The sequence below is a fragment of the Neobacillus sp. 19 genome (assembly GCF_049463095.1).
Lineage (GTDB): Bacteria > Bacillota > Bacilli > Bacillales > Cytobacillaceae > Neobacillus.
In genome coordinates, this window is record NZ_JBMPZU010000019.1 from 173,015 (window position 1) to 229,412 (window position 56,398).

General features: G+C 39.3%; 63 protein-coding genes and 1 riboswitch (2 of these 64 cut by a window edge). Of the genes, 39 read left to right on the forward strand and 24 right to left on the reverse strand.

What is annotated here, in order from left to right; all coding sequences use genetic code 11:
• Positions 1–165, forward strand: partial view of a hypothetical protein gene (locus ACO1D1_RS04715; protein WP_149868847.1) — the 3' portion only. It extends 33 nt beyond the left edge of the window; only the last 165 of its 198 coding nucleotides appear in the window; the start codon falls outside the window, past its left edge; its stop codon occupies positions 163–165.
• Between the two features lie 35 nt (positions 166–200).
• Positions 201–731 carry a GNAT family N-acetyltransferase gene (locus ACO1D1_RS04720; protein ID WP_423335139.1) on the forward strand — a complete coding sequence of 177 codons (531 nt, stop codon included), beginning with the start codon at positions 201–203 and terminating at the stop codon, positions 729–731.
• Positions 732–772: 41 nt separating this feature from the next.
• On the opposite strand, the gene ACO1D1_RS04725 is transcribed toward ACO1D1_RS04720, so the two are convergent.
• Positions 773–1,168: a DUF454 family protein gene (locus ACO1D1_RS04725; RefSeq protein ID WP_317845707.1), complete on the reverse strand. Its 396-nt coding sequence runs from the start codon at positions 1,166–1,168 to the stop codon at positions 773–775.
• Between the two features lie 174 nt (positions 1,169–1,342).
• Between ACO1D1_RS04725 and ACO1D1_RS04730 the strand changes: the two genes are divergently transcribed.
• Positions 1,343–1,798, forward strand: a complete 456-nt coding sequence (locus tag ACO1D1_RS04730) for a DUF2269 family protein (RefSeq protein ID WP_149868850.1) — start codon at positions 1,343–1,345, stop codon at positions 1,796–1,798.
• A gap of 167 nt (positions 1,799–1,965) precedes the next feature.
• Positions 1,966–3,384 carry a tetratricopeptide repeat protein gene (locus ACO1D1_RS04735; RefSeq protein ID WP_423335140.1) on the forward strand — a complete coding sequence of 473 codons (1,419 nt, stop codon included), beginning with the start codon at positions 1,966–1,968 and terminating at the stop codon, positions 3,382–3,384.
• 137 nt (positions 3,385–3,521) lie between these two features.
• Here the strand turns inward: ACO1D1_RS04735 and ACO1D1_RS04740 are convergent, their stop codons facing one another.
• Complete coding sequence (locus ACO1D1_RS04740; RefSeq protein WP_423335141.1) at positions 3,522–4,301, reverse strand: alpha/beta hydrolase; 780 nt, start codon at positions 4,299–4,301, stop codon at positions 3,522–3,524.
• Positions 4,302–4,627: 326 nt separating this feature from the next.
• Here ACO1D1_RS04740 and ACO1D1_RS04745 point away from each other — a divergent pair, with 326 nt between their 5' ends.
• Complete coding sequence (locus ACO1D1_RS04745; RefSeq protein ID WP_423335142.1) at positions 4,628–5,665, forward strand: GGDEF domain-containing protein; 1,038 nt, start codon at positions 4,628–4,630, stop codon at positions 5,663–5,665.
• A gap of 73 nt (positions 5,666–5,738) precedes the next feature.
• Here the strand turns inward: ACO1D1_RS04745 and ACO1D1_RS04750 are convergent, their stop codons facing one another.
• Positions 5,739–7,190: an ATP-binding protein gene (locus ACO1D1_RS04750; RefSeq protein WP_423335143.1), complete on the reverse strand. Its 1,452-nt coding sequence runs from the start codon at positions 7,188–7,190 to the stop codon at positions 5,739–5,741.
• A gap of 390 nt (positions 7,191–7,580) precedes the next feature.
• Between ACO1D1_RS04750 and ACO1D1_RS04755 the strand changes: the two genes are divergently transcribed.
• From ACO1D1_RS04755 to ACO1D1_RS04765, 3 genes are all read left to right on the forward strand, one after another.
• Positions 7,581–7,844 carry a phospholipase gene (locus ACO1D1_RS04755; RefSeq protein WP_423335144.1) on the forward strand — a complete coding sequence of 88 codons (264 nt, stop codon included), beginning with the start codon at positions 7,581–7,583 and terminating at the stop codon, positions 7,842–7,844.
• A gap of 480 nt (positions 7,845–8,324) precedes the next feature.
• Entirely contained in the window at positions 8,325–8,651 is a 327-nt protein-coding gene (locus ACO1D1_RS04760; protein ID WP_423335145.1) for a PadR family transcriptional regulator, read from the forward strand.
• Entirely contained in the window at positions 8,648–9,265 is a 618-nt protein-coding gene (locus ACO1D1_RS04765; RefSeq protein WP_423335146.1) for a DUF2812 domain-containing protein, read from the forward strand. The genes ACO1D1_RS04760 and ACO1D1_RS04765 overlap by 4 nt, the downstream gene beginning before the upstream one ends.
• 116 nt (positions 9,266–9,381) lie before the next feature.
• On the opposite strand, the gene ACO1D1_RS04770 is transcribed toward ACO1D1_RS04765, so the two are convergent.
• Positions 9,382–11,541, reverse strand: coding sequence for a peptidoglycan D,D-transpeptidase FtsI family protein (locus tag ACO1D1_RS04770; protein WP_423335202.1), 2,160 nt, complete (start codon positions 11,539–11,541; stop codon positions 9,382–9,384).
• Between the two features lie 274 nt (positions 11,542–11,815).
• Here ACO1D1_RS04770 and ACO1D1_RS04775 point away from each other — a divergent pair, with 274 nt between their 5' ends.
• Entirely contained in the window at positions 11,816–12,343 is a 528-nt protein-coding gene (locus ACO1D1_RS04775; protein ID WP_423335147.1) for a GrpB family protein, read from the forward strand.
• A gap of 65 nt (positions 12,344–12,408) precedes the next feature.
• Here ACO1D1_RS04775 and ACO1D1_RS04780 read toward each other — a convergent pair whose 3' ends face one another.
• Positions 12,409–12,825 (reverse strand): GNAT family N-acetyltransferase, encoded by a 417-nt coding sequence (locus tag ACO1D1_RS04780; RefSeq protein ID WP_423335148.1) that lies wholly within the window; start codon positions 12,823–12,825, stop codon positions 12,409–12,411.
• Between the two features lie 121 nt (positions 12,826–12,946).
• On the opposite strand from ACO1D1_RS04780, the gene ACO1D1_RS04785 reads away from it, so the two are divergent.
• Positions 12,947–14,347: a PLP-dependent aminotransferase family protein gene (locus ACO1D1_RS04785; protein WP_423335149.1), complete on the forward strand. Its 1,401-nt coding sequence runs from the start codon at positions 12,947–12,949 to the stop codon at positions 14,345–14,347.
• A gap of 71 nt (positions 14,348–14,418) precedes the next feature.
• Here ACO1D1_RS04785 and ACO1D1_RS04790 read toward each other — a convergent pair whose 3' ends face one another.
• From ACO1D1_RS04790 to ACO1D1_RS04805, 4 genes are read right to left on the reverse strand one after another with little or no spacing between them, the layout of a single operon-like run.
• Entirely contained in the window at positions 14,419–14,559 is a 141-nt protein-coding gene (locus tag ACO1D1_RS04790) for a hypothetical protein (RefSeq protein WP_423335150.1), read from the reverse strand.
• Positions 14,556–15,290: a YqjF family protein gene (locus ACO1D1_RS04795; RefSeq protein ID WP_423335151.1), complete on the reverse strand. Its 735-nt coding sequence runs from the start codon at positions 15,288–15,290 to the stop codon at positions 14,556–14,558. The genes ACO1D1_RS04790 and ACO1D1_RS04795 overlap by 4 nt, the downstream gene beginning before the upstream one ends.
• An 11-nt stretch (positions 15,291–15,301) precedes the next feature.
• Positions 15,302–16,690 carry an FMN-binding glutamate synthase family protein gene (locus ACO1D1_RS04800; RefSeq protein WP_423335203.1) on the reverse strand — a complete coding sequence of 463 codons (1,389 nt, stop codon included), beginning with the start codon at positions 16,688–16,690 and terminating at the stop codon, positions 15,302–15,304.
• 21 nt (positions 16,691–16,711) lie between these two features.
• Positions 16,712–17,827, reverse strand: coding sequence for a GerAB/ArcD/ProY family transporter (locus ACO1D1_RS04805; RefSeq protein WP_423335152.1), 1,116 nt, complete (start codon positions 17,825–17,827; stop codon positions 16,712–16,714).
• Positions 17,828–18,012: 185 nt separating this feature from the next.
• On the opposite strand from ACO1D1_RS04805, the gene ACO1D1_RS04810 reads away from it, so the two are divergent.
• A complete protein-coding gene (locus tag ACO1D1_RS04810; protein WP_423335153.1) occupies positions 18,013–19,632 on the forward strand; it encodes a spore germination protein in 1,620 nt (539 codons plus the stop codon).
• A gap of 71 nt (positions 19,633–19,703) precedes the next feature.
• On the opposite strand, the gene ACO1D1_RS04815 is transcribed toward ACO1D1_RS04810, so the two are convergent.
• Together ACO1D1_RS04815 and ACO1D1_RS04820 are read right to left on the reverse strand one after the other, a co-directional pair.
• Positions 19,704–20,822 (reverse strand): GerAB/ArcD/ProY family transporter, encoded by a 1,119-nt coding sequence (locus ACO1D1_RS04815; protein WP_423335154.1) that lies wholly within the window; start codon positions 20,820–20,822, stop codon positions 19,704–19,706.
• A 16-nt stretch (positions 20,823–20,838) separates the two neighbouring features.
• The gene (locus ACO1D1_RS04820) at positions 20,839–21,072 is read right to left on the reverse strand and encodes a hypothetical protein (RefSeq protein ID WP_423335155.1); all 234 of its coding nucleotides are present in this window, start codon (positions 21,070–21,072) and stop codon (positions 20,839–20,841) included.
• 124 nt (positions 21,073–21,196) lie between these two features.
• On the opposite strand from ACO1D1_RS04820, the gene ACO1D1_RS04825 reads away from it, so the two are divergent.
• From ACO1D1_RS04825 to ACO1D1_RS04895, 15 genes are all read left to right on the forward strand, one after another.
• Positions 21,197–22,396, forward strand: coding sequence for a Ger(x)C family spore germination protein (locus ACO1D1_RS04825; RefSeq protein WP_423335156.1), 1,200 nt, complete (start codon positions 21,197–21,199; stop codon positions 22,394–22,396).
• Between the two features lie 60 nt (positions 22,397–22,456).
• The gene (locus tag ACO1D1_RS04830; protein WP_423335157.1) at positions 22,457–23,653 is read left to right on the forward strand and encodes a Ger(x)C family spore germination protein; all 1,197 of its coding nucleotides are present in this window, start codon (positions 22,457–22,459) and stop codon (positions 23,651–23,653) included.
• Positions 23,654–23,696: 43 nt separating this feature from the next.
• Positions 23,697–24,782 (forward strand): GerAB/ArcD/ProY family transporter, encoded by a 1,086-nt coding sequence (locus ACO1D1_RS04835; RefSeq protein WP_423335158.1) that lies wholly within the window; start codon positions 23,697–23,699, stop codon positions 24,780–24,782.
• Positions 24,783–24,987: 205 nt separating this feature from the next.
• On the forward strand, positions 24,988–25,740 hold the full coding sequence (locus ACO1D1_RS04840) for a vWA domain-containing protein (protein ID WP_423335159.1): 753 nt from the start codon (positions 24,988–24,990) through the stop codon (positions 25,738–25,740).
• Positions 25,741–25,974: 234 nt separating this feature from the next.
• The gene (locus ACO1D1_RS04845) at positions 25,975–26,172 is read left to right on the forward strand and encodes a hypothetical protein (RefSeq protein WP_423335160.1); all 198 of its coding nucleotides are present in this window, start codon (positions 25,975–25,977) and stop codon (positions 26,170–26,172) included.
• The gene (locus tag ACO1D1_RS04850; protein WP_423335161.1) at positions 26,114–27,610 is read left to right on the forward strand and encodes a M4 family metallopeptidase; all 1,497 of its coding nucleotides are present in this window, start codon (positions 26,114–26,116) and stop codon (positions 27,608–27,610) included. The genes ACO1D1_RS04845 and ACO1D1_RS04850 overlap by 59 nt, the downstream gene beginning before the upstream one ends.
• A 144-nt stretch (positions 27,611–27,754) precedes the next feature.
• The gene (gene lepB / locus ACO1D1_RS04855) at positions 27,755–28,297 is read left to right on the forward strand and encodes a signal peptidase I (protein ID WP_423335162.1); all 543 of its coding nucleotides are present in this window, start codon (positions 27,755–27,757) and stop codon (positions 28,295–28,297) included.
• 367 nt (positions 28,298–28,664) lie between these two features.
• Positions 28,665–29,678: a biotin synthase BioB gene (gene bioB / locus ACO1D1_RS04860; RefSeq protein ID WP_423335163.1), complete on the forward strand. Its 1,014-nt coding sequence runs from the start codon at positions 28,665–28,667 to the stop codon at positions 29,676–29,678.
• 357 nt (positions 29,679–30,035) lie between these two features.
• Positions 30,036–30,320 (forward strand): hypothetical protein, encoded by a 285-nt coding sequence (locus ACO1D1_RS04865; RefSeq protein ID WP_423335164.1) that lies wholly within the window; start codon positions 30,036–30,038, stop codon positions 30,318–30,320.
• Positions 30,321–30,674: 354 nt separating this feature from the next.
• Positions 30,675–31,058: a uridine phosphorylase gene (locus ACO1D1_RS04870; RefSeq protein ID WP_423335204.1), complete on the forward strand. Its 384-nt coding sequence runs from the start codon at positions 30,675–30,677 to the stop codon at positions 31,056–31,058.
• A 22-nt stretch (positions 31,059–31,080) separates the two neighbouring features.
• The gene (locus tag ACO1D1_RS04875) at positions 31,081–31,683 is read left to right on the forward strand and encodes an ECF transporter S component (protein WP_423335165.1); all 603 of its coding nucleotides are present in this window, start codon (positions 31,081–31,083) and stop codon (positions 31,681–31,683) included.
• Positions 31,684–31,717: 34 nt separating this feature from the next.
• Positions 31,718–32,485, forward strand: a complete 768-nt coding sequence (locus tag ACO1D1_RS04880) for an energy-coupling factor transporter transmembrane component T family protein (RefSeq protein WP_149868875.1) — start codon at positions 31,718–31,720, stop codon at positions 32,483–32,485.
• Positions 32,482–33,327: an energy-coupling factor ABC transporter ATP-binding protein gene (locus tag ACO1D1_RS04885; protein ID WP_149868876.1), complete on the forward strand. Its 846-nt coding sequence runs from the start codon at positions 32,482–32,484 to the stop codon at positions 33,325–33,327. The genes ACO1D1_RS04880 and ACO1D1_RS04885 overlap by 4 nt, the downstream gene beginning before the upstream one ends.
• On the forward strand, positions 33,324–34,121 hold the full coding sequence (locus tag ACO1D1_RS04890) for an energy-coupling factor ABC transporter ATP-binding protein (protein ID WP_149868877.1): 798 nt from the start codon (positions 33,324–33,326) through the stop codon (positions 34,119–34,121). Before ACO1D1_RS04885 ends, ACO1D1_RS04890 begins: the two co-directional genes overlap by 4 nt.
• A gap of 181 nt (positions 34,122–34,302) precedes the next feature.
• Positions 34,303–34,524 (forward strand): hypothetical protein, encoded by a 222-nt coding sequence (locus tag ACO1D1_RS04895; RefSeq protein ID WP_149868878.1) that lies wholly within the window; start codon positions 34,303–34,305, stop codon positions 34,522–34,524.
• Positions 34,525–34,624: 100 nt separating this feature from the next.
• On the opposite strand, the gene ACO1D1_RS04900 is transcribed toward ACO1D1_RS04895, so the two are convergent.
• The 7 genes from ACO1D1_RS04900 to ACO1D1_RS04930 form a co-directional block, all read right to left on the reverse strand.
• Positions 34,625–35,539 carry a pseudouridine-5'-phosphate glycosidase gene (locus ACO1D1_RS04900; RefSeq protein WP_149868879.1) on the reverse strand — a complete coding sequence of 305 codons (915 nt, stop codon included), beginning with the start codon at positions 35,537–35,539 and terminating at the stop codon, positions 34,625–34,627.
• A complete protein-coding gene (locus ACO1D1_RS04905; RefSeq protein ID WP_149872606.1) occupies positions 35,536–36,681 on the reverse strand; it encodes a PfkB family carbohydrate kinase in 1,146 nt (381 codons plus the stop codon). Before ACO1D1_RS04905 ends, ACO1D1_RS04900 begins: the two co-directional genes overlap by 4 nt.
• A 229-nt stretch (positions 36,682–36,910) precedes the next feature.
• Positions 36,911–37,984 (reverse strand): ABC transporter substrate-binding protein, encoded by a 1,074-nt coding sequence (locus tag ACO1D1_RS04910; RefSeq protein WP_423335166.1) that lies wholly within the window; start codon positions 37,982–37,984, stop codon positions 36,911–36,913.
• Entirely contained in the window at positions 37,981–38,787 is an 807-nt protein-coding gene (locus ACO1D1_RS04915) for an ABC transporter permease (RefSeq protein ID WP_149868881.1), read from the reverse strand. Before ACO1D1_RS04915 ends, ACO1D1_RS04910 begins: the two co-directional genes overlap by 4 nt.
• A gap of 1 nt (position 38,788) precedes the next feature.
• Positions 38,789–39,592: an ABC transporter permease gene (locus ACO1D1_RS04920; RefSeq protein ID WP_149868882.1), complete on the reverse strand. Its 804-nt coding sequence runs from the start codon at positions 39,590–39,592 to the stop codon at positions 38,789–38,791.
• Entirely contained in the window at positions 39,582–40,691 is a 1,110-nt protein-coding gene (locus tag ACO1D1_RS04925; protein WP_149868883.1) for an ABC transporter ATP-binding protein, read from the reverse strand. The genes ACO1D1_RS04920 and ACO1D1_RS04925 overlap by 11 nt, the downstream gene beginning before the upstream one ends.
• Before the next feature lie 175 nt (positions 40,692–40,866).
• Positions 40,867–41,379: a DoxX family protein gene (locus ACO1D1_RS04930; RefSeq protein WP_149868884.1), complete on the reverse strand. Its 513-nt coding sequence runs from the start codon at positions 41,377–41,379 to the stop codon at positions 40,867–40,869.
• A gap of 258 nt (positions 41,380–41,637) precedes the next feature.
• On the opposite strand from ACO1D1_RS04930, the gene ACO1D1_RS04935 reads away from it, so the two are divergent.
• From ACO1D1_RS04935 to ACO1D1_RS04950, 4 genes are all read left to right on the forward strand, one after another.
• Positions 41,638–42,117 (forward strand): transposase family protein, encoded by a 480-nt coding sequence (locus ACO1D1_RS04935; RefSeq protein WP_149872165.1) that lies wholly within the window; start codon positions 41,638–41,640, stop codon positions 42,115–42,117.
• Entirely contained in the window at positions 42,107–43,207 is a 1,101-nt protein-coding gene (locus tag ACO1D1_RS04940; RefSeq protein ID WP_190284793.1) for an ISL3 family transposase, read from the forward strand. Before ACO1D1_RS04935 ends, ACO1D1_RS04940 begins: the two co-directional genes overlap by 11 nt.
• A gap of 347 nt (positions 43,208–43,554) precedes the next feature.
• A complete protein-coding gene (locus tag ACO1D1_RS04945; RefSeq protein WP_149868886.1) occupies positions 43,555–44,262 on the forward strand; it encodes an MBL fold metallo-hydrolase in 708 nt (235 codons plus the stop codon).
• A 15-nt stretch (positions 44,263–44,277) separates the two neighbouring features.
• Positions 44,278–44,850 (forward strand): TetR/AcrR family transcriptional regulator, encoded by a 573-nt coding sequence (locus tag ACO1D1_RS04950; protein ID WP_149868887.1) that lies wholly within the window; start codon positions 44,278–44,280, stop codon positions 44,848–44,850.
• A 13-nt stretch (positions 44,851–44,863) separates the two neighbouring features.
• On the opposite strand, the gene ACO1D1_RS04955 is transcribed toward ACO1D1_RS04950, so the two are convergent.
• Positions 44,864–45,253 (reverse strand): VOC family protein, encoded by a 390-nt coding sequence (locus ACO1D1_RS04955; protein ID WP_423335167.1) that lies wholly within the window; start codon positions 45,251–45,253, stop codon positions 44,864–44,866.
• A 191-nt stretch (positions 45,254–45,444) separates the two neighbouring features.
• Here ACO1D1_RS04955 and ACO1D1_RS04960 point away from each other — a divergent pair, with 191 nt between their 5' ends.
• Positions 45,445–46,062, forward strand: a complete 618-nt coding sequence (locus ACO1D1_RS04960) for an exonuclease domain-containing protein (RefSeq protein WP_423335168.1) — start codon at positions 45,445–45,447, stop codon at positions 46,060–46,062.
• Positions 46,063–46,151: 89 nt separating this feature from the next.
• Here the strand turns inward: ACO1D1_RS04960 and ACO1D1_RS04965 are convergent, their stop codons facing one another.
• Positions 46,152–47,240, reverse strand: coding sequence for a citrate synthase/methylcitrate synthase (locus tag ACO1D1_RS04965; RefSeq protein WP_423335169.1), 1,089 nt, complete (start codon positions 47,238–47,240; stop codon positions 46,152–46,154).
• A 106-nt stretch (positions 47,241–47,346) separates the two neighbouring features.
• Here ACO1D1_RS04965 and ACO1D1_RS04970 point away from each other — a divergent pair, with 106 nt between their 5' ends.
• On the forward strand, positions 47,347–48,225 hold the full coding sequence (locus ACO1D1_RS04970) for a LysR family transcriptional regulator (protein WP_423335170.1): 879 nt from the start codon (positions 47,347–47,349) through the stop codon (positions 48,223–48,225).
• Between the two features lie 93 nt (positions 48,226–48,318).
• On the opposite strand, the gene ACO1D1_RS04975 is transcribed toward ACO1D1_RS04970, so the two are convergent.
• Entirely contained in the window at positions 48,319–48,750 is a 432-nt protein-coding gene (locus ACO1D1_RS04975; RefSeq protein WP_149868892.1) for a VOC family protein, read from the reverse strand.
• 192 nt (positions 48,751–48,942) lie between these two features.
• Positions 48,943–49,467: a DinB family protein gene (locus ACO1D1_RS04980; RefSeq protein WP_149868893.1), complete on the reverse strand. Its 525-nt coding sequence runs from the start codon at positions 49,465–49,467 to the stop codon at positions 48,943–48,945.
• Between the two features lie 160 nt (positions 49,468–49,627).
• Between ACO1D1_RS04980 and ACO1D1_RS04985 the strand changes: the two genes are divergently transcribed.
• Both ACO1D1_RS04985 and ACO1D1_RS04990 read left to right on the forward strand, forming a co-directional pair.
• Positions 49,628–50,398 carry a GNAT family N-acetyltransferase gene (locus ACO1D1_RS04985; RefSeq protein WP_423335171.1) on the forward strand — a complete coding sequence of 257 codons (771 nt, stop codon included), beginning with the start codon at positions 49,628–49,630 and terminating at the stop codon, positions 50,396–50,398.
• 13 nt (positions 50,399–50,411) lie between these two features.
• Entirely contained in the window at positions 50,412–51,104 is a 693-nt protein-coding gene (locus ACO1D1_RS04990) for a copper homeostasis protein CutC (protein ID WP_423335172.1), read from the forward strand.
• Positions 51,105–51,313: 209 nt separating this feature from the next.
• On the opposite strand, the gene ACO1D1_RS04995 is transcribed toward ACO1D1_RS04990, so the two are convergent.
• Both ACO1D1_RS04995 and ACO1D1_RS05000 read right to left on the reverse strand, forming a co-directional pair.
• The gene (locus ACO1D1_RS04995) at positions 51,314–51,865 is read right to left on the reverse strand and encodes a QueT transporter family protein (protein WP_223820904.1); all 552 of its coding nucleotides are present in this window, start codon (positions 51,863–51,865) and stop codon (positions 51,314–51,316) included.
• 6 nt (positions 51,866–51,871) lie between these two features.
• Positions 51,872–51,916, reverse strand: a riboswitch (PreQ1 riboswitch).
• Positions 51,917–52,022: 106 nt separating this feature from the next.
• Positions 52,023–52,394 (reverse strand): VOC family protein, encoded by a 372-nt coding sequence (locus ACO1D1_RS05000; protein WP_149868896.1) that lies wholly within the window; start codon positions 52,392–52,394, stop codon positions 52,023–52,025.
• A 330-nt stretch (positions 52,395–52,724) separates the two neighbouring features.
• Here ACO1D1_RS05000 and ACO1D1_RS05005 point away from each other — a divergent pair, with 330 nt between their 5' ends.
• The 5 genes from ACO1D1_RS05005 to ACO1D1_RS05025 form a co-directional block, all read left to right on the forward strand.
• Positions 52,725–53,021 carry a hypothetical protein gene (locus ACO1D1_RS05005; protein WP_423335173.1) on the forward strand — a complete coding sequence of 99 codons (297 nt, stop codon included), beginning with the start codon at positions 52,725–52,727 and terminating at the stop codon, positions 53,019–53,021.
• A gap of 115 nt (positions 53,022–53,136) precedes the next feature.
• Positions 53,137–53,532 carry a VOC family protein gene (locus ACO1D1_RS05010; protein WP_149868898.1) on the forward strand — a complete coding sequence of 132 codons (396 nt, stop codon included), beginning with the start codon at positions 53,137–53,139 and terminating at the stop codon, positions 53,530–53,532.
• A gap of 13 nt (positions 53,533–53,545) precedes the next feature.
• The gene (locus tag ACO1D1_RS05015) at positions 53,546–54,064 is read left to right on the forward strand and encodes a GNAT family N-acetyltransferase (RefSeq protein ID WP_149868899.1); all 519 of its coding nucleotides are present in this window, start codon (positions 53,546–53,548) and stop codon (positions 54,062–54,064) included.
• A gap of 81 nt (positions 54,065–54,145) precedes the next feature.
• Positions 54,146–55,135: a LacI family DNA-binding transcriptional regulator gene (locus ACO1D1_RS05020; RefSeq protein WP_149868900.1), complete on the forward strand. Its 990-nt coding sequence runs from the start codon at positions 54,146–54,148 to the stop codon at positions 55,133–55,135.
• Positions 55,136–55,329: 194 nt separating this feature from the next.
• Positions 55,330–56,398, forward strand: partial view of a sucrose-specific PTS transporter subunit IIBC gene (locus ACO1D1_RS05025; protein WP_149868901.1) — the 5' portion only. It continues 335 nt past the right edge of the window; only the first 1,069 of its 1,404 coding nucleotides appear in the window; its start codon is at positions 55,330–55,332; the stop codon falls past the right edge of the window.

Here is a 56,398-nt window from a genome sequence, read left to right on the forward strand (position 1 = left end):
ATAATACCAATTTTGATTTATTTAGTGATTCTAGGTTTTGGTATTTATTTCATTATAAGAACAATTAAATTTATGAATGATAAAACCAAAATGGATCAAGAAAGAAATGAGAAGCTGGATCTCCTAATTAAGGTTATTCGCGATAGAAAAGATCCTGTTGAATGATTCAACTATTCTTTAAGGCAAAGGGGAGAACAACCATGGAAATTAGATTACTAGACCGATCTGATGCTGAAAGTTACTGGAACTTACGCTTAGAAGTATTGAAGCAAAATCCAGAGGCATTTTTAACAAGCTATGAAGAATCTGTAAAAAGGGAAAATGCCGTTGAGCAGACCGCCCGTAATTTTGCCGCAGAAGGAAACTACACGTTCGGAGCGTTTGAGAATGCGGAACTGATCGGAGTGGTTACCTTACTTCAGGAAGACCGGGTGAAAATAAGGCATAGGGCCAACATTTTTGCGATGTATGTCACCCCAAAGAAACAAGGATTAGGTGTGGGGAAAGCCTTGCTGACAGCAGCGATCAACCAAGCTAAAGAAATCGAAACAATTGAAAAAATAAACTTAGGCGTCATTGCTAGTAATCAAAAAGCAAAACAGCTATATCAAAAATTAGGTTTTAAAACGTTCGGATTGGAGGAAAAGGCACTGGTTGTAGATGGTGTTTATTATGACGATGAGTATATGGTTTTGCATTTAGATAGGAAAGGAATACTTTATAATGAATGAATTTTAAAAGGACATCATCCAACATTTTGAATGATGCCCTTTTATTTTGGTTCCGCTTTAGCCATTTGGACCGTTTTAATCTTATAGATGAAATAATAGTATTTGTAAACAACAATTAATAACAACAAACCTTTCACGATATAACTGTCGAGTATGAAAAAAGGAATGGCAATCATGACGTCCGCAAATAACAGGATGGTCAGCTTCTGCTGCAAGGTCATTGCCCGTTCTTTTACAAAGTTCTCTAAATGACGTTTGTAAAGTGTCGTTCCTTTGAACCAGAGCTCAAACCGTTTCGATCCTTTTACAAAGCAGAAGGAAGCTAACAGTAATAGCGGAGTGGTGGGCAATAGGGGCAAAATAATTCCCAAGATGCCTAAACCGAGTGCTAAAAATCCAAAAGCTATAAATATAAACTTAACAAAAATATTTATGATAGCAGCTCCCTTTCAGGTCCATTTTACTCACAATGTTTCTTGTATTATATCATTATTAATGTAAGAAATTAATGGCGGGAAATCTACAAAACATTTTCATAGAGTAAGATATCACAGTGTTGTCACAATGTTTATGGTAAAATGGGAGCATGTACATAATGGAGGTCGGCACCAGTGATTACTTTCTACAAAGTTGTTGTATTCATTCATATTTTTTCAGCTATTTTGGGGATGGGGCCAGGGTTTATTTTAACAACAGTTGTAAAATCCGGGAAAACAATGACGGAATTAAGGCATTCATATAAGATTAGACATCAATTACATATTTTTGTGATGGTGGGAGGCATGCTGTTACTCGTTACTGGTTTAACCATGGGCTTTTTAAATCCAATCCTGTTCCGAATGGGGTGGTATGTAACAAGCCTTGTCCTCTTTTTGGCGGCGCTTGCTATTGGCCCGCTTGTTCTGTCACCAAGATCAAAGCCGGTAAAAGAACTATTAGCCACACATAAAGGCGAAGAGATTCCCGAAGAATATTGGCGTTTATCAAAAGTGTTATTTCGATTTGAGCACCTTGAAAATGTGATTTTTTTAATTATCATTGCCCTGATGATCTTAAAACCATTTTAACCATGAAAGGTATGGCTTGTAATTAGCCATACCTTAAATTATATATTCAAAAAAGTTATGTTAGGATAGGGGGGATAGGCGACTAGTTGATCCTATGCATTCCATTTTCTAATATATGCTATAATAAATGTAAAATAGGTGACTATAATGATGGGGGGCAAGGTAAAATGGATAACGAAATGATTAAGTCAACGGAAATATCAATTAGAGATAAAAAGATAGTTGAAAAAGGGAAGGTCCGTCGAGCGGCAATTTTTTCAAGAACCAAGGTAATCGAAGTAATAACCGCAGATGACGAAAACGTTTATCTTATTTACTATAAAAATTCCCTAATTTATGGTGCCAAGCTTGATAAAATAGAAGAAGGTACATTTATAAACAAAGCATTTCATGAAGGGATTGTTATTGAAACTTCACATCCCATCTTAACCGCATTAATCCCCCATGTATCCGTCTCGATACCAATTAAAAATAAACTTTTCTCTCAACTTCAACAACACTTTTCGTTACAGGAAGTAACTTATATAGCGACAACTTTAGATTCCTTTTTTGAAAAAGATCAGCTGATCGGGATGATTGATAAGATTTTCTTTCACCTGAGAAGAAGCGGGAAATTTATGAAATCGTTTCAGGTACTGCAACTTTTATCTGATTTTGTACCTTCATTAAAATCTGCAAAGGAACGAATGGCTTCACACGAATTCACTTCCTACCAAAATTTTTACCAGTCCTTAGACTACCCATCCATCAGTCAAAAGGATCCTCTATTTGTGGAATTACACTGTTTCAAAAATCGCTCTCATTCAAACGAACGCATGGTATTAGAAAATGTCTTACGTAAACAAGATGGTTTAACTGCGTTATTGCTGTGGCTGGAAAATGCGAATCGTCTTCAAAACCCTCAAACCATAGAACAGTATACGGATATTGCATTGGGATTTATCACGATAGAAGAATGGATGCTCATTTTAGGGCAGCTGAGAATCAATCCGTTCCGAGTGTTACCTGATTCAAAAGTGATTTTGTGGAATATGATTAATAAAGGAAATTATGAGCAAGCGGCCTCCTGCCTATTCAAGTTTGTTCACGACCTGCCGTCTTCCTATGATGCCGCCCTTGAAATCATTTGGGAAAATTGCGATGCCAAATTCGTCTTATCACACTTGGACGAATTCGCTCCTTTCTTGCAACACCTCTCCCACACGGAAAATACCAAGCAATTGGAGGATAAAATCTTCCAAATTGCCGTTAATATGCTTAACGAGCACGACCTCCCATCCGTTCACAATAAACTCTTAGCTATTGAAAAGCTATACCCACAATCAGGAGTGATGAGAAAAATTAATGAAATGATTAAATTAGTAGAAGATCCTGATCGCATGATGGAGTTAGGGGATTACTATGCTGAATTTAAACAATTCGATAAAGCCATCGACTGCTTCTTCTGGGAAATGGAACTGCAGCCACAAAACCCATCACCCGTCCAAAAAATCAGTAAAATGTATCAATACAAAGGATTATCCAAAGAAGCCGCCGACTACCAAAAAATCTATCAACAACTCAACAACAACCCAAAAACAGGTTAACAAGGTGGAAATAAGAAATAGGGTGTCAGGCACCATTTGTAATGTTTTCCCCGTGAAAATAACATTATCGATAATGGGAAATCCGGTATGGCGTATTTTCAGCCATACCTTTCTTTTTTGTTCATTTTTCCTTCATCTTATTTTAAATCCGAAAATAGGCAGGACAGCATGTCAGGGATTCTTTTTCGAAAAAATATATAGGCATGTTCTGCACCTTCAATCCATTGAAAGTGGAGATTTACTTTTTTATCGTTCAAAATTTCAACGACTTGATTTGTTAATCCAAGGAATACCTCATTCATTTCCTCATCTTGGCCAACCTCTTTTGTTCCGAAATCCATATAAAACTTCTCGATTGCAGATAAGTCGGAGTTGCGTATTAGATTCTCAATTTCCTCTTGGTTTCGATAAAAACCAGGCGAAATAGCAGCAATTCGTTTAAAAATTTGTGGATAGCGGCAGGCTGCATATGTAGAAATTTGACCGCCTAATGAGATCCCAGCCATTGAAGTGTGATCCGCCAACGTACGGTACTTTTTATCTATCAATGGTTTTAGTTCATTTACCACAAAATCTAGATATTCTCCACCTCTGCCCCCTGATGGGCTGGCATAGCCTAATATTTGTTTGCTGATTTCACCATGAACCCATGGGCAGTATTCGTTGACCCGCTCGTCACCCTCCGGATTTTGATCAATCGCGACAACAATAATTTCAAGGCTACTTTCATCCAAGTAGTCCTTCATCCCCAAAGATACCCCTTTAATTGCTCCCTCATCTTCAAAAACGTTTTGCCCGTCATGCATATAGAGGACTGGATATCGTTTCATTTCATTGTTGTAGGATTTCGGAAGATATACTCGAATCAATCTGTCTTGCTGGAAAGCTGACATGCTAACTGGAAATTTTTCTAACATGATTGTTCACCACTTTTCAATAATCTTATCTATTAATTTACCATATATTTCATTATTATTTCTATTCATAATTTAGTTGAAATAACTATAGTAGGCAAATCTTGAGCCACGCGCAAAAAGTCAATTTAGAATTGTATTTTAGTTATTCAGGGTACAAGTTCATTCCCGTTAAAAAAGTGAATATAGTCAAAAATACTACAATCCTTAAGTAAGAAAGCTATATAAAAACAAGAAAATTTCAATTAAAATAGTAGTTATATAGAAACATTTTTTCTTAAGGATTTGGGTTGGACTAATCGTTGATTAGTTGGGGAGATGATCAGCCGATGTTTAAACAATTTGAATCACTTGATGAACTGAAGAGAAGCGTATACTTGTGGGTCATTCCGTGTATTTTGATTGCCCTTATTTTAAATACACTCATGCAAAATGGCTATGCCGAATACAGACTCAATTTTGTTATGAATAACACACTCACTGTTTGGTTTTCCATTAGTTGGGTTCTACTATATAAGAATCGTTTTATGCGGTTTTGTGAGTATTCCAATTTGGCGTTGATCAGTGTATACCATGTCACCACTTTTTTTGATGCCGTCCATACATACCTGCTTCAAATTGGCGGGTCTTTAGGCGACTTTATTATTTGGATACCGATTTACTTTATGTTTATTTTCTTAACGCTGGGAACCAAGCGGGGATTATATTTTTCGATAGGTATTTCAGCCCTTACTTTGGCAGTTGGAATCATGCAATTGGAGCGGCTTTCCATAGAATCGATTGATTCCTTATTTCAATTTTATTTCGCCAGTTTTGTCTATATTGTTGTTCTTGTATATGCCCAGCATATGTTTAAGGCATATGCCACAGCGGAAATATTTAAAAAGCATGCTTATGTGGATGCTTTAACTGGGATTGCCAACCGTTACCGTATTGATGAATGGCTGGAAAATAAACTGAACGATTGCCAAGAAATAAACAGGTGTTTCTCCATCATCTTTTTTGACCTGGATTATTTTAAGAGGATTAATGATCGTTACGGGCATAAAATTGGCGATTCTGTTTTAAAAGAGTTAGCTGAACTGATCCAACTTAACTTGCCAAACGGTAACATGTTAGGCCGCTGGGGCGGTGAAGAATTTATTGTCATCACCGATGCATTAGGTAATGAAGCTGTAAACCTTGCTGAGTTTCTCAGGGAAAAGGTCGAAGCACATTGTTTTCATGGGGCAGGTGGTCTTACCGCGAGTTTCGGTGTAACAAATTCTAGAAAAGACGACACAATTGATTCACTTTTAAGCAGGGTAGACGAGGGACTTTACCGCTCTAAAAACTGTGGCAGAAATACGGTCAGCTCCATTTGTTAAGCCAGTGGGAATGTTTCAAAAGAACAGCAGTAAAAAATCGCAAGGCGCGTCCTTGCGATTTTTTACTACTGTTCTATTTTTCGCCCGCTAAGGGTAGTGTTATGACGACTTGAGTACCTTTACTAGGAATACTGTTCATCACAATAGTTCCCCTATAGGAGTCAATGATTCTTTTGCAGACTGTTAAACCTAAGCCGGAACCATCCTTTTTCAATGTATAGAAGGGGGTAAAGGACTGATTTATTTGGTCCTTGTTCATTCCGACGCCATTATCGGCCACTGTAATTTTACAGGAATCTGACTGTTTTTCAAGATTTATTGATAATTTTCCACCATGAGGCATTGCCTGCAAAGAATTTTTTGCTAAATTTAGAATGACTTGCTTTAATTGATCCTTGACACAAGAAACTGGCAGATTTTCAGGGTGATAATCGACCAGGAATTCTACATTCGTGTAATTAGCTTCCGAATGAATAATTGGCTCGATTTCCGCAAGAATGTCATTGGCATTATACGTGTTATGTTTATAAGCTGTAGGTTTTCCGAGAACAAGCATTTCACTAACAATCGCATTAATCCGGTCAATCTCTGTTTGAATGACTTCGAAATAAGCTTGAGCTTTCTTATCAAGATATTCCTCGCTGAGCAGCTTGATCAATCCTTTAATACCCGTTAGTGGATTCCTTATTTCATGAGCCGTACTGGCCGCAAGATTGCCGATTAGCTCCAATTTATGTATTTCCGTCTGTGCCTTCTCCTTTTTTACCTTTATTTTTAAAAGATAATATTGCACTGATAAATATAAGATACTTGTGATTGTTAACAGAATGATGAGATTAAGTGAAAAGTTTTGCCAAAATATATGATCATGGTCGTATGGAATGAAAACTGAAATCTTCCAAGGTACCATGGCTACCCGCATACTGGACTCTGCAGAATGTTCTCCTGGAACGGAGCCTGCTTTTATTAATATCTTATCAGTACCATCCTTGACAATAATCATTTCATCTTTTAAATAGCTTTTTATTTCAGCTTCTATTTCGTCAAACCGAAGACTGGCAACCAGAACCCCTTTAACCTCTCCTTGATGGACAACGGGAGTGGCAATCGAGATGATAAAACGTCCAGTGACACGTCCGATATGTGCATCCGAAACACTGGTTTTCCTTGTGCTTACGGCTTGTTGAAAATAGGATCGATCGCTGACATTTACTCTATTAGTTGTTGGATTTGTACTGAATAATAAATCCCCGTTGGTATCCGCCCAATAAAATCCTGAAAAACGAGGATCCTTTCCTGTTGTTTCTTGAAGGATATTTTTTACATCGTTTAGATTTTTATGTTGGCTTTGAATGAAGGTCGCAAGCATTTCCAATCTGCCGACGGTTTCACCTAGAAAATTCTCGGTGTTCATCGCATGGAAGTTAGCGTATTCTGAAGCTTGGCTTTTATACTGGACCTCTGCCATTCCTACTTGGTGTTGTGCTATCCCTGTACTAATCACTACGGAAGGGATTATGGCCATCAGTAGATAAATGAAAAATTTATTTCTTAAGCATTTGCGTAGAAAGCGAATGAGAGTCAAAAGGATCTACTCCTCCAATATGTATAGTACTATTCTACTGGTTTTTGTGCTAAAAAAACATAAGGTGCAGCCTTATGATTATGCCAGGTTGGATATTTTGAATAAACATTTCATGATTGACCATTCGCCTATTATTCTTTGAGCTTTAAGTTAGTTATATCAGATTTATTATTATCTGAAAATAGGAATCTTTATCATTTCTTGTTAAATGGACATGGAGTGGGGAATTTGCCATTACAAATTGAGTAGAAATTCATAATTTAGTAGTAAAGATATTTCATATTGGGAGGTGGTTGATATGCAAATAGGAGAAGAAAAAGCCCGTTTTCTTTGTGTGTTTTTCCAGGTTACCGATGGTGCGGGCCAGGGTGCAGCGGACCAGGAGCACCGATCAATGACGTAGATGCCTGCTGCCAAAGACATGACCGCTGTTTAAGCCGTGGTGTTTCACCTTGTCAGTGTGATGCCGAATTTATTGAGTGCCTCCGAACTAAAAAGAATAGATTTACAGATAAGGGAAGAAAAGCTGCACTTATGCACGACTTTATGAAAGTGAAAACATCCCTCACATGCGGCCGGCCTTATCGGCGTTAAATGGAAAAAGAAAGAGGGCACTCAACCTTCTTTCTTTTTCGCTCTGCGGAACATTTGGATTGAAAACTTGATCCATTTCAGTGAAGATAGAGCTATAGTTGATTTATGAAAGGGCGAACTTAATGTATTTCATCTACTGGTTTCTTAAATTTGGATGGCTTTTGCTCATCATATTCATTGGAAACATTTATTTGAGCAAATTGGGTTTATGGTCAATCGTCATTGGTATTGCCCTGTTTTTAGCAGGGAATTGGATGATTAATAAGAAAATGGACCCTTATTTAAAAGGGGAAAATCGGTAAATCTGCTATGCAGGTGAATACCAAAAAGTGATTGCCACTTGGAGATAGGAATCTCAAGTGGTATTTTTATTGGCAATTTATTGGAAATTATTTTGTTGACTTATACAGTTCAACTGTATAAAATGAAGCTATATAGTTGAACTGTATAAAATGGACTTTACGAATAGGAGAAATTTAGATGAAAAGGGAAAAGGATATTCCACTTACTGAAACAGTATATTACATTCTATTGTCATTGTTGGAACCGGCACATGGATATTTAATTTTGCAAAAGATTGAAGAGCTAAGCGAAGGCCAAGTGAGAATGGCTGCTGGTACCTTATACGGGGCAATAGAAAACCTACTAAAACTTAAATTTATTCAGCCAGTCGAAAGTGGGGATAGCCGGAGGAAGGTCTACCTCATTACAGATAAGGGAAAGAACATACTGCGGTTGGATGCAAAAAGAATGAAGCATATGATTCGTATAACCGATGATGCATTTAAAAACGAGAGGGGATTATGATGAGGAAATTAAAATACTTTTTAGATCTCGAGAAGGAAGAAAGATGGTTGAATCAGATGGCTGCTGAAGGGTATGAACTAGTTGGCAAGTCAATGGGGTATAAATTTCATAAAGCTAAGCCTGAAAATTCAAATATCAAAATAGATTATCGTATATTTAAGAAACAAGCGGATTTTGTTGATTACATTACATTATTTGAAGATTGCGGTTGGAAGCATGTTGCCGGGACAAAGGGTTCTGGAACACATTATTTTAAGAGGGCCAGTAATATGGCGGATGAGGATATTTTTTCGGATATCGATTCCAAGGCGGGCAGATATAAAAGACTTTCAGACATGTACATGTCATTAGCTGCTTGCTATCTGCCAATATTTGCTGCATTAGTGATGACGAATGCCATCGACACAGGGGCTTTCCTAAACCCGAAACAACTTTACTTGACACCGGGATTATGGGAAAAGGAGGGTTCAGCCTTTTGGGGGTCATTTTTGTTTGAAACGCCGTTTGCATTCTTTAGAGGGTTTGCCTGGACGGCATTTCCAATTCTGATTGTCCTTTGTTTCGTCTTTAGTTTCAAAGCACAACAGCAATACAAGAATATGAAAAAGCTATAAATGCAACCTATATCTTTAAAAGAGTATTACACTCACAATGATTGGGATTAATGGAGATTACGAAGGAATTAATAAAGAGCTAGCCCCTGCTAGCCCTTTTAATTTGGATAAAAATATCAATTATCGTTTTCCTCATTTTGAGAAACATTCGATGTGTCTGATCCTTGTGTCAATCGAGCTGCTTTTAAATCAAAATACGCTTTAAACACTTCATCGGCAATTTCTAAATTTGTATGTGTCTTATCCGTCGTAGACCAAGGAACAACGACAGAAATGGCAATTTCAGGATTGTCATATGGGGCATAACCAACAAATGTTACATTCCATAGCATGGGATGGCCGCCTAAAGGTCCATCATATAATGCCTGGGCTGTTCCTGTTTTTCCGGCAATCTTATATTGTTTATTTTTGATTGAGCCGTAACCTGTCCCTTGCGAATCATTGACGACAAGCCTTAAACCTTCTTGAACATGCTTTACCCAAGCCTCTTTCATATCAATTTTATTTAGTATCGTCGGATGTACTTCTTGCAATATAGGACCGAGTTCCTCCGAATTACTAGTCGGTCTACGAATTTCTTTTGCCAGATGCGGTTGAATCCGATATCCGCCGTTTGCGATGGTTGAAATATACTGAACAAGTTGCAAAGGCGTATAGGTATCATATTGTCCAATCGCATAGTCTAACACTTTACCGGCATCCGGTGGTATTTGTCCGGCACCATATCCTGTTTGTTCACCAGGGAGATCAATGCCCGTCCTGACCCCTAATCCAAACTGAGCAAAGTTTTTTCGCAATGTGTTTATCGCTGCCACTTTGTCAATACTTAACGGTCCATCTGGAATATAGGTTTGTTGTCCACCGATTTTCATCGCTGTTAAGAACATATATACATTCGATGATCTTTTTAAGGCATATAAATCATTAATGGAGCCGAAGCCAGTCATGTTCCATGATTTTTTAACTTGCGTACCCTTAAACCGCAATGGTTGGTCATAAAGTTGCTGCCATGGAACGATTGCTCCTGTTTGATATCCGGTTAATACTGTTGCTGCTTTTACGACAGAACCCATTGAGTAGGAAGTAGTCATGTTTCCTAAGGCAAAATCTCTTACTTCCGTTCTTTTCGTTTCATTATCTGTTACATATTGTTTTCCAGACATGGCGAGCATTTCCCCGGTTTTTGGATTCATAACCGATACTAACGCTCGATCCATGTATTTTTGGCCGGATTTTGCTTTACTTAGTTTATCTTGAACAATCCCGTCAACCTTTTGTTGAAAATCAATATCAACAGACAAAACAAGGTCATTCCCGCTGCTTCCTTCTTTAAATACTTCAGATTCCAATACGTTTCCTGATTTATCTGTTACATTTCTTATCGTTTCCTTTTGACCTTGTAAAACCTCTTCATACTGCTTTTCAATATAGCTTTTTCCAACACGATCATTTCGGCTATATCCCTTTGCTAGAAAGTAATCGAGACTATCTCTTGGCAAGCCTTCTTTTGCACTTGTAATCTTTCCTAAAACGGAGCTTAAAGGTCCATTCCCGTCCGCATCTTTTAATATAAATTCCCTATCCCAATCCGTCGTCGTATTCACTCCAGGCAAGGAATCGAGATTTTCACTTACTACTGCAAATTCTTCATCAGTAACATCCTTATTTTTGATAATTTGTGGTGATAAAGCTGACCCGCTGGACATTTCCCGAAAGATAGCTAATACCTCCAGCTCTTGTTTAGAAAAAGAATGTAACTCTTCATCTGTAATTCTTTCCCTCGTTAAATCATAGATTTCTTGATCGTACTCTTTCTGCTCCAATTCTTTTTTCCTTAGTTTGTCTTTATCCTTATTGGTGATTTTGGCAGTGGCTAATTTGGGATTTGTCAGGATCCAAAAGTCTTGACGATCTCTCTTTGTAATGGCTTTGAAATCATCTTCAGAGTCTTTACTAATGAGTGTGGCTAATTTTTTGGCGATCTTTAGCATTTCAGCTGTTGTAACCGAATTAGAACGTGTATAACTAATAGCTTTTAAAGGTTTATTTCCAATTATTAATTTTCCGTTCGTATCGTAAATTTTCCCCCGAGGAACAGATGTATTTATGGGGACAATTTCCTTTTGGTCTATCTCCCGCTGGAAATTTTCTCCGAAAACAATCTGTAACGTTCCCAGTCGAAGGATTAGTGTTGAAAATAATAGAAAGACAATAAAGAAAAGGATGTTTATTCTAAAAGGAACATTCTCTTTTTTCTTCTTTTTTATTTTATTCAATCTGAACATTCCTCTCCGTTGGTAGAAATTCCTGCTACTAATCTACTATAATGAAAATACTATATTTTGGAAAGTTAATTGTTTTGAAAAATCAAAAAGATTTTGTTATACAATTGTGAAATTATCTAAAAAAACCTTCGTAAATATTGACTGTTTTTTGCTTTAGAAAGTTTCGTGTGCCTCCAAAAATGTAGCGTAAATAAGTGTTTTATCAATTTGTATTATTGTCAGATCATTTAAAGTACAGGATTATATAAAAAAGGGGGAAAATGAAATGAAAATTAGACTTACCGATTTTAGTGAAGATTGGCATCGAATGTTTCAAGAAGAGGCTCAATTTCTGAAAACAATATTTGGTGATATGGTCATCAGATTTGAACATTTTGGCAGTACGTCAGTTCAAGGCATGAAGGCAAAACCTGTTATCGACATGATGTGTATTGTGAAAGACATCAATAAAGTGGATGAATTCAACCCCCGAATGGAATCTTTGGGCTATGATGTTGCTGGCGAATGGGGCATTGCAGGTAGAAGGTTATTTAGAAAGGGCGGGGAAAATAGAACACACCATATTCATTTTTACCAATTTAATAATCCTCAGATTGAACGACATGTAGTATTTCGGGATTATCTACGGGCTCATCCGGAAGAAGTTGCAAGATACAGCCATTTTAAAGAAGAATTGGCTAATCGTTTCGAAAACACAAGTGATTATAGTCCAGCAAAAAAATATTTTGTGAAGGAAATGGAACAATGTGCTCTCAATTGGTTTGCAGAAAGTAAGCAGCTTAAAAGTGATTGAATGAACAAATAATCCTGTCATATCTTCCTAGTTTGAGATATGACAGGATCTAAAGGGTACTATTTTTACTTGTTCCTCGGAATGATATAGCCATTTTCGACTTTGTCGAATCCAACTCGCGGATAATAATCCATCGCAGCGGGGGCGGATAGCAGCAATAATACGACTTCATCGCCAATTTGTTCTTGTACCAGCCTGATGAGTTCTTTTCCAATTCCCTGTTTTTGATACTCCTTATTTACTGCTAAATCTGATAAATAGCAGCAATAGCTAAAATCTGTGACCGCCCTAGCAACACCTACCAATCTTTGCTCATCCCAAGCGGTAATGAGCAGATCAGCATGTTCAATCATTCGCTGCAGACGGGGCAGGTCATCAACAGGGCGTCTGATCCCGGACTTTTTGAACACATCTGATAATTCCTCGGCAGTAACAGCTGCCTCCATCTTAAAATCGATTCTTTTACCATTTGAAATACTCATCGATCACATCATCCCTTCCAGCTTTATATCTATGATTATAGGAAAAAACTGATATGCTCAAAAGGGTCAGATATAATAAAATTAACCATACCAGATTATGTTATGTGTGGAGGCGATGGGTGTGTTAGAGATAATGTTGGATTTGGATTACGAGAGTCGGGATCCATTGTATATTCAACTCTATAACTTTATTAAAAAGGAAATTCAAGCGGGAAAAATTGAACCTGGAGAAAAGCTGCCATCAAAAAGGAAACTGTCTCATCATCTTGGAATCAGTCAAAATACGATTGAGACAGCATATGAACAATTGCTGGCAGAAGGATATGTAGAGAGTGTGCAGCGAAAGGGATTTTACGTAAAGGAACTAAATCGTGATTTGTTTCTTTCCATGGAAGATTCCGCCAAGGTGACTAAGGGAATAAAAGATGAAACCATGCAATACGAAGTTGATTTTAATCATGGTTCAGTTGCGTTGGAACATTTTCCGTATCAAATTTGGCGAAAGTTAACGATACAGAGTCTTTATGAGGAAGAAAGTTGTTATTTTTTAAATGGTGAGCCACAAGGAGAATTACCGCTCCGAGAGGCAATTGCTAAATATTTGTATCAATCAAGAGGTGTAAGATGTGATGCCAATCAGATTATTATTGGTGCCGGAACGCAATATTTAATCAGTTTGTTAACGATGATCATCGGGAGAGACGTGATTTATTCAATGGAGAATCCGGGATTCCATCGAACAAGAGAGGCGTTTAAAGACCAAGGAGTGAGCTTAAAGCCAATTCCACTCGATCAAGAAGGGATTGATCTCAAACAATTAGTTAAAAGTAAGGCAAATGTCACCTATGTTACCCCTTCACACCAATTTCCGAATGGTATGGTGATGCCAATTTCAAGGAGAATGGAATTATTAAAATGGGCAGAGGATGAGGGAAGATATATAGTGGAAGACGACTATGACGGTGAATTCCGCTATAAGGGGAAACCGATTCCTTCGTTGCAAGGATTGGACCATAACGGTAAAGTGATCTATTTAGGGACATTTTCAAAATCGTTGATTCCTTCGATTCGGATAAGTTATATGGTGTTACCTGATAGTTTGCTTGAAAAATACAACCAACATTTTAATATCTACAAACAGACTGTTTCCAGGCTTCACCAGCATACACTTTCGCAATTTATGTTCAATGGGCATTGGGAACGGCATTTAAATAAAATGAGAACCGTTTATCGTAAGAAGCAAACAGCATTGATTCGATTTATTGAAAAATATCTTGGCGGCCATGTTCAGGTTATCGGTGATGATGCAGGACTGCATATTTTATTAAGTGTTCAAAATCAACTCTCAGAAACAGAACTAATTGAAAAGGCAGCGGAATATAAAGTGAAAGTGTATCCAACATCAGTCTATTACGGGAATGATCACTCAGACAGAGAGTCGAAGGTCTTATTGGGCTTCGGCGGTTTAACAGAGGAGGAAATCGAGACAGGGATTCAATTATTAAAAGAGGCATGGGGATGAACCCTCTTTGTAAGGAGTGAAATTTGTTGCCTTTTCGATGAATTTTGAGGGTTCCATTGGTCTATGAGGGGTTATTCGAGTGGAATACCCCGGAAAAGTCCATCATCGCCCTTATGAAGGACAATTTGAGCCGGAATTTCCTGTGAAAAGTCCATCATCGCCCTTATGAAGGACAAAACGGATTGCTCACTGGAGTTGCTTGCCTGGGTCAATCCCTTACTCTCCTTATATTCGAAAAGATAGAATCAACGCCAGGCGAAAAGTGAAGCAACGGCTGCATCCTTGGAAGTTCAATCTTAAAAGGAGCAACAAGTGTATTTTGATAGATATCCACTTCAGCACTTTGCAATGGCCATGGAGTATGATCAATTTCTCCGCAAAAAATGTTTCCTTTTGCGTTGACACTATAAAGGCAATATCTTTCCGTCAACCAGTGATCAATGGTTCCTATTTTCGTATAATAAATATCGGATGAAGCCATAAATTTTCCGTCAAAGCTTGCTAGAAAAGGGCTTTTCCTATCTTTTCTTACACTATTGAAATAAAACCCCTGTGGATCTTCCCCAGTATGTATTTGTGAATAAAAGTAAGGCAGGCGGTACCATTTCCTTGCAAGGGTATAGGTTACCCAATGCGGTGCATCAAGCGATAAGAAAAAGACACCCGGTTTGCCATTAAAATGGACATAGGTTCGAACATTGATTTCCGGAAACTTTGCAAATAACGGCATCCCCGGCAATCCGCGTAAAAAAATACCATCCATAACAAAAGCGACAACACCAATCCACGCATATCTTTCAAACGTATCAACCTGCAGCGGTTTTGGAACATAAGGCCTGACCAAATCCACGGGAATGGGCCAATGAGCAAATAATAAATTCCTCCACGATTGCTTCATGATCCAATTTTTTGAAACATCCTGAAAGAAATGCGCAATATTCATCAAAACTCACCCTACTTTTCATAAGCTAAAGGTACTTTTGTTACGTCACTCGTTACTTGATCCAATGCAACAAGATCCTCCGTGTTCACTTGATGAACATTTGTTTTCCCTAAAGAAATCACGGCCACTTTCATTTCTTCAGAATACGATGTTAAAAAATTCGCCAAATAATAAGCTGCTTCTTCTTCATCAAATTCATCAGAGAATTTCCCTGAGTACCATGCTAAAGTGGTTGGCGGCTCAAAAGGAATAACCTTTGTTACTTGGGAGTGGGTCATCGCCCATAATACAGCAGTCCCCAAGAAAACAGCATCCGCTCCTAGTGCTAGTGCCTTCAAACAGTGTCCTGGTGTTGAAAAACCTCCTCCGATCAACAAACTAATTTGGTCCTTCACACCTCTATTGTTTAAATATTGTACGGCTCGAGTAAGCGCATAAATTGTTGGCAGTCCGAAATCATCCTGAATAATAAGGGCAGATCCTTTTGTCCCTGCCTGACCCCCATCAATGGAAATAAAATCAACTTCAGCCTGAATGCCAATTTCTAAATCTTCCTCCAGCCTGTTCCCTGCAGCGATTTTGATACCAATTGGAATGCCGCCGGTCATTTTTCGAAGCTTCTGTACTAAATTCTTTAAATCAGCAGGATTATTAATCTCTTCAAATTTTCTTGGAATAACTGCTGTTTCATCAGGTTCTAATCCCAGCATATCCCGGGCTTCACCCTGTAAGGTTTCAGGGGGGATTCTTGCTGGTGCTGCAGCTGAGGCGCCCTGTCCAATATGGATTTCGATGGCATCGGCCTGTTTTAATACCTCTGGGTTCTTTCCCCATTTTGCTGAATGATATTGAACGATCATATATTTTGCTCGTTTTCTTTCTTCAGGCAAAAAGCCGCCTTCGCCAATATTACATGCTGTTCCAACAACAGCTGTCCCCATTGCCTGCGCAAGCCTTACTTTTTCACTCACACCTAGTCCATACGCCATAGCCCCAATTAATATAGGCATATCAATCGTCAACGGTTTTTTAGCCTTAGGCCCAATCACTGTCTGCATGACTACTTGTGTATCCTCATGGGAGGGAAGCGTCGCTAATTGTGCAGGGGAAAAAATCAAACCGTCGAAGTTTAAGAATTTCCTCGGAGTTCCAAATGGTCTTTCAATCACCCCTCCATTTGTAGCCCTTAAACTATTTTCAATCACGATCTTTGGATCCAAACGAGTTAAAGCTACAACCATTTCCCAAATGTTTTCTGCATATGGGTCCTTCATCAAAATATTGGTAAAAACGCCGACAAATCTTTTTATCATCGGACGTGCAAAGAACAGCAAGCAGATACAGGTTAGTATGGAACCAAACAATGAAGCAGCGAATAATAGCAGCCAATTTAAAACCATCATGAATCTATCCTTTTTATATCAAACTTTTTTACTTCTTTGAATTTTATTAAAGAAATCACGCGCCAAAATTAGAACCAATAGAATTACAGGAATGACGACGAGAAGTGGAAACCCAACAAGATACGGCAACTTTTTCATTAATGCCATAAAAGTAACCTTATTTGCTGTAAATACTAAAGAAAAAATGAAAATTAGTAATACAACAGGAACAATTAAAGTCTGATACCTTTTTAATTTCAATATATCAGTTAAACCGATAAGTACTGCATAAACATAGAGGAAAATTTTTATGAAAAAGCCAACCGCAAAGGTCCCAACCACAATCGAGTCCATTCTCTGAATAAAATTTCCTACATTAATTTTTTCAACTGCACTTAGCAATGGGATATCAACAATGCTAGTTCCATTTCCTCCAATGACACTCACGATAAGTAAAAAAGTCCAAGATAGACCCAATCCACTAAGCAAAATGGAAATTAACCCCGTTCTATTAGCCAACTCTGACCTATTTAAGTATGGAAAAAACATAAGAAATAGAAGCACCTCTCCAAAAGGAAAATAGACAACTAGCGGGACAGCCTCTTTAATAACCGGGAACCAGCCAAACTCTAAAATCGGCTGTACATTCTTAATTTTAATAATGCCCGATGCAATAATGGCTAAATTTCCAATCAAACCAAACATAACCATAACTCCAACTAATATTTCCGCAGTCCTTCCAAGTACTTCTATCCCTAAAAAACAGCAATAAGAAACCAATAAAAGACTAATGAAGATAACTACAGAAACGGGTGTTTCAGATAATATATAGGTTGTCATCGTGTCTCCTAAATGCCGAATGCTAATTGAAGCAACAAGGAAAAAATAACAAATATAAACGATGCTTAATGGCAGTCCGATATATTTACTCAATACTTTCTCCAAAATTCCAGTTAAGGGTAATGATGGATATCGTTTATATATTTGTGCATACACAAAGAAAAAGAGAATGAGAGCTCCGACCATGCCTAAAAGAATCGAAATCCAAGCATCTTGTTTTGCTTGTACGGCAATATTGGTAACAATCGCACTACCTAATTGAAATAGAAACATGAGAGAAAACAGTTGCTTCGAATCAATCTTCGCATTCTCCATTTCGTTTAATTCCTTCCCTTAAAAACGAAAATTCACATTAATTATTTTTAACTTTAAGGTGGTAAATTAAACCTCCTCTTCCGTCACCATTCGATAATTAGCAACAAAGTCTCCTTTTTTATTGAATATGCTTATCTTATGAGGAAATAATAACCGTAAAAATAGCAGGAATAAGAGGGAAAACCTTGAACTTTTTCAAACCGAAAAGTAAAAAGTCGATTAAAAGCAAATGGGAAGAATTACAAAAGAAGGAAAATAAACAAACGGTACAACAGAAACAATGCAAAGAAGAAAGTGAATCATTAGAGCCAAGTTTAACGGATAATGTTCAAAGGATTAAAGAATTATTTGGAAACAGTGACGATATTATTATCAGGGAAATCAGAATTGGGAAGGGAGGCAAGATTAGAGCATGTATCGTTTTTACAGACGGCTTGATTGATAGTCAATCCACTCAAAACTTTATTATGGAATCGTTAATGGTTGATTTACGAATGACAGATGTCGAAACAGAACCATTCAATGGATTAACGCTTTTATCCTATTTAAAAGAAATGGTATTAACAGTAGGTGACATTCAAGATATAGATGATTTTACAAAACTGCTGGATAGTCTTTTAAATGGTAAAGTCATTCTTTTATTTGATGGATATACCGAAGGGTTCGCCATTGAAATGAAAGGCGGAAAAGAGCGTTCAGTTGAGGAACCTACGACAGAAACAACGATCAGGGGACCGCGTGAAGGATTTACAGAAAATATACGGGTCAACACTGCATTAATCCGACGGAAAATTAAGGACCACAATCTATGGATCGAATCAAGGAAAATTGGAAAAGTGTCCAAAACAAACGTCTCCATCATGTATATCAAAGGAATTGCCAACGATAAGATTGTCGAGGAAGTGCGGAGACGGCTCGATCGTATTAAGATAGATAGTATTTTAGAAACTGGATATATCGAGGAATTAATTCAGGATGGCGTATGGACACCTTTTCCTACCATGTATCATACAGAAAGGCCAGATGCCATCGCTGCCGATTTGTTTGAGGGCCGTGTTGCCATTCTAGTTGACGGTACACCGTTTGTGATTACCGTTCCTGTCATGTTTGCACAGTTTTTACAATCGCCGGAAGATTATTATAACCGAGCAGATATTACAACCCTTCTTCGTTTACTGCGTTATATCGGTTTTTTTATCGCATTGTTAGCACCTTCTTTCTATATTGCTATCACAACCTTTCATCAGGAAATGCTGCCAACACTATTACTGATTACTCTTGCTGCTCAGCGGGAAGGTGTTCCGTTTCCAGCTTTCATTGAAGCGCTTGCGATGGAGGTCAGCTTTGAAATATTACGTGAGGCAGGACTTAGGATGCCGAAAGCAATTGGCCAAGCGGTATCCATTGTTGGAACACTTGTCATTGGTTCGGCAGCTGTTGAAGCCGGATTCGTGTCAGCTGCAATGGTTATTGTTGTCGCCATTACAGCTATATCAAGCTTTATTGTAAGTAATTATGAATTAGCGATTGCAATCAGGATGTTACGCTTCCCTTTCATGGCCATTGCAGCATCGTTTGGTTTATTTGGAATCATTGTAGCATTTATTGCGTTGATTCTTCATATGTGCAGTTTGCGTTCATTTGGGATACCTTTTATGGCACCCTTTGGCCCATATATTAACGAAGATCAAAAGGATGCCATTTTCCGTTTTCCAAGGTGGGCAATGGCTAAACGACCTCGTTTAATCAGCCAAACGAATACTACACGAGAAGACACCCCTGCTCCAAAACCGGAACCAAAATAGGAACACAAAGGTAATGGAATAGCGACTCTAAATATAGTAGAAGCTGCCATTTCTTCATATGGCAGCTTCAGTCATGTTTTTTTATTAAGATGCATTAATTTCCTTAATGCATGGACTGCTAATAAGAGTAAAGGAAGCATAAGTCCGTACGTTAAAGAGTAAACAGGCCAAATATCATGGTCAAATTTGGCTGAATGAATAACATTTGGATGGGAAAACAACGAAATCATTACCATAATCATCCCTAAAGGTAATGTAAATGGTCGATAATCTTTAATGTTCAATGTTTGGGTAAAACCGATGATCGCAGCGTAAAAATAGATTGTCATCTTAAAAAAAATCGTTATTAGCCACATAATGGCTAATATGGCTTCTATTCGCTGCAAAAAATCCCCTATTTTTATCCTTTTAGCTAGGAGATAACTTGGATACAACTGTCTGGTACTATCTTCAGGACCTAATACTAAAATTGTCAATAGAATGAGGATGATTAAACATACTCCTCCCATGCCTATTGCAAGAAAAAGGTTTTTTTTAGCTTCCTTTAGTTGATTTACTGAAATAGGAAAAATCATCAAAAAAACAATTAATGGTAAAGAGAAAATACTTAAAAAAAGAAAAACAGCACGTATCATCGGTTTTATTCCTGTTTTCAATATTGGCTGGATGTTTTTAAACTCCCATATATCGGGAGTCAATAATAACGAAACCACTAATAACATGAATAAAAAAATAAATAGTGGGAAAAACAATTCGGCAGATCGTGCCAGCGTTTCAAGACCAAGACGAATTCCCATTATTAAGATGCAAGCAAATAGAATATGGATTGCTTCGACGGGTGTCTCCGGTAGGATCTGAGTCGTCAAGAATGTTCCAGCATAATACAATAATTCTGCAGCGCCAATGAATGAAAAGAAAACAAACGTAAGAGAAACGGTCTTGCCTAACCATTTGCCGAGAAGAGTTTCTATGATTTCAACCAGAGTCTTCGTCGGGAACATCCTCCCTAAAGTGATGTATAAAGCCACCATCAAAAAACTAATGCCAGTACCGATGATTGCCGCAATCCATGCATCTTGTTTTACCTCCCCAGCAAGGCTTCCTGGAATCACTAAGATGGTAGTCCCTACAGAAAACAAAATAACCAATATTGCAAATTGCCGTGCGCTAATTTTAATGTTATTTGCCATGTTTTTCATCACACACCTATTTTAGCAATCCATATATATACTCACTAAATGGCGCTAAAACATTCCTAATCCCATTAAGCGGGCTCGGAATGTTCAAATGTAAACTTTGCGCAATGCCTAATCCTACAGCCATTAACATTAAGATAGAAAATACCCCTATTTCTTTCGTTAACTTATTTTTTCTCAAGTTAGGAAGTTCAAAAGCAACCATCAAAATGGCTGCCACTATTGTTCCAGCAATACCAAGCATTTGAAGGGCTCCTTCAATTTAAATTTCATCATCCTATTTTCCCCCAGTAATACAACTTTTATTGCTTAAAAATCAATATTTTGGGGAGTATATAACTAGCTTCAGCACTTAAAGGAGTACTAGTATGAACCGAAAATTCCTTTTCATCATTTCAATCTGCTCTCTTATTTTTCTGACCTCCTGTTGGAACCGAAAAGAATTAAACCAACTGGCTATAGTGATCGGTATGGGGATTGATCAAAAAGATGGTAAATATATTGTGACTACTCAAGTTGTAAATCCTGGAGAAATTTCATCATCCGCTGGCGGCGGCGGTAATTCACCTGTAGTCGTTTATCAAGAAAATGGGAATACATTGTTCGAGGCAATTAGAAGAATAACTACCGTTTCACCCCGAAAACTATATTTTTCCCATCTTCGTCTTCTCGTGTTTGGAGAAGAATTAGCAAAAAAGGGGATAGGTAAATCGGTAGACTTTTTATCAAGGGATCCCGAGATACGAACCGATTTTTATATTGCTATAGCTAAAAATAATACAGCAGGGGATGTTTTAAAAGTCTTAACTGCCTTAGAAAAAATACCAGTTCAAAAATTATATGATTCGCTACTGACATCAGAGAAAGCTTGGGCACCAACCTTACCCATCACGCTGGATCAATTGAATACAGATTTAATAAGTAAAGGGGTGAATGCCAAATTATCAGGCATTATGATAATGGGAAATGTACAAATAGGGGAAAAACTAGCGAATTTACAGCAATCTAAACCAGAAACCCTCTTAAAGTATGATGCAATTGGATTATTTAGAAAGGATCAATTAGTGGGATGGTTAACGGAAAACGAAAGTAAAGGTTTAAATTATGCGTTAGGGAAAGTTAAAAGTACTGTTGTAACAATACCCTGTCCTGAAAAAGGAACTGCCGACATTGAATTGATTCATACAAAAACCGATTTAACAACAGAGGTTTTAGGCCATAAGCCAAAAGGGAGAATAAAGGTAGAAATAGGTGGGATTGTCGGGAGTATACAGTGTAAGACCCTTGATTTAAGCAAACCTGAAACAATAAGGCATTTAGAAATAAAAGCAGAGAAAAGAATTCAACAAAACATGTACAAGGCTTTACATGCTTCGCAAAGGAAATTTAAAATCGATCCATTTGGTTTTGGTGAAGCCGTGCGTCGTTCCAATCCAAATTATTGGCATTTGGTAAGTAATGATTGGATACAACTATTTGAAAAAATGCCGGTGGAAATCGAAGTAACTTTAAACATACATGATATAGGAATGATTAAGAACTCTCTCCTAAATAAAATGAAGGACTAAACTACTTTACAAAATCAACTATAGTTTCCTTGAACCTAGGATAAGAATTGGAGGATTTAGATGAAACGGAAAACCCCTATAATCCTATTTTTTAGCTCACTGATCCTCCTAACTGGCTGCTGGAACAAAAGAGAACTAAATGAACTGTCCATTTTGTTAGGATTGGGGATTGATAAAGAAAAGGATCAATATATTATAACGGCTCAAGTGGTAAATCCAAGTGAAATTGCATCGAAGAAAGGCAGTAGTGGCAAAGCACCAGTAGTTGTATTTCAAAGCAAGGGAGAAACAATCTTTGAAGCAGTTAGAAAAATTACTACTGTTGCCCCAAGAAAGCTCTATTTTGCCCACTTACGAATTCTGGTCTTCGGAGAAGAATTAGCAAAAGAGGGAATTGGCGAAGCAATTGATGCTCTTTTAAGGGATTCAGAAGTACGAAATGACTTTTATATAACAGTATCGAAGAATTCTAGAGCTGCAGATGTTTTAAAAGTATTAACTCCATTAGAAAAAATTCCCGCTAATAGTTTATTTGCTTCTCTCGAGGTCTCAGCGAAATCTTGGTCTCCAACCGAAGGTGTTACAATAAATCAGCTTGTTTCTAACATGGTGAGTGATGGAATTAACCCCATTTTAACTGGTATCGAAATAAAAGGGAAAGTAAAGGATGGTGAAATGAATAAGAATTTACAACAATCCAAGCCGAAAACCAATCTGGAATATAAAGGAATGGCAGTGTTTAAACACGATAAACTAATCGGATGGTTGAATGAAAAAGAAAGTAGAGCGGTGAATTTTGCCTTAGGAAAAGTGAAGAGCAGTGTAGGATATGTAAAATGTCCACATGGCGGAAAAGCAGTCATCGAGATAGTCCGCACAAAATCCAAACTAAATGCAAAGATGGTTAAAGGGGAGCCCCAGGGATCAGTAGAGATAAAAATACAAGGGAATGTCGCAGAAATTGAATGTAATGGCCTGGATTTAACAAATCCAGCATCTATTACTTATTTAGAAAAAGAATCCGAAAATGTTCTTACAAGAATAATTAAATCGACGATCCAACATTCTCAAAAAGAATATCAAACTGATATTTTCGGATTTGGTGAAGCTCTCTCTCGTTCGGAACCTGATGATTGGAAAAGATATAAAAAGGATTGGGATCAAACGTTTTTGCAGATGCCTGTTACCGTAAAGATTAATATGAAGATCCGGCAAACGGGTACAATTAATAATTCGCCTCTTAATAAAATGAAATAGATCTAAAAGGATGTTACTCCCATGGGAAAAGTGAGGAACAAGCATGCTGGAGAAGGGAAAAATTTCACCTCATCAATTTACGATAATGATTGCATCATTTATAGTCGGCGGCAGTATTTTGTATGTCCCATCAGGGCTTATACATAGTGCGAAACAAGATGCGTGGCTGGCTAGTATTCTTGCGGTTGTTCTCGGGCTGATCCTGGTGTTGCTGTTCAATACACTAGGAAGTAGTTTTCCAAATATGAACCTCGCTGAATATAGTGAAAAAATATTAGGAAAATGGCTTGGGAAATTCGTTTCCTTTATGTATTTTTCTTATTTTTTTCTTAGTACTGCTACTTTTGTGCGGCAAATGGGTGATTTTATTATCATACAACTTCTACAGGAGACACCCATTTTAGTTATTCATATTCTTCTCATTGTCATTATGATGATGGCCGTCCGTTACGGACTAGAGCCCTTTTCCCGTGCGATAGAAATATTTTTTCCATTACTGTTTTTACTTTTTTTTATTTTTCTTATTTCGATTACCCCGATGATTCAATTTCAGCAACTACAGCCCATATTAGACAATGGAATGAAACCAGTAATACGAACGGCTGTCAAATCCCTTGGAACACCGTATTTGCAATTAGCGTTGTTTTTAATGATCTTCCCAGCTGTAAACCAAACAATAAAAGCGAAAAAATCTTTTTTGCTTGGGACAATGATAGGGGGAAGTGTTTTAACAATCGTTACTTTAGCAAGTATTTTGTGCTTCGGCGCATATTTTGCGGAAAATCAACAATTTGTAACCTATGTCCTAGCATTAAATATCAATATTGGCGGCTTTTGGCAGCGAATTGAAGCACTTATGGCATTCATATGGTTCACTACCCTTTATATTAAAATCACCCTTTATTTTTACGGATCGGTATTATGTATGGGGCAAATGCTTAAATTAAAGGAATATAAATCATTAACCTTTCCACTAGGGTTCATCACCCTTATTCTCTCTCTTTTTATAAATAAGAATATTGTTGAATCAGACATGCAAGCTGAATGGTGGACAGCCTTTTCTCTACCTTTTGGTCTTTTTATTCCACTATTGTTACTCATAGTTGGAAAAGTTAGAAAAAAGGGTTAACTACTGCACTCTCCATGCCTCCACAAAAGGGGTAAGAATTGCAGGCTTTAATAAATGAAATATATAAATCGATATTATAAAGACCATTTTGCTAAAATGGTCTATTTATTTAGAAAAATAAGGTTAATATTGGATTTTAATAAAATTAAAATACTATAATGATTATAAAATAGTTTATTTTACCAAAAACGGGGAGGTAGAAAACATGGCGACAATTGATTTACAGAAAAAGAGTGTAAAGATTGTGTTGGAAAAAAAGAATTTAGTAAAAGTAACGGCTAGAGTAGGATTAGTTTTAGATATCACGGGTTCAATGAGAAACTTATATAAAGATGGTACAGTGCAACGGGTTGTCGAGAGAATATTAGCAATGGCCTCACAGTTTGATGATGACGGTATGTTAGATGTATGGGTGTATGATAATGAATTTTCTAGATTAAAGCCTGTAACCGAGAGGGATTTCGAAGGCTATGTGGACCGAATTATTCTGGAGGATGAGTTGGTACATAAATTTGGCAGAAATGACGAACCGCCAGTGATGAAGGACGTCTTAAAAAAGTATCTGGAAGAGGATCCGTCAAAGGATCCCGCCTATATTGTTTTTGTAAATGATGGCGGCTGCAAAAAAACAATTAAACCGCTAATTGAAAGCTCTGCAAAGTATCCTGTTTTTTGGCAGTTTGTGGGCATTGGAAATGGTAATTTTGATTTTCTAAGAAAGTTAGACACCTTAGAAGGAAGAGTAGTAGATAATGCAAACTTTTGGCATATTGAAGATATTGATAAGGTTTCAGATGATCAGCTTTACGATGCGTTGCTAAATGAATTCCCAAGCTGGTTAGAGGAAGTAAAGCAAAAAGGGATCCTCCAACCTGAAGATACAAACCCGCAATCAAATGCGGAACAGGAGCCCCAACCGGAAAAACAAGGGTTTTGGAATAAATTGTTTAATCGATAACATTTAGTGAAAAATATTTTCAATACGAAGCCCGTGAAAAAAAATAATAGATTGAAACTTTTCCCAACGTCAAACTGAATCCGGCGTTGGGATTTTTTCTATATAAATGGTAATTACCGCTGTATTATATCAATCTATCAATCACTTTTTTCCCAATTATGCAATTGATAACAGCATGCTATGATATTTTTTGTAACTGGCAATACGAAATAGAATAGTAGGAGGCTGGGAAGGATGAAGAAAAGAACGTCACTTGTTTTAGCATTAGGATTAACAATGGGGTCTGTCTTACCAATTGCGGCTGCAGCAAATACGATTCCGTACAATGTTATGGTTCAGAAGGAAAGCGAAGCAGTTTGGGAAGGATGCAAAGGTGAATTGGAAGAAAGGACAAGCTGTCCCATCCTTCGTCTATGGAAAATTATCAACTAAAGCTCACAAAAATAAAGATGCCATTAAGCAATTTTTAAAAGAAAATAAAGAACTCTATCAATTAGATTCCGACAAAGATTTGACCTTGCTTGAAGTAGACACAGACGAGCTTGGCAGCACCCACTATAATTTTGTTCAGTCTGTCCAGGGAATCCCAGTGGATGGGGCAACATTTAAGGTGCATACCGATAAAAATGGGATGGTTACCGCTGTAAATGGGGACGTGTTCCCGGAAGCATCCAATTATTTTAAAGGGAAACTAAAAGCACTGGTTGCCAAAGAATCTGCTCTTGATCGGGCGTGGAAAGAAATTAACGTCACCAAAGCAGAAACAGAAACTAATGCAGAAGCAGGCCTTGATGGAAAAAAGTTTGAGGATACAGTTGAAAAGGCAGAATTAGTCGTTTATAAAAAGGAAAATGACTTTTATCTTGCTTACAAAACGAACCTGCAATTCATTCAGCCATACCCGGCAAATTGGGTAGTATATGTGGATGCTGTCAATGGGAATGTGCTAGATTCCTATAATGCCGTCAATGATGCTGGTACCGGGGTCGGGGTTCTAGGGGATACGAAAACACTTAACACTTATTATTCAGGCGGCACCTACTATTTGTATGATACGACTAAGCCAATGGCAGGTGTGATTGAAACGCGGACAGCCGGAAATTTATCTCGTCTGCCAGGTAATTATTCTGTTGACCCTGATAATAATTTTAACGCAACTTCACAGCGTGCGGATGTAGACGCCCACTACTATGCTGGTGTTGTTTATGATTATTATAAAAATACGTTTAATCGAAATAGCTATGATGGAAACGGAGCCACACTTCGTTCAACGGTACATTACGGCAGAAATTACAATAATGCCTTCTGGAATGGTTCGCAGATGGTGTATGGGGATGGCGATGGAACAACCTTTACTTCACTATCCGGTTCCCTTGATGTCATTGCCCACGAATTAACCCATGCGGTAACAGAAAGAACGGCGGGATTAGAATACCAATATCAATCCGGTGCCCTGAATGAATCGATCTCGGATACATTCGGAGTATTCCTTGATAAAGCAGACTATCTAATTGGGGAAGATGTATATACGCCGAAAAAAGCAGGCGATGCACTAAGAAGTATGTCAAACCCAACTCTTTATGGCCAGCCGGATCATATGAGTAATTATGTAAATACGACTTCTGATAATGGAGGTGTTCATACAAACAGCGGTATTCCAAATAAAGCTGCCTACTTAACGATTTCTAAATTGGGAACTTCTGTTGCAGAGAAAATCTATTATCGCGCCCTAACCGTATATCTTTCACCGAAGAGCAACTTTAGCGATGCACGCGCTTCATTACTTGCGGCGGCTGCCGATTTATACGGTACAGGCAGCACACAATACAATGCCGTTGCATCTGCTTGGACACAGGTAGGGGTCAACTAATAACGAAAGCATCAGCCACCACAAATTGTGGTGGTTGATTTTTTTAAAAAAAGTGTGGTTTTTAAAAGGTCTTAACGGCTTGGTATAGAATAGTATTAATATCAGTACGTTCCAAATGGATAGAGTAGAAAGGTGTTGTTAAAGATGACTAGTTCGAACTCAAAAAAAGAGATTCTTGGCTGGGGAAAGTCATTATTGATCGCGGTGGGACTTATCGTTGTTATCCGAACATTTTTATTTTCCCCGTATATGGTAGAGGGTGCATCAATGGAACCGACGTTACATAATCAAGAGAAAATTTTTGTGAACAAAATGAACTATGTGACAAGCTTTAACAGAGGGGACGTTGTGATTATTAAGGGGCCAACTGAAAATTATGTAAAAAGAATCATTGGTACTCCTGGTGATCAGCTTGAAATGAACGATGACCAATTATTGATTAATGGTGTGCCCGTTAAAGAAACCTATCTAGCTGAAAATCGTAAGGCCGCCGAGGAAATGGGGAGTCTGCTAACAGGAGATTTTGGTCCAATCATTGTACCGGCTAAGCACTATTTCGTTATGGGAGATAATCGGTTAAAAAGCATGGATAGCCGTAATGGTTTAGACTTTATCAAGGAAACAGCCATTGTCGGAAAAAGTGAATTTGTCATTTTTCCGTTTTCGAATATCAGAAATGTGAAGTAGCAGTTAAGCAAAAAAAGTTGAGAAATTTTAAGGCGGCATTGATGCGGCCTTTTTTTATTGGGGAGGAATCAGGAAGATGGGCAAAAAAATAGATTGGTGTCAGCACCAATCACATTATGGGAAGTTTTAAGAAATGAGCTCTTATGAACTTATTTCCTAATTAAGTTACTCTTATCATAAGAAAAACTTGTGGAGAATTTAGGGGAAAGTTGTGTGGAAGTTGTGAAGATTGTGTTGTAACGAGTAGGTCGTTTTTCCTGAAATGTCCAACCGGTGATAAAGTCATTTCCATTCTAGTTTGTGTAATTTATAATTTAATTGTTAACTATTTAATTAATGTGGTTAACAATTAAAACGAGGTGATGGTATGGATTGGTCTAAGCTGGCAAGGAATGTGATTGAGGGGTATGAACTTACAAAGGAAGATGCAAAGGGAATATTAGTATCTATGGATGAGGATATTTTATCACTCGTTAATGGGGCCTATGAAATTCGCAGGCATTATTATGGAAAAAAAGTAAAGTTGAATTTAATCATTAATGCTAAAAGCGGCCTTTGCCCAGAGGATTGTGGCTATTGTGCTCAATCGATTCATGCAAAAACAGAAATTGATCGGTATACCCTGATCAGTAAACAAACGATTGTCGAGGGTGCCAAGGAAGCGAAAAGAAATAAAATTGGTACATATTGCATCGTGATGAGTGGCAGGAAACCGACCAATAAAGAAGTAGAGACCGTCATTTCTGCGGTTCAAGATATTAAAAATGAGGTAGAGCAAATCAAAATTTGTGCCTGCATGGGGCTAGTATCAGAAGAACAGGCAGTAAGGCTGAAATCCTCGGGTGTGGATCGGTTTAATCATAATATCAATACAAGTGCGAACCATCATGAAAACATAACGACCACACATAATTATGGCGACAGAGTCCAGACAATTGAAAATGTAAAGAAGGCAGGAATTTCTCCATGTTCCGGTGTTATCTGTGGGATGGGTGAAACCGACGAGGATATTGTAGATATGGCTTTTGCATTAAAGGAGCTTGATGCCGATTCCATACCGGTGAATTTCCTTCATCCAATTAAGGGTACAAAGCTTGAGGGTCTCGATGACCTAACTCCGATTCGCTGCTTGAAAATTTTATCCCTATTCCGGTTTGTCAATCCGGCAAAAGAGATCCGCATTTCCGGCGGCCGCGAATTCAACCTGCGTTCCCTGCAAAATTTAGGTTTATTTATTGCCAACTCTATTTTTGTCGGCGACTATTTAACGACTGATGGACAATGTGCCGATGCTGACTACCAGCTCATTAAAGACCTTGGATTTGAAATCGAAGAGAATCCATTTGATGTTGAGAGCCAGTCATTTGCAAAAACGTATTAATTGCTAGTGATGCCCCAAGAGACCTGTGGCGGCATCCTTTTTTTGCAAAAAGGATTGGTGTTGTCTAAACACCAATCAAATTATGGGAAGTTTTAAGAAATGAGCTCTTCGAACCACTTCTTAATTAAGTTACCTTTATATTAATCTATACTTATGTAGAAGTTGTAGCGAACTTGTGTGGAAGTTGTGAAGATTCCTCTTATCATGCCGGCAGCCGTTTAACACGACTTCTGCTGTAAGGGTAAAAAATGTGGCCCCCGCCTTTATTGTCCCCCTGCTTAATGGGCGAAAATCTATTCCTTTCTGTAGATGTAGACATACACTATTTAGCAACTAGTAAGAAAGGGGGAATTATGAATGGAACGACAAATGGGAGGTTATGCCGGAAACCCGGGTCAAGGTTATCAGCATGGCCATGGTACCTATTATCCAGGTCACGGCTATCACCACGGACATGGTGGTTATTACCCTGCACCGGTTGGCTATCACCACGGGCATGGCGGCTATTATCCAGGCCACGGCTATCACCACGGACATGGCGGTTATTACCCTGGCCACGGCTACCATCATGGCCACAGCGGCTATTATCCGGGTCATGGCTACCACCATGGACATGGCACATACACACCGGGTCAACGTTAATCATGTTGGAGCACATCTGCGAAAGCCCTTCTCTTCTGAGGGGGCTTATTTGAAATTCTTTTCCCGTGTAAAGGAGCTGAATACTTAAAACAAATGACCAGTTCTGTTTATTTTGATAATATTGTAATATATAGTAGTAAAGTTTTCCTTCTGTTTCATCCCAAAATGAACCCCTAACTAGATGCTAAACAGCACCGCCCCATCAAGAAATCCCAACCTTTATTATATGAATAGAAGTTAATAAAAATCATACATATTAAGCAACTAAACTCTTAGCATTCAAACTGCAAATAACTCTCAAAAAGAGCAATTGAAAATAGCAAATACCCTGCAACCGGAGCATCCTATTCCTATATAAACAAGGCATATCCAGCGATTCCAGATACAGAGCTGCTCTTTCATGTGTGGAAGGCAGAAAAAAAGAACGGGGCTAAACACCACATGGGTATTGTCAGATGTCATGACAGATTTTATACTGATAAAGAACAAGAAATCGACAAGTACTGGTCAGAGAAAGGAATTCTCGCCTCAGACATGGAACCAGCCGCCCTATTTGTGATAGGTCGTCTACGCGGCCTAAAGACCGCAACCATATTAAATGTCGTTGTCGAAAAAGAGGGAGATTTGGAGGGAGGAATCAATGATTACATTGATGCGAAAAACAATAGCAAGCGTGGGGAAGAGCTAGAAATTCTCACGGCGCTCGAAGCGATTGTTACCTATGATTCTAGTTTTTAAAAACGCAAAGGGGGTTTTATCAATGAAGAAGAAAAGCATGTGGTCGTTCCGGTTATCAACTGCTGCCCTTGTATTAATTCCGGTTGCGGTGGGTGTCAACTATATTGGTAAATTACTAGCACAATTGTTGAAGCTGCCGCTGTGGTTAGACTCTATCGGAACTGTCTTGGCTGCCATGCTGGGAGGCCCGATTGTCGGTGCCTTAGCCGGTGCAATTAATAATATTATTTACGGTTTTACTGATCCGATTTCGTTTGTTTATGCTATTACTAGTGTAGCGATCGGTTTAGCGGTCGGAATCCTTTTTTACAAAGGCTATATTTCCAGCTGGGGGAAAGCCATTGTTGCCGGGTTAATCATTGGCCTTGTAGCGACGGTTGTATCGACACCGTTAAATATTGGCTTCTGGGGCGGACAAACCGGAAATGTATGGGGGGACGCTTTATTTGCTTTTATTCTAGCAAAAACCGATTCTACGTGGCTGGCATCCCTGCTTGATGAACTTGTAGTCGATGTACCGGATAAATTATTAGTCGTATTAATCAGTTTTGGTATTTTCAAAGGATTACCGCGGAATGTCGTCCAATTATATAACAATAGTGAAAAAATCGAGACCCTAGATTAAGTCTCTTTGTTAAAAAGAAAGCTGGTGAGGCTTTTTGAAATCAATTAGCTTGTATGTGGATCGGAAATCGTTCATTCATGATATCGATCCCATGACAAAACTTGTATATATTCTTTTTGCCTTATTCATTCCGATTATTCTTTCATCGTTTACTATTTCTTTTATATGCTTGGGAATCAGCCTTGCATTATTGTGTGTTGGGAAGGTGATTCGAAAAACAGTTTCCGTGTTTAGTTTTGTTTTTTTCGTGCTAATTACGGTCGTCATTATTCAAGGCCTGTTTAAACCTGAAAATGAGACCGTTCTTTTTGAAATAGGTCCGGCTGTCATGTATAAAGAAGGATTGCTATATGCCTTGACCATTACTCTCCGGGTGATGAATATTGTCAGTTCCTTTATGATCTTAGTTCTGACGACAAAACCATCCGATTTAGTTGAGATGCTTGTTCGTAAAGGTATGTCACCAAGAATCGGCTATGTGATCGTTTCTGTTTTTCAAATTATTCCGGAAATGATGTCAAGCATGGGTACAATTATGGATGCGCAGCGGGCGAGGGGCATGGAGACGGAGGGGAGTCTGTTTGTCCGAATCAAGGCTTTCGTGCCATTATTAGGACCAGTTATCCTTGGCTCGCTAATAAATACGAAAGAACGGGCGATGGCACTAGAAGTGAGGGGCTTTAATTCCAAAGCCCCGAAAACCTATTTACACGAGGAAAAAACCTACACCCATAGCAGGCTGATCCAGTCATGTATGCTGCTGCTAGCCGTTACTGCTGTTGCTTGGAGGATTTTTGCATGAAAAAAATTGTTGTGGAAGGTCTCAAATATAAATATCCATTATCCAACACACTTGCCCTTGATAATCTTTCGTTTCAAGTGGATGAAGGAGAATTTATCGGTATTATTGGAAAAAACTCAGCGGGTAAATCGACTTTGTGCCAAGCTCTTGTTGGATTGGTCCCTCATTTTTATAAAGGAGCGTATGGGGGTAAGCTTGTTGTAGACGGTCTGGAAGTGAAAAATCATGCCATTGCTGACATTGCCTTAAAGGTGGGAATGGTGTTTCAAAATCCATTTACCCAGGTGACGGGTTCGAGAATGACGGTATATGAGGAAATTGCCTTCGGGCTTGAGAATATGGGGTTACCTCGTTCCGAAATAATGAACCGGATTGATGAGGTGCTTGCCTTGTTAAACATTGAACAGGTGAAGGAGCATAATCCCTTTGATTTATCTGGCGGGCAAATGCAGCGGTTGGCTATCGCCAGTATAATTGCAATGAAACCGGACATCCTTGTTTTGGATGAACCGACCTCCCAGCTGGACCCGGCAGGCTCTGAGGAAGTTTTTAGCGCAATTCGAAACTTAAGCGGACAGGGGATAACTGTCATTCTAGCTGAACATAAAATGGAGAAGATTGCCCGGTATTGCAATCGAGTTATACTGCTAAATGACGGAAAATTAGTGGATTTCGATTCTCCTGAGAAAGTTTTTTCTAGACAGGACCTTGAGGAACAAGGGGTAACCGCACCTGTGTATACGAGAGTTTGTAAAGCTTTGGGTGTGAAGAAGGCTGCCTCGGATTTTTATCCTGTAACCTTGGAGGATGCGGAAATGGCATTAAGGGGGCGGATGGGATGATTAAGGTAACAGATCTTTCGTTTTCCTATAAAAAGGACGGTCCACGGGTTCTTTCCGGACTAAATTTAGAGTTCGACCAGCGTTCGACGGCAATTATTGGTCAAAATGGTGCCGGAAAGACGACGTTTGTGAAACTGCTGAAAGGCCTTTTAAAACCAGATAAAGGGGAAATAATGATACATGGTTTCGATGCAAACTTGAAGACCGCTGCAGAGACAGCAAGGACAATTGGTCTCGTATTTCAAAATCCAAATGACCAAATCTTTAAACGAACGGTCTTAGAAGAAGTGATGTTTGGCCCGCTGAATATTAAGATGGGGAAACATACGGCGGAGAAGCAAGCGATTAAAGCCCTGAAAATGGTCGAGCTCGAAGATAAACGGGAGATGAATCCCCATGATTTGAGTTTATCGGAAAAGAAGCTGCTTTGCATTGCCTCTGTTGTGGCAATGGATACGGACATCATTATCTTTGACGAACCGACAATTGCACAGGATCATTATGGTAAGGAACAGATCCGGCAAATCATCCAAGCCTTGAAGGAAAAAAATAAATTGGTCATGACCATTATTCATGACATGGACTTTGTCGCAGAAAATTTTGAACGGACAATTGTCTTTAACGAAGGGAAAGTCCTCCTAGATGGAGACACAAGATACGTATTCTCACAGAGAGAAACCCTAAACAAAGCCAAAGTCGAACCACCGGGCATCACCCAGCTCGCAGAAAAACTCGGCATAAAAAACACTATACTGACTATTGACGAGTTAATAAGGGTGTCAGGCACCATGTGAAAATTTCACATGGTGCCTGACACCCTTTTCTTTATTAGTAAGTTAGGAGTTGTGTTTAATGAATTTTGCCATATAATAGAGGTAGGGACTATGTTCACGAAATTGTCAAAATTACAATATAGATAACGTTTATGTAGGTTAATTTAAAATTAGATCAGTATTAATCAAGGGGGAGAAGGAAGTGTTCAGAGCGGCGATTGCGGGTGTTGTAGGGTTTATTTTGATTTTTATCGAGTCGATGATTGTCATGAAGCTAAAGGGGTTCGCGACAATAGAATTTGGCGGGATGGCCCCGTTTATTAACGTCTGGGCGATGAATTTCTTTTTTGTCTTTGCCATCCTCACCCAATTAACCAATTGGTACGCAAACAAAGAAAGCCTTAAAGAAGATAATAGCTTTTAAAAAAAAGGATGAATCAAAAGGGTCATACATCAAACCCGAATGATTCATCCTTTTTTTCTCTAGGTCAAACGCCGCTGACCAAGGCGCTTCCACTTTTCTATTATTTTAATGATTCAAAGTGTACGGCAATTTTTGCCCCAACGACCGCGTTATTTTTAACAAGTGCTATGTTGGAATCCAGGCTTTTTCCGCCTGTTAGTTCTTTGACTTTTCCTAATAGGAATGGTGTAACATTTTTGCCGGAAATATGTTGTTCCTCTGCCTCCTTCAATGCCGTTTCGATTACATCGGTAATTGTCTTTTCATCCATCGCATATTCTTCTGGAATGGGATTAGCAATAACTGCTCCACCCTTAAGTTTTAAGTCCCATTTTGCTTTTAAGGTAGCGGCTACTGTTTCCACATCATCAGCGCGGAAATTGACAGGGAACTCACTTGTTCTAGTATAGAAGGCAGGAAGGACATCTGTTTGATAGCCCATTACCGGCACCCCCTTTGTTTCAAGGTATTCCATAGTTAAGCCTAAATCTAAAATTGATTTTGCTCCGGCGCAAATAACCGCTACATTTGTTTGTGCTAATTCTTCAAGGTCAGCTGAAATGTCCATTGATGTTTCGGCACCGCGGTGAGCACCGCCGATTCCGCCGGTAACAAAGATATGAATGTCGGCCAATTCTGCACAAATCATTGTTGCCGCAACAGTTGTGGCCCCTTTTTTCTTTGTTGCCAGTAAATAGGCTAAATCACGGCGTGACGCTTTAGCAACATCAGAACTCTTTCCGAACATTTCTAGTTCTTCATCTGATAAACCGATTTTTATTTTTCCATCTAAAATGGCAATAGTTGCTGGGACCGCACCGTTATCACGTATAATTTGTTCTACCTCACGAGCTGTTTTCACATTTTGCGGATATGGCATGCCGTGAGAAATAATCGTTGATTCTAAAGCAACAACCGGTTTTCCTTGTTCTTTAGCAGCGCGTACTTCTTCGGATAATGTAATGTACTCTTTCATGATAATTCCTCCATGTCTTTTTGAAGTTGTACTGGTGATAAATCTTGGCGGACAGTATAGTTAGATTGCAACGTCTTTGAGGCATTAACCGCACCAGCTTTGGCGATCTCAGGTAAACTCTTTCCCTCAAGCCAGGAATAGATAACTGCAGACGAAAAGGCATCACCCGCTCCGGTAACGTCGACGATTTCTTTTGTTTCAATCGAAGGAATATAGAATATACCTTCTTCGTTATTTCCAATCATGGCGCCTTTTTTTCCATTGGTTATAACCACGTTTTCAATGCCAAGTGAAAGCCACTTTTCCAGTGCGTGTCTCCAAGATTCCTCAGAGTTTATTTCGCAGTTAAAATACATTTCAGACTCATCGCGGTTCGTAATTAACCATGTGATCCCTTCTAAGTTGTCAGGCAAACGGTTCATTTTTGGTGATGAAACTGGGATTAGAACGATTGGCCGCTCATGATTTTGGGCAAAATGAGATAAAAATTGCAATGTTTCCTTTGGACAATTAAGATCGGCCACGATACATTTTGCACGACTCAGTAACAAATCCTGCTTTCGGAGCAGGTCAGGTGTGATTTCCTCATATACTTCCATATCAGCAAGTGCTATGATTAACTCTCCATCGGTGTCGAGGACGGCGGTGTAAGAGCCAGTCGACATTCCTGGGATTTGAGTCACATGGTCAAGGTTCATATAAAGTATCGATGATTCCGAAATAAACGACCAATCACTGTCTGCACCGCTGGTTGTCAAAAGTGTTACATCTGTACCTAGACGCCCAAGATTTTCGGCAATGTTGCGAGCAACTCCACCCACACTTTGAGTGGATTGAATCGGATTGGAAGTACCAAACTGGGCCTTTGTTTTTACATGGAATTTTCGATCGATATTGGCCCCTCCTATACAAATAACCTGTTGAGACTCATTTAAAACGTAGGCTCTGCCAATAATATGGCCTTTTCTCGTTAAGCCGGAAATAATATTGGCAACCGATGGCCGGGATAATCCTAAGATTTCAGCAAGCTCTTGTTGTGAAATATATGGATTTTTACGAATCAAATCGAATATCGTCTTTTCCTTTTCGGTCAATTTTTCAAAATCCCTATCAGCCACATGCCCACCCCTCTCTTTAAACATATGTTTATATAATGAACTTATGTTTAAAGTATACGCTTGATAAATGAAAGCGTCAACAATTATCTTTCGTTTAGTTTTAACAATAATTTGAAATACATGAATGATATTTTTTATGAATATGTCTTGATTTCTTGGCAATGCAAAAAGCACCGCCATTTGGCAAACCAAATTGGCGGTGCTTTTTCATGTTAGTAAACTTCAGAGGAAACCCTGCAAGAGCTCTAATTCCTTATTTACGGTGCATTTTAAATTGCAAAAATAGTTCATTGTAGTAGGCTAAGTTCCTTTTACCAAGGTTTTCGTATACTTCCAGTTTCTCTGTCAGCTCTGGGGATGGATAAAAGCGCTCATCCTTAACAACCTCTTTAGGCATAAATTTCAGTGCCTGCTTATTCGGTGTGGAATAGCCAACATAGTCAGTGTTCTTGGCGGCCACCTCCGGGTCAAGCATGAAATTAATAAATGTATGGGCCGCCTCAACATTTTTTGCTGTTTTTGGAATCACCATATTATCAAACCAAAGGTTAGAACCTTCCTTTGGCACTACATAATCCAACTCTTCATTTTCTGACATAATCTCCGAAGCGTCGCCAGACCAAACCAGGCCGACAGAAGCTTCTTCATTGGCGAGCAGCATCTTGATTTCATCGCCAACGATGGCCTTAACGTTTGGGGTTAGGGTGTCGAGCTTTTCTTTTGCCTCGATTAGATGCTGTTTATTGGTGTCATTAAGTGAATAGCCTAAACTATTCAATCCCATTCCCATTACTTCGCGTGCACCATCAATTAAGAGAATTTCATTTTTTAATTCTGGGTCCCAAAGGTCATTCCAACTGGTAATTTTTTTACCATGGAGCATTTTCGGATTATAGACAATGCCCACGGTTCCCCAGAAATAGGGAATGGAATACTTATTTTCCGGATCAAATGGAAGATCCATAAACCGTTTGTCAATGTATTTTAAGTTTGGCAGTTTGGCGTGATCCAAAGGGATCAGCAAATTCTCATGCCGCATTTTATCGATCATATATTCAGAAGGCACGGCAATGTCATAAGTCGTACCTCCTTGTTCAATCTTTGTCAGCATTGCTTCATTGGAATCAAAGGTTTCATAGATCACTTTGATACCTGTTTCCTTTTCAAACTGCTTGATAAGATCTTCATCAATGTAATCTCCCCAGTTATAAATCGTCAGCGTGTTGCCGCCTGAATAACCTTGGGACGTATTTAAACTGGATATTGCAAGTAATAGGACTGCCGATGCAAGGGCGATTACGAGAAAAAAACGAACTAGCTTGTTCATTGCTTTCGAGCCCCCATTCCATTAACTTTGTTACGCTGTGTAATAAAGTAATAAATCACCACAAGCAGCATTGTAAATAGGAATAAGAGTGCTGATAACGCGTTAATATTCAAGGAAATTCCGCGGCGTGCTAAGGAATAAATTTCAACCGATAGCGTGGAAAAACCATTGCCCGTGACAAAAAAAGTAACCGCGAAATCATCGAATGAATAGGTTAACGCCATAAAAAATCCCGCAAATATTCCTGGGTTGATAAAAGGAATAATCACCTTTGTCAGTACATTCCACCGGCTTGCACCAAGATCCCTGGCCGCATCGATTAACGTCGGACTCATCTCCATTAATTTTGGCAGTACCATTAAGACAACAATTGGAATGCTAAAAGCGATATGGGATAATAGCACCGAGTAGAAGCCAAGTTTGACTCCAGCCATTGTGAACAAAATTAAAAACGAAGCGCCAATGATGACATCAGGGCTGACGATGAGTACGTTGTTTAGCGAAAGCAGTGAATTCTTGGTTTGTCTTTTTTTCGCCTGATGAATGGCCAGAGCCCCAAGGACACCTATAATGGTAGATATGAGTGCCGATAATAAAGCAACAACCACCGTATTCAGAACGATGATCAGGAGCCGGGTATCCTGAAAAAGTTCTCTGTACCAATCGAGTGAAAAGCCTTTAAAAGCGTACATCGTTTCTCCACTGTTGAAGGAGAAGATGACAAGAAAGAAAATGGGTGCATACAGGATAAAAAAGATCACCAATAAAAATACCTTTGATAAGGGTGTAATTTTATTCTCCACGTTAGACACCTCGCTTTCTGGTATTCGTTACAATCATAATGAAAACCATGATAATAATTAAAAAGACGGCAATGGTCGATCCCATTCCCCAGTCCCGGGTTACAAGGAATTGCTGCTCAATCGCGGTTCCCAAGGTGATGACACGGTTTCCGGCAATTAATCTTGTCAGCATGAACAAGGAAAGTGCCGGGATAAAGACCACCTGACAGCCTGATTTCACTCCGTCAATCGTTAATGGAAAGATAACGCGGCGAAAGGTGGTCCATTTCGAAGCCCCTAAGTCGTTGGCCGCATCCAACAAAGTCGGATTTAATTCATTCAATGAATTAAAGATCGGTAAAATCATAAAGGGGATAAAAATATATACCGACACAAACACAAAGCTAAAATCAGTAAATAAGATTTGCTGTGCCCCAATTCCAATCATTTTTAAAAAGCTGTTCGCAGCCCCATAAGTACCAAAAATACCAAGGAAGGCATAGGCTTTTAACAATAAATTAATCCAGGACGGAACAATGATTAATAAAAGCCATAGTTGTTTATGCCTCGTTTTTGTTAATAAATAGGCTGTAGGATAAGCAATCAACAACGAAAAAGCAGTAATTAAAAAGGCATACCAAAACGAGCTTAGAGTCATCTTTAAATACACCGGTGTGAAAAACTTCTGATAATTCGCAAGTGTTGCATGTCCCTCGATATCAAAGAAGGAATAGTAAAGTACAAGAAAAATGGGTGCGACGACAAATAGAACAATCCAAAGGAAGTATGGAAGCATATACAAATTGCGTGTGTGTTTATTTTCCATTGGCATCTACATCCGTATAGGCTTCTAAGCGCCGGTCAAATTCTTCTTCCGTCTCCCCGAGCCGCATAACATGAATGGCTTCCGGATCAAAATAAAGCCCGATTTTATCGCCCACAGTAGCCTTTTTCGTTGAATGGACCAGCCATTCATTCCCGTCGTGATCATAACAGCTAATCTCATAATGAACACCGCGGAATAATTGCGAATCAACACGGACCTGAAGCTTGCCGCGATCCAATGTCGTAATTTCCAAATCCTCTGGGCGAATGACCACTTCAACCGGCTCATTTTTGTTCAGACCTTGGTCGACACACTCGAACTCCCTGCCGACAAATTCTACTCGGTAATCTTCCATCATTCTGCCGTTCACAATATTGGACTCCCCAATAAAGTCAGCAACAAAGCGGTTGATCGGTTCATCGTAAATATCTGTCGGTGTGCCGCTCTGTTGAATTTTCCCTTTATTGATGACAAAAATCTCATCAGACATTGCCAAAGCTTCCTCTTGGTCATGTGTAACGAAGATAAAGGTAATACCAAGTCGCCGCTGCAATTCACGAAGCTCATATTGCATTTCCGTCCGTAGTTTTAAATCTAAAGCGGATAATGGTTCGTCTAGAAGGATAACTTCCGGCTCATTCACAATGGCACGCGCGATAGCTACACGCTGGCGCTGACCACCGGACATTTCTCTGATTTCCCGCGTTTCATAGCCCTTTAGGTTCACAAAGCTGAGTGCTTCCTGTACCTTCCGTTCTATTTCAGCATTCTTCATTTTTTTAATCCGCAATCCAAATGCCACATTTTCAAACACATTTAAATGGGGAAAAAGGGCGTAATCTTGAAACACGGTATTGACCTGCCGTTTATTAGCAGGGACATGATTAATTTTTTTACCATTAAAAAGAATTTCTCCTTGGGAGGCCTCAGTAAATCCGGCGATTAATCGTAAGATCGTCGTCTTGCCACAGCCTGAAGGACCAAGCAGTGTATAAAATTTCCCCCGCTCAATTTCAAAACTAACGTCATTCAGAACGGGAGGGTCGTTGTCATATTGTTTTGTTACATCTATAAATTGAATAATAGCGTTGTTCTGCATAGTTACCTCCTTTAATACCTTAATCCTTATTGTTCCATTCGGGAATCATTATACAGGAAGAGCCTGAAAATTCAATTCCTCTTTCCCTTAACTATAAAAAAACTTGAGAAATAGGGAAGTCACAATAAAAAAAAGCGCCTTATACTCATGGAGAGTAAAAGGCGCTTTTCATTTGTTATGCAGTTCGTTTTAGCGTTTTGTCACCTTTAAATGCAGCTCTGCGGATGAATGGGATTACCCAGCGGTCAAGACCAAAGCGGCCAGCGTTCAATCCTGCAAAAAGAATAATCGCTCCGATGAATAGGTCTGTTGGAATATGAGATACTGTACCAGCTAAGAAGAAAGAAAAGTTCATTACAATACCGAAAAACGCTGCTGCTGTAGTTAAACATCCAAGAATAAGTCCTAATCCGATTAGAAATTCCCCAAGAGGGACAATCGTATTGAAAATATCAACGTTTGGTAAGGCAAATCCTTTAAGAAATTCAACATACCAGCCATAAACTACACTGCCATCTGGACCTTTTACCGGGTTTGCAATGACTGCTTTTAAATATCCAGAAGCGTCAAAAGCTCCGCTTGAAAGCTTCCCCCAACCAGCCGTTAACCAAGAATAACCAAGAAATAAACGAATAACTGTCAAAAGTGCTGCGGCAACTTTGTTTTCTCTTAACCAATTGACTACCATGTGAAACATCCCCTTGTTAATTAAGTTTTATATATTAAGTACACTGTTAATATATCAAATTTATCTCAAGAATAGGGTAATTTGTTCAACAGTTCACATATCTGTAAAAATGATTTGAACAATTTGTTACATGAAGGTGTGGGAAAGCTTTATTTATAGGCTGTGTTAAAGGCCATGGTTCTTACGCAAACATGGTGAAAGCATTTTTTACTGCTTTTCGGGTATAGCAATACTAATACTCAAAGGGCGGTGGTTACAATGGTCATTTCAAACTTCAATGAACTTTTCAAGTTCGACCAAAACGTTGAAGTCCTTTATACCATAATGGAACCGGATGCAATGTATGCCGTGTTAAAGATATGTTCAAAACATGCACAATGCCCAGAATGCAAACATGTATCGTCTCGACAGCACAGCCAATATGCTAGGAAAGTCGATGACCTTCCGGTCTCAGGTCATTCGGTTCATATAACCGTTCTATTGCACAAATGGTTTTGTGGTAACAAAGACTGTAAGGTTAAAGTATTCACCGAACGTTTGAACTGGTTAAGCCCTTCCGCCAGAAAAACAAACAGGCTGGAAAACCTGATTCGTCATGTGGGATTCACTAATAATTGCCTGGCCGCTGAAAAAATCTGCCGAAAAATGCGCATTTCGATAAGCCATGATGCCATTCTGTACCGGATTAAAAAGGAAGAACCGGTTCAGCCAAGGGAGTGTCCCTTTCGTGGGCATTGATGATTTTGCTTTTAAGAAAAGAAAACGGTATGGCACGATCTTCATAGACCTACAAACAGGTGATATCCTTGATTTTTTACCAAACCGAGACAAAGAGTCAGTAAGGAGCTGGCTCATCAAACATCCTGAAATTCAACTGATTACAAGAGATCGTGCCCATGCATATAAAAATGCGGCAGAGGAAGCGTCACCAAAAATCAAGCAAGTTGGTGATCGTTGGCATATCCTCCAGCATCTTTTTGACGCAGTTAAGAAGACGATTAAGTCTATTGTGCCGCCAAGATGGAAACCGACTGGTCAAGACTCAAATGTCCAACAATGCAGTTCATCACGCCCTTTACCAAAACGGCTCCAGCCTTTGGTGGAACACGAAGAAAACGTTTGGAAGAGAATTCAAAATGCCCGGCGCCTTCAGAAAGAAGGCAAGAGCATCACAGCGATCGCAAAGCAGCTAGGTATTTCCCGTAATACCGTTTATAAGGATTTAGCTACGACATCGAAACCGTCCCTTAAACGAACTTCTTTATATGACCGATATCTTCCCCTTATCCGTAACATGATCGCAGATGGATCAAAGGGTGATGAGATAGAGGCTGCGTGCAGGAAAGCAGGGTTTGGTGGACATCGCAACACACTAAATTACATGATTGCGGACGAACGCCGGGATATCCGAAATAAAAAGCCACAGACACTGAATCTTCAACAGGCAATCATCCGGATCCTTTGGGATAAGGACGTACAGAACCATAAGAAAGCATTTAAATCCTTGTATCCCAACCTTCTAAAAACGTTCCCATCGTTAATGGAAATTAGCGAATTCATTCAATCCTTTAGGAGCCTTTTTGAGGAAAAACATTCATCCGGCCTTAGAAAATGGCTGATTGAACATAAGCACTCACCATTTACTTATTTCCAAACCTTCCTTAATGGCATCAGAGGTGACATTAAGGCTGTTTATTACGCTATAACATTACCTTGGTCAAACGGGAAAACTGAAGGAACCATAAATAAGTTGAAAAATATCAAACGGATGATGTATGGACGTGCAGGTATAACGGTGTTGTTAAATCGCTTACGTTTCCAGGGTTAAAACTTGATTAATATAACATTTTTTTACCGAAGGTAACACTTTTACTTAGGGCTACAAACATTCACCAAAAAGACGTAAGAACCAAGGCCATTGTTGATTTTTTAAAACTGTTGATTGGAGCGGAAGGCACAGAGACTCCTGCGGGAGTAAGGGGCAGGGGAGACCCCGCAGGAGCGAAGCGACGAGGAGGCTCCCCGTCACGCCCGCGGAAAGCGAAGTGCCTGGAGCAGAAATCAACAGCCAAGTTTAACACAGCTTTTTTATAAAAAATGGAAATATATATTGATTTAACTAATATTGTTAGTTAAAATAAAACTAATGATATTAGTTAAAGGGAGAGGGTCAGAATGAGAGTGATCAAAACTGGTTATTTATACCAAGTGACTTTTATGGCGAATGTTTTTCCTGTCAACTGTTACTTGGTGGAGGAAGAGGAGGGAGTAACATTAATTGATGCCGCCTTAGGCTTTTGTGCGAAGGGGATACTGAAGGCTGCAGAAACGATTGGAAAACCAATTACAAAAATTGTTTTGACACATGCTCACGAGGATCATGTTGGTGCACTTGATTCAATAAAAGTGGTGTTTCCGGAGGTGCCAGTTTATATTTCAACCCGTGATCACAGATTAATGAATGACGATCGTTCCCTCGATACCCATGAGGAGCAAACACCAATCAAAGGCGGTGTGCCGAAAAAATTAAAAACGCGCGCCAATGTATTATTGAAGGAAGGCGATCTTGTTGGTTCATTAACCGCGATTGAAACGCCGGGGCACACACCGGGATCCATGTCATTTTTGGATTTGCGAACAAAGGCATTGATAGCGGGGGATGCCTTTCAAACAAGAGGAGGAATCGCTGTGGCAGGTGATTTAAAACCGCTGTTTCCATTTCCGTCATTTGGCACATGGAGTAAAAAGACGGCGCTTGCCAGCGCAAAGAAGCTAGTGAGCTATGAACCTCAGCTTCTGGCAGTGGGGCATGGGGAAATGGTGGAGCATCCCGTGAGAGTGATGGAACAAGCCATTGGAAATCTAGAACGGAAAATAGGATAGGGGAGAGTTAAGAGTATGTCACCAAGACCCAAAATAGGCCTTGATCTACACACGATAGTAGAGGCAGCAGGGGATATTGCCGATCAACATGGAATGCATGAGGTTACTTTGGCGAACCTGGCTAAGCAATTGGGGATTCGCCCCCCTTCATTATATAACCATTTCGACGGGCTTCCCGGGTTGAGAAAGAAATTGGCCATTTACGGAATCGACCGCTTATACGAAGTTATGGCAGATGCCGCAATTGGGGTTTCAGGCACCGAAGCAGTGCTTTCAATCAGTAAAGCATATGTCCAATTTGCCCGTAAACACCCTGGATTGTATGAGGCAACGATGCTTGCTCCTTACCAGGAGGACGCAGATGTTCAGCAAGCCGGAGCAAAAATTGTCGACCTTTCCATCCGGGTCCTTCAGGCCTATCATTTGGAAGGAGACCTTGCTCTTCACGCCGTTAGAGGATTACGCAGTATTTTACATGGATTTTCCACATTAGAACAAAAGGGCGGTTTTAAAATGGCCCTGGATTTGGATGAGAGCCTTACAATCATTCTTAAGGCATTTCTCGCCGGAATCGGCGAAGCTGCATAGTCTGATAAATGATTTATATATCTTTTTTGTCTACATTTAGTTCAATTAGATTCCCATCAGGATCAGCACAAAAGATCTGCGCAAAGCCGCTGGCACTTTCGGGCTTTTCTAAAACTGCTACACCATTTTGTTTAAGCCAGCTAAGGGTCTCATCGTAAGATTTTACTCTTAACGCAAAATGTCCTTCACGGCTGCTAATGGACTTTTCTTGACGGATTGTCTGAGAGGTCGGGAGGACAATAAGGTGGATTTGCTGGCCTCCTACTTCATACCAAGCACCTGCAAAATCAAAGGCAGGCCGGGGAAGTTCTTTCAAACATAGAATATTGCTATAAAAATTTTTGGCCTGTTCTAAATCGGTTACAGTTAGACTAACATGATGAAGCTCGTGGTACTGAATCATAGTAATCATCTCCAGTGCAAATGAACTTTTTAATTTGATAACTACATCATAACATAGGGCCGATAAGGATAAAAAAAGAAGGATTTTATTAAAATTATTTTCTAAAGCTGTCAGGATTCAATTAGGGACATTTTGGAGATGTCATGATTAGAAAAGCTTTGTTATAATAGGGGAAAACATAGAATTAAGGAATGATTATTGTGCGGAAATCGGAAAAATTTGGTTTGGTTTTGGACGTAGAAACAACTGGTTTAGGGCCAACAAAAGATGAAGTAATCGAACTGGCATTAAAGTTATTTACTTATAGGGATGACTCAGGTGAAATTATTGACATTGTGGAGGAAGACTCCTTTTTACGTGAGCCGCTTTCCAGCACAGCGCGGAACAACTATGATCAAGCGTACCGAGTACATGGAATCCCTTACGATCTAGTTAGAGGGAAAAGCTTTTATGATGGAAAAATAAAGACCTATTTCCATCGTGCGGATGCCGTATTTGCCCATAATGCATCCTTTGACCGCAGCTTTCTCTTCCACATGTACCCTGAAGTTAACGATTTAAAGTGGTATTGCACGATGAGAGGGGTCCCATGGAAAAATTACGGTTTTCCAAACGGGAAACTATTGACCCTGCTGCAAGCCCATAACATTACCAATTACCAAACACATAGAGCCCTTGATGATATTACATACCTAATGGAACTTCTAAAGAAAACAAACCCGAACGGTAACTACTACCTCCAAGAAGTACTAGAAAAAGGTCCAATGAGAAAATATCAGCCAGCCGCAACCCGGACAAAAATGGGCTAAAAGCTACCCCAACGCGAAAACCCTGCGTTGGGGTTAGTAATGGTGCCTGACACCATTATTACTCTTTACACCATGAATACTCTATTAATTTATTTGAAGGTTCCGATATATTTTGCTTGGGGGCGGTAGATGGTGTTGTTTTCTGCTTGTTCTAGGACATGGGCCGTCCAGCCTACTATTCTGCTGGCAGTGAAGGTAGGGGTGAATAGTTCTGTGTCCATATTGATTGCTTTCATGATGGAGGCTGCGTAAAATTCTACGTTTGTATAAAGTGATCGACCGGGTTTAAGTTCCGCTAATATTTTTACGGCTGTATCCTCAACGGTCATGGCTAGGTCAAGCCACTCATCTTCTCCTGCTAACTTCAATAATTTTGTCTTTAAAGCCATTGCCCGGGGGTCATGGGTTTTATAAACCCGATGTCCAAACCCCATTAATTTCTCTCCCTGCAAAATCTTCTCTCTGATCACCGCTTCAGCATCTCCAACAAGAGCAATCTCATCCATAAGCTCAATGACTCCTGAAGGGGCACCGCCATGAAGCGGACCTTTCATTGTCCCGACTGCAGAGGTAATAGCTGAAACCATATCTGACTCAGATGAAGCTGTAACCCTAGCCGAAAAGGTAGAAGCATTCATTCCATGTTCAAGTGTAAGAATCATATATGCTTCAAGGGCTTCGGTATGGGCGGCTATTGGTACCTTTCCATTAAGCATAAACAAATAGTTTTCGACATGGTCTAAATCATGCAGAGGAGGGCAGAAGTTGTTACCATCTAATTGGCATTTTCTATAGGCGATAACCGTAGGAACTAAGGCGGTTAATCTGATAGCCTGTGAGACTTTAGGTTTCCAGCCATATTCACCATTTCCCCCTTCTGCCGAAAGAGCAGTTCTAATTACACTCATTAAATCCATATTTAGTGGGAGCCGGTCAATTATTTCTTTTACGCATACAGGCAATTCGCGATTTGCTTTCAGTTGTTCTTTAAGCAATGCAAGCTGTGAAGCATCGGGGTAGTAACCAAACCAGAGAAGATATGCCGCTTCTTCAAAAGAATACCCTCCAGCAATATCACGAATTCCAAATCCGCGATAATACAACTCGCCATTTTCCCCATCTATATGACTAATCGATGTTTCCGTCGCAACAATCCCTTTCAAGCCTTTTTGAATCATAAAATCGCCCCTTTCCTTAATTAGTATTATTTTATAAAATAAATACAATTAAGAATATTGAATATTATTAAAGTGATTGATTACTATTTTTAATAAGGAGAAAATTATGGAATTTCAGTGGCTTCAAACCTTCGTTACTGCCGCAGAATGTGGGAATTTTCGCAGAACTGCTGAATTATTATATATTTCACAGCCTTCCGTAACGGTTCATATAAAACAGCTGGAAAAAGAGTTAGGCATCGAATTGTTCCACCGTGAAGGGAAAAAAATCAAACTGACAGAAGAGGGAAAACGATATTTGGGTCACGCGAAGAGATTGCTTGAAGTTTATCAACATGGTCTCGAGGATATGAATTCCTTCAGTCAAGGCTATACAAGAAATTTAATCCTTGGAATCTCACCGCTAATTGCGGATACCATCCTGCCATACGTTCTAAAAAGCTATACCAACCGGCATCCAGAAGTAGAGATTTCAGTCAAAATCATTGAATCCGTTGATATTGAGCGGGCAGTACTAAAGGAAGAGGTCGATCTCGGGCTTTCGTGCTTAAACAGCAGCCATCCCCATTTGGTCTGTGAGCTTTTATCAACGGATAAGGTCATCTTGGTTGCACCTCATGATGGGCGGGATTCGGAATCAGCACCGCCATTAGATGAGGAAGAAGTGTTAACAACCAATTATGTAATCACCCACAATCATCCCGGTTACTGGGACCTTCTTTGCAGAATAGTAAAAAATAAATATCCAAGTGTTCGAATGATGAAAGTGTCGCAGGTTCATATCACGAAAAGGTTTATTGTCGAGGGGCTTGGGGTATCGTTCCTGCCGACCTCGACAGTCAGAAGAGAATTATTAGAAGGAAGACTATTAGAGGTAGAATGTCACTCCATCCAATTGCCTGAAGCTAACACGTACGCCATCATGAAATATGATCATTCAAAGCAATTGGAATTTCTAAAATTTATTTCGAATTATAGATTGTAGGTTTGCTGCTGTCTCCTATATACCTTGCAAAAAGAAAATCGGCCCTGTCTCAAAGGCTGAAGACAGAGCCGTATAAAATTTACTATTTACTAATTAAACTTCGTGTCGGCCTTCAGTGAACACTTGGAAGGTAACACCGAATTTATCTATCACAGAACCATAGGCAGGGCTGAAGAAGGTTTCTTGCAATGGCATTTCTACATGACCGCCATCTTGCAAGGCATTAAAAAATGTACGAGCCTTTTCAGCGTCGTCAGTTGTGAGACAGATGGTCACTTGAGAACCAATTTGATGCGGCTGTCCTGGAAACGTATCAGAAAACATTAACTCTGTCTCACCCACTTTAATTGTCGCATGGCTTACACGGTCTTTTGCTTCTGCTGGAAGAGGGAATTCCGGATTTTCCGGCATTTCGCCAAAAGTTTGACTAAAAAGAACCTGTGCATCCAATGCACGTTGATAAAACTCAATCGCTTCCTTTGCATTACCGTCCATCACTAAATAGGGAATCAATCTTACTGTCATAAATAATCGCTCCTCGTCTCCTAAGAATAATTACATGCTTTAATCGATAGTCCGAAGACAGGCATCTCGCTGGCACAAATCAATAAAAGCAGCCACATCCTAGTATTACCGATAAATTAATTATAAAACAAAGAACGCATGTTCGCAATGATAAAATTGGTGTCAGGCACCATTTGCACTACTGCCACGGTATTATTTCAGGCCTGGCAGGTATCTTTCGCGTATGATGTTGGTATGGTGGATGGCGTGGCCGGCGATGATGTAGGCGATGGCGCGGGTGGTGATTTCTGTGCCGTTGGCAATGCCTGTTCTGTTCCATGCTTCAGCCGCCATGGTTTGGATTAGTGTGATGGTGGCATGTCGTACTGCTGTAAAGTCTTCAAGGATCGTTTTATTTGATATCTGGTCAAACTGAGACCCGTTAATATAATCGTTTTCGTTAAAACCGGCTAAGGGGGTCTGGTCCCCGCGTCCAACGCGAAGCAGGCGGTAGCTCATGATTCTCTCGGTATCCGTCATATGGCCAAGAACCTCTTTTACGCTCCATTTGCCGGAAGCATAACGGAATTTTCCATTTTCCTCTGAAATTCTGTCGAAAAGATTCGTCATCTCCGCCAAATTTTCTTTTAAAATTTCTAAAAGATCACCCTCTGAAACAAGTTTTACATAAGAAACATAATACTCAGGATATTCACTTTCTAATGGACGATGCAGCATATTGTTCTCTCCCTTCGAATGTAGCGGTATCTTATTACCTATTAATCCTAACATAGTAATCTAAATATTCGAAAGTATTGATCTAATAATCTTTGTAAGTGTTTCATCTTCTTCATTTTTATTAAAACCATACTCATGGTAAGCTGTATGAGGAAAGGTAGTGGGAAATATGCCTGACTTATTATGGGTAGAAAGTTTAATAGGGAAAAACTTTAAAATCTTAAATGGCTTTCCTTCCTATATAATGATTGAGCAAAAAGAAAAAACAGCCGGCGTCATTTCAGAGGAGGATCTCCAAAGCTTACTTGAATTTTTTTCCCATTGGGGATTGAAGAGATTAGTAGTGTCTTTAGATAAGTCGACAGCGGAATTTGAATACCTCGCGGAATTATTCCTAAATAATGGGTTTGAACACTTTTCCTCAAGAGTAGAGGTTTATAGGGATTTAACCAATCTGGATGAACAGAAAAGAATGTTTAACTGGTCTTCTTTAGCTGACCATTGTTTTTCACAAACGGATTTTAAACAACTATTGGCGAGGTGTATAACAGGTTCTGCCAATAAAGCTTCATCCTTAACAATGGATGAATATCTGATGTCTTTGGAGAGCGAGTTAGGGAAGGGATGGGAGCAGTCTTGCCGTATATATCATTTGCAAGATACACCGCTGGGAATTTCCATCCCACATATCGAGCCTGGTACAATAGACGAGGGAAGATTGTTTTATTTTGGCCTATTGCCGGAAATGAGAGGAAAACGCCTCAGCAATGATCTGCATCTCCAATCATTATGGGCTTTAAAAGAAATGGGAGCTACATACTACATTGGGAGTACGGATATCGCAAATAAGAAAATGCTAAGAGTGTTTGAGAACAATGGCTGCAAAGTTAAGTCGGAAACGGAATCGTATAATAAATATTTTTCTAAGTAAGAGAGGTTTTAAAATGAGCAAAGTAGAAATTATTGTCTTAAATGATGAAGATGCCAAAACGGCGGAAGCCTATGGTGCAGACCGTCTTGAACTAGTTTCCGCCATGACAGAAGGCGGGCTGACGCCCAGTTACGGAATCATAAAAACAGTTGTCCAAAGCGTGAAAATTCCTGTGATGGTCATGGTTCGGCCCCATAGCTTTTCGTTTATGTACCGTAAGGATGAATGGGGAGCGATTCGCCAGGATATTCAAGCGGTGAAGCAATTGGGTGCCGCGGGAATAGTCTTTGGTGCCTTAACTGAGAAGCAATCAATTGATTTTGACATGCTTGCCATGGTGGTAGAAGAAGCAAAAGGTTTATCGGTAACGTTCCATCGCGCGATTGATGAAACGAATCTTATTGTTACTTATCAATCCCTTTGCCAATCTCCTTACCATGTTGACCGAATTCTTACCTCAGGAGCTAAACCGACAGCAAAAGAAGGCCTTGATTCATTAAAAAAGATGATAGAGGAATCGAAAAAATCCGCAAACAATCCAGCCATCATGCCGGGATCAGGTTTATCTACTGAAAACATCCAATCCATTCACGGACAACTCCAAGCTGCTGAATACCATTTTGGCTCAGCAGTTAGAATTGGCGGAGATTTTCGCAATCGTATCAACGGAGATGAAATTCAAAAAATCAAAAGAATGGTGAACTAGAAAAGCAAAAAGAGCTGTTGCTTTATTTAACACAAGCAGCAGCTCTTTCTATTTATTGTCCAGCTCCAGGCACCACCGGCTAGAGTCCTTCGCTCTCCGTCCTACGATAAGTCAAGCACGAATGCGCCGCTGGCTCTTCGTGTTTCCTTTATCTCAGTTGGAGAGTTCCAGGCCATACGCCGATAGACAGGCGCCTTCCGCTTTCCTTTTTAAATCATTTTATCAAAACGAACACGTTTATTAATCATGTACATAACTGGCATACCAATGGCCATCACGACAAATTCACCAACTGCTGTTGTCAGCCACGTGAACATGAATGGCAGATCAAACGCCAAGTGGAGTTCAAGGGCAATCAAGAACATCGTGAACGTGAATACAAGAGTATTGACAATCATCCTCGCCCACAACCCTTTGATAAAACGTGCGCATGCAATCGTGATTAACAAGGCAATCACTGATTGACCGACACCGAAAATCAGGTCATAGGCTTTCATTGGTGAAAAGAACAAATTCGTTAAAAATACACCAAGAACGATTCCATAAATGTACTTTTTGTTAAAAACAATGAGGTGATTGAACATCTCCGATACACGGAATTGGACTTGAGTAAATCCAAATGGCTGGATCAAGGCCGAAACTGCAATGTACAATGCAGCAATAATCCCACCCGTGACAATTCCCTGCACTTTGCCTGCACGGACAGTTCCAGCAGAATTGGCTCCAATTGGCTGTGCCAATGTGTTAGTTGTTTTCTCCATATTCATTTCTCCTTAGTTTTTTTACGTGGGAGGTTCTCGAACCACGTTAAAATATATTACTTGCAAACTAATATATTAATATAAAAGAAATCACCAGTCAATGACACTATTTTGGAAAAATAAAGGATACCGCTCTAAAACGGTATCCCTTTCATCTTTAAGTATGTACTTCACTCATTAACGCATGAATATTGTCTTCAGGGTCTTTGAAAAACGCCATCCAAGTCTCGGTTTGTCCGATTTTTGCAACGACATGCGGTTCACCAATAAAAGAAATCCCTTTTTCAATAAAATCCTGGTAAGCGGCTTTAATATCATCGACCTGAAAATATATCACCGAACTTGGATGCGCAAATTGTTCCTTCTCCGGCAAACTCAGAAGAAGTCGGAGCCCATTGCATTCAAAAAATGCCATTGTTTCAGTATGAAACAGCAGTGGAAGCGCCAATACCTCCTTATAAAATGTTACAGCTCTTTCAATATTCTTCACAGGCACTCCAATTTGTCCAATACCTTGAATTGTTGTCATTAGAATTTCCCCCATCGCAATGTCATTACAATCTATTACATTTTATGCTAAATTAACTTACTTTTCAAAAAATAATAGGTAAATTAATATTATTTTTCTTCTTGGGCATACTAAAAGAAAAAAAGGAATGGCTGATAGATGAAGTATAATAAAATGTTCTTGATTGCTTTGATCATAGTCCCCTGGCTGTCCTTACCCATGTTAGGGAAAAAATCGTTCCGGCGGTTTTATCCGGGTGCACTATTTGTGTGTATCTGGGTTACAGTTGAGAGTTTGTTGGCAAAAAAACGGGGGTGGTGGCGATTTTATGAGAAACTAATTCCAAACTTTATGGGTGAAATTCCTTTTATCGTTGGGCCATTTTTCATCGGCTCCATATGGATATTAAAATTTACCTTTGGAAATTTTTTTCGTTTCCTAATACTAAACTCGGTTATTGACTATTTGTTTGTTCACCCAGGAATGGTCATTCTCAGAAAGATGGGGATTGTTTCTTTGTTCAGAATGAAGCATTATCAGATGGGAATATTATTTTTGGGCAAATCGATTCTGATGTACGGTTTTCAAACCATTATTGAAAAAATACGGAAAAAGCCAAAAACGATTATAGAAAAAATCTTTTCATAAATGCAACTCCGCCACAAGCTGGGTGATCCCTACCACTTGTGGTTTTTTTTGATTACCTGATAACGGTGAAATGTTACAATCAGGATAGAAGGTCGTGAGAAAAGGGGAAACCGGTATGCTGCACCATCTTGAAATCTATGTATCTGATTTAACGAAATCGGGCGAATTTTGGAACTGGTTTTTAACGGAATTAGGCTACGAGCCATATCAGAAGTGGGAGTCGGGTACCAGCTGGAAATGCGGCGAAACGTATATCGTATTTGTACAGGCGGAAGAACGATTTCTCGATATTCCTTACCATCGGTCAAGAGTCGGTTTAAATCATTTGGCCTTCCATGCACGATCCATAGAACAGGTCGATCAACTGACAGAACAATTACGGGAAAAAGGGATAACAATTCTATATCAGGATAAACATCCATATGCCGGAGGAGGATCACACTATGCTGTTTATTTTGAAGATCCGGATCGAATTAAAGTAGAGGTAGTAGCACCTGGCAATAATATATAAAGGGGAAAGAGATATGGGAGAAGAACAAATTTCATTGGCAACCGCGGCAGATTTAATAAGGGTTGATCAGCTTTTCCAAGATTGTAAAGAGGCACTGCAGCAACAGGAAATCTATCAATGGGATGATGAGTATCCGAATAAAGAGTATTTTGCACATACGATTAACGAAAAGGAACTGTTTATTTTACATAATGAAACGACAATACTCGGAGCAATGGTACTAAACGAATGGCAGATTGATGAATGGGACGAGGTCAACTGGACGAATAAGGCAGGTACCTATTTGATCCTTCATTCCTTTTGCACACATCCATCTGTTCAAGGAAAAGGATATGGGGGGGACATGCTCCAATTTGCCGAAAATATGGCTAAGGAACAGGGGTATGATGGAATACGGCTCGATGCTTATTCCGGAAACAAAGGATCATTAGGCTTTTATGAAAAAAGAGGTTACAAAAAGACGGGGGAAGTAAACTTTAAGTCAAAACCTGCCGGGCATGGGACGTATTTCTGTTATGAAAAACTATTTTAACCTGTGCTAAAAAACCTTTCATTTTTCCAACACTTGTGTAAAATAATTGTAGACCAGTAAGGGATGCAGGAGGAACTATTCATGGTAACGATTAATGAGATTGCCGAAAGGGCGAAAGTTTCCCGGACAACCGTTTCAAGGGTATTGAATAGTTCCGGTTATGTAAGTGAAGAAGCAAAAAAAAGAGTATTAAAGGTAATTGAGGAAACGGGTTATGTTCCGAGTGAAAATGCAAAATCGCTGCGTACAAAAAAGACAAAGGTCATTGGCGTGGTCCTGCCTAAAATCAGTACAGAAACATCTAGCCGACTTGTGAAGGGAATGGATGAAATTCTTGCCAAAGAAGGATATCAAATTCTCTTAACAAATACAAACCTTGAACCAGATAAGGAAATTGAATATTTACGGCTATTGAAAAGCCGGCATGCTGATGGAATTATTTTGTCAGCAACGAATGTTAACTCCCCGCTTTTGGAGGAAATTTTTCAATTAAAAATCCCTTTTGTCACGGTAGGACAGTATATGACCGGCCTGGCAAATGTCATTTTTGATGATTATCAAGCAACAAAAGATCTAGTGAATTACTTCATACAAAAAGGGCATCATCGCATTGCTTTCATCGGAGTTGACGAGAAGGATAGAGCTGTAGGGTATTTACGGAAAAAGGGCTATGAAGATGCAATGAAGGAAAATCGCTTAGTAGTTGAGGAGAATTGGGTTCAAAAAGGGGTTTTTAATGTAGAATCAGGGTTCGAATGTATGAAGTCTATTATGGATACTTCCACTATTTTGCCAACAGCTGTTTTAGCTGTAACAGACAGGCTCGCGATCGGTGCGATGCAGTACGCAAAAGAAACTGGTTTAACAATCCCAGCCGATTTAGCGATTGCAGGCATGGGGGCTTCAGAATTATCCAAGTTTATCAGCCCCTCCTTAACAACGATTGATTTTTCCATTGAAGAGGCCGGACGTGAAGCAGCTGCATTAATCCTGAAAAAAATTAATGGAGAACATTCCCATGAAATAATTAAGACAATAAATCATAGACTTATTGAACGTGAGAGTATATAATAAATGTGTAATCGATTTCATGTGATATTTCCTAGGTTACACTTTATTTTTTTACTTTTGTGGAATCGATTCCACAAAAACAGATGAATATATTTCTTCGTTGGTTCCAAAATATGAAGGCCACTGCTCTTATTTTTTTTATTAATGTGTAATCGATTCCATATACACAAACTAAATTATTTGAGGTGAATAAAATGTCTGAAAACAAAATAATAGCAGAAGAAGTCATCGAAGCTGTCGGGGGTAAAGACAACATTCAATCGGTTGCCCACTGCGCGACCCGGCTTCGAATAATGGTAAATGATAAAGAAAAAATCAACCAAGTAAAGGTTGAAAACATAAATAAAGTGAAGGGTGCTTTTTTTAACTCTGGCCAATACCAAATCATTTTTGGAACTGGAACAGTAAATAAAATTTATGAAGAGGTTACCCACCTTGGCCTTGATACTTTATCAGCCTCTGACCAGAAAAAAGAAGCAGTCAAAAGCGGCTCAAGGTTCCAAAGAGCCATTCGTACATTTGGAGATGTATTTGTTCCAATTATTCCAGTCTTGGTTGCAACGGGATTATTTATGGGACTTCGCGGTTTAGTGATGCAGGAACAAGTTTTGGCGTTATTTGGGATGAAGCCGGAAGATATTTCGCAAAACTTTATTCTTTTTACACAAGTATTAACAGATACGGCTTTTATATTCCTGCCAGCCCTTGTTGCCTGGTCAACGTTTAGAGTGTTCGGCGGAACGCCAATCATTGGTTTGGTCTTAGGCTTAATGCTTGTCTCACCTGCCTTGCCAAATGCCTGGGGGGTGGCTGGCGGTGACGTGAAGCCGCTTTATTTTCTAGACTTTATTCCTGTCGTTGGGTACCAAGGTTCCGTCTTGCCAGCTTTTATTGCGGGGATTATTGGTGCAAAACTTGAAAGACTCATAAGAAAACGTGTGCCGGAAGCATTAGACTTAATTGTTACACCATTTCTGACGCTTTTACTTATGATTACACTCTCCTTGTTAGTGATTGGACCAGTTTTTCATATTGTGGAGCAAAATATTTTAGATGTAGCAACGACTGTCCTTTCATGGCCATTTGGTATCAGTGGTATCTTAATTGGCGGACTTAACCAGGTCATTGTTATTACTGGTGTTCACCATATTTTCAACATGCTGGAAATTCAGCTATTATCCCAATTCCACAATAACCCATACAATGCCATTGTTACCTGTGCGGTGGCTGCTCAAGGCGGTGCAGCACTTGCAGTTGGCTTAA

Excerpts from the sequence above, each read along its gene's own strand:
- ACO1D1_RS04720 (WP_423335139.1), top strand. The coding sequence starts at position 201 with ATGGAAATTAGATTACTAGACCGATCTGATGCTGAAAGTTACTGGAAC.
- ACO1D1_RS04735 (WP_423335140.1), top strand. The coding sequence starts at position 1,966 with ATGGATAACGAAATGATTAAGTCAACGGAAATATCAATTAGAGATAAA.
- ACO1D1_RS04740 (WP_423335141.1), bottom strand. The coding sequence starts at position 4,301 with ATGTTAGAAAAATTTCCAGTTAGCATGTCAGCTTTCCAGCAAGACAGA.
- ACO1D1_RS04745 (WP_423335142.1), top strand. The coding sequence starts at position 4,628 with ATGTTTAAACAATTTGAATCACTTGATGAACTGAAGAGAAGCGTATAC.
- ACO1D1_RS04750 (WP_423335143.1), bottom strand. The coding sequence starts at position 7,190 with ATGGCCATAATCCCTTCCGTAGTGATTAGTACAGGGATAGCACAACAC.
- ACO1D1_RS04760 (WP_423335145.1), top strand. The coding sequence starts at position 8,325 with ATGAAAAGGGAAAAGGATATTCCACTTACTGAAACAGTATATTACATT.
- ACO1D1_RS04765 (WP_423335146.1), top strand. The coding sequence starts at position 8,648 with ATGATGAGGAAATTAAAATACTTTTTAGATCTCGAGAAGGAAGAAAGA.
- ACO1D1_RS04775 (WP_423335147.1), top strand. The coding sequence starts at position 11,816 with ATGAAAATTAGACTTACCGATTTTAGTGAAGATTGGCATCGAATGTTT.
- ACO1D1_RS04780 (WP_423335148.1), bottom strand. The coding sequence starts at position 12,825 with ATGAGTATTTCAAATGGTAAAAGAATCGATTTTAAGATGGAGGCAGCT.
- ACO1D1_RS04795 (WP_423335151.1), bottom strand. The coding sequence starts at position 15,290 with ATGAATATTGCGCATTTCTTTCAGGATGTTTCAAAAAATTGGATCATG.
- ACO1D1_RS04800 (WP_423335203.1), bottom strand. The coding sequence starts at position 16,690 with ATGGTTTTAAATTGGCTGCTATTATTCGCTGCTTCATTGTTTGGTTCC.
- ACO1D1_RS04805 (WP_423335152.1), bottom strand. The coding sequence starts at position 17,827 with ATGGAGAATGCGAAGATTGATTCGAAGCAACTGTTTTCTCTCATGTTT.
- ACO1D1_RS04815 (WP_423335154.1), bottom strand. The coding sequence starts at position 20,822 with ATGGCAAATAACATTAAAATTAGCGCACGGCAATTTGCAATATTGGTT.
- ACO1D1_RS04820 (WP_423335155.1), bottom strand. The coding sequence starts at position 21,072 with ATGCTTGGTATTGCTGGAACAATAGTGGCAGCCATTTTGATGGTTGCT.
- ACO1D1_RS04825 (WP_423335156.1), top strand. The coding sequence starts at position 21,197 with ATGAACCGAAAATTCCTTTTCATCATTTCAATCTGCTCTCTTATTTTT.
- ACO1D1_RS04830 (WP_423335157.1), top strand. The coding sequence starts at position 22,457 with ATGAAACGGAAAACCCCTATAATCCTATTTTTTAGCTCACTGATCCTC.
- ACO1D1_RS04835 (WP_423335158.1), top strand. The coding sequence starts at position 23,697 with ATGCTGGAGAAGGGAAAAATTTCACCTCATCAATTTACGATAATGATT.
- ACO1D1_RS04840 (WP_423335159.1), top strand. The coding sequence starts at position 24,988 with ATGGCGACAATTGATTTACAGAAAAAGAGTGTAAAGATTGTGTTGGAA.
- ACO1D1_RS04845 (WP_423335160.1), top strand. The coding sequence starts at position 25,975 with ATGAAGAAAAGAACGTCACTTGTTTTAGCATTAGGATTAACAATGGGG.
- lepB (WP_423335162.1), top strand. The coding sequence starts at position 27,755 with ATGACTAGTTCGAACTCAAAAAAAGAGATTCTTGGCTGGGGAAAGTCA.
- bioB (WP_423335163.1), top strand. The coding sequence starts at position 28,665 with ATGGATTGGTCTAAGCTGGCAAGGAATGTGATTGAGGGGTATGAACTT.
- ACO1D1_RS04865 (WP_423335164.1), top strand. The coding sequence starts at position 30,036 with ATGGAACGACAAATGGGAGGTTATGCCGGAAACCCGGGTCAAGGTTAT.
- ACO1D1_RS04875 (WP_423335165.1), top strand. The coding sequence starts at position 31,081 with ATGAAGAAGAAAAGCATGTGGTCGTTCCGGTTATCAACTGCTGCCCTT.
- ACO1D1_RS04885 (WP_149868876.1), top strand. The coding sequence starts at position 32,482 with ATGAAAAAAATTGTTGTGGAAGGTCTCAAATATAAATATCCATTATCC.
- ACO1D1_RS04890 (WP_149868877.1), top strand. The coding sequence starts at position 33,324 with ATGATTAAGGTAACAGATCTTTCGTTTTCCTATAAAAAGGACGGTCCA.
- ACO1D1_RS04900 (WP_149868879.1), bottom strand. The coding sequence starts at position 35,539 with ATGAAAGAGTACATTACATTATCCGAAGAAGTACGCGCTGCTAAAGAA.
- ACO1D1_RS04905 (WP_149872606.1), bottom strand. The coding sequence starts at position 36,681 with ATGTTTAAAGAGAGGGGTGGGCATGTGGCTGATAGGGATTTTGAAAAA.
- ACO1D1_RS04910 (WP_423335166.1), bottom strand. The coding sequence starts at position 37,984 with ATGAACAAGCTAGTTCGTTTTTTTCTCGTAATCGCCCTTGCATCGGCA.
- ACO1D1_RS04920 (WP_149868882.1), bottom strand. The coding sequence starts at position 39,592 with ATGGAAAATAAACACACACGCAATTTGTATATGCTTCCATACTTCCTT.
- ACO1D1_RS04925 (WP_149868883.1), bottom strand. The coding sequence starts at position 40,691 with ATGCAGAACAACGCTATTATTCAATTTATAGATGTAACAAAACAATAT.
- ACO1D1_RS04930 (WP_149868884.1), bottom strand. The coding sequence starts at position 41,379 with ATGGTAGTCAATTGGTTAAGAGAAAACAAAGTTGCCGCAGCACTTTTG.
- ACO1D1_RS04935 (WP_149872165.1), top strand. The coding sequence starts at position 41,638 with ATGGTCATTTCAAACTTCAATGAACTTTTCAAGTTCGACCAAAACGTT.
- ACO1D1_RS04945 (WP_149868886.1), top strand. The coding sequence starts at position 43,555 with ATGAGAGTGATCAAAACTGGTTATTTATACCAAGTGACTTTTATGGCG.
- ACO1D1_RS04950 (WP_149868887.1), top strand. The coding sequence starts at position 44,278 with ATGTCACCAAGACCCAAAATAGGCCTTGATCTACACACGATAGTAGAG.
- ACO1D1_RS04955 (WP_423335167.1), bottom strand. The coding sequence starts at position 45,253 with ATGATTCAGTACCACGAGCTTCATCATGTTAGTCTAACTGTAACCGAT.
- ACO1D1_RS04960 (WP_423335168.1), top strand. The coding sequence starts at position 45,445 with ATGATTATTGTGCGGAAATCGGAAAAATTTGGTTTGGTTTTGGACGTA.
- ACO1D1_RS04965 (WP_423335169.1), bottom strand. The coding sequence starts at position 47,240 with ATGATTCAAAAAGGCTTGAAAGGGATTGTTGCGACGGAAACATCGATT.
- ACO1D1_RS04970 (WP_423335170.1), top strand. The coding sequence starts at position 47,347 with ATGGAATTTCAGTGGCTTCAAACCTTCGTTACTGCCGCAGAATGTGGG.
- ACO1D1_RS04975 (WP_149868892.1), bottom strand. The coding sequence starts at position 48,750 with ATGACAGTAAGATTGATTCCCTATTTAGTGATGGACGGTAATGCAAAG.
- ACO1D1_RS04980 (WP_149868893.1), bottom strand. The coding sequence starts at position 49,467 with ATGCTGCATCGTCCATTAGAAAGTGAATATCCTGAGTATTATGTTTCT.
- ACO1D1_RS04990 (WP_423335172.1), top strand. The coding sequence starts at position 50,412 with ATGAGCAAAGTAGAAATTATTGTCTTAAATGATGAAGATGCCAAAACG.
- ACO1D1_RS04995 (WP_223820904.1), bottom strand. The coding sequence starts at position 51,865 with ATGGAGAAAACAACTAACACATTGGCACAGCCAATTGGAGCCAATTCT.
- ACO1D1_RS05000 (WP_149868896.1), bottom strand. The coding sequence starts at position 52,394 with ATGACAACAATTCAAGGTATTGGACAAATTGGAGTGCCTGTGAAGAAT.
- ACO1D1_RS05005 (WP_423335173.1), top strand. The coding sequence starts at position 52,725 with ATGGGTGAAATTCCTTTTATCGTTGGGCCATTTTTCATCGGCTCCATA.
- ACO1D1_RS05010 (WP_149868898.1), top strand. The coding sequence starts at position 53,137 with ATGCTGCACCATCTTGAAATCTATGTATCTGATTTAACGAAATCGGGC.
- ACO1D1_RS05015 (WP_149868899.1), top strand. The coding sequence starts at position 53,546 with ATGGGAGAAGAACAAATTTCATTGGCAACCGCGGCAGATTTAATAAGG.
- ACO1D1_RS05020 (WP_149868900.1), top strand. The coding sequence starts at position 54,146 with ATGGTAACGATTAATGAGATTGCCGAAAGGGCGAAAGTTTCCCGGACA.